Origin of the sequence: Myxococcus sp. AB036A (assembly GCF_006547355.1) — a bacterium.
Taxonomy (GTDB): domain Bacteria; phylum Myxococcota; class Myxococcia; order Myxococcales; family Myxococcaceae; genus Myxococcus; species Myxococcus virescens.
The window spans coordinates 1-49,275 of sequence record NZ_VHLC01000067.1; the positions used below are offsets into that span (position 1 = coordinate 1).

The 49,275-nt window shown below is 67.9% G+C and carries 44 protein-coding genes, 1 tRNA gene and 1 pseudogene; 24 read left to right on the forward strand and 22 right to left on the reverse strand.

Annotated elements, in window-relative coordinates; all coding sequences use genetic code 11:
- Window positions 1-515: pseudogene (locus tag FL344_RS24760) on the reverse strand (hypothetical protein); the annotation flags it as partial.
- A 170-nt stretch (window positions 516-685) separates the two neighbouring features.
- On the opposite strand from FL344_RS24760, the gene FL344_RS24765 reads away from it, so the two are divergent.
- Window positions 686-1,669 carry an aldo/keto reductase gene (locus FL344_RS24765; protein ID WP_141620248.1) on the forward strand — a complete coding sequence of 328 codons (984 nt, stop codon included), beginning with the start codon at window positions 686-688 and terminating at the stop codon, window positions 1,667-1,669.
- A gap of 7 nt (window positions 1,670-1,676) precedes the next feature.
- Here the strand turns inward: FL344_RS24765 and FL344_RS24770 are convergent, their stop codons facing one another.
- Window positions 1,677-2,171: a hypothetical protein gene (locus FL344_RS24770; RefSeq protein WP_090486584.1), complete on the reverse strand. Its 495-nt coding sequence runs from the start codon at window positions 2,169-2,171 to the stop codon at window positions 1,677-1,679.
- Window positions 2,172-2,295: 124 nt separating this feature from the next.
- On the opposite strand from FL344_RS24770, the gene FL344_RS24775 reads away from it, so the two are divergent.
- The 6 genes from FL344_RS24775 to FL344_RS24800 all read left to right on the forward strand — a co-directional run bounded on the left by FL344_RS24775 (window position 2,296) and on the right by FL344_RS24800 (window position 8,269).
- Entirely contained in the window at window positions 2,296-2,823 is a 528-nt protein-coding gene (locus FL344_RS24775) for a pyridoxamine 5'-phosphate oxidase family protein (RefSeq protein WP_141592988.1), read from the forward strand.
- A gap of 398 nt (window positions 2,824-3,221) precedes the next feature.
- The gene (locus FL344_RS24780; RefSeq protein ID WP_141620249.1) at window positions 3,222-4,556 is read left to right on the forward strand and encodes an inositol-3-phosphate synthase; all 1,335 of its coding nucleotides are present in this window, start codon (window positions 3,222-3,224) and stop codon (window positions 4,554-4,556) included.
- Window positions 4,534-5,460, forward strand: a complete 927-nt coding sequence (locus FL344_RS24785) for a phosphatase PAP2 family protein (RefSeq protein ID WP_141592990.1) — start codon at window positions 4,534-4,536, stop codon at window positions 5,458-5,460. Before FL344_RS24780 ends, FL344_RS24785 begins: the two co-directional genes overlap by 23 nt.
- Window positions 5,453-6,703 (forward strand): GtrA family protein, encoded by a 1,251-nt coding sequence (locus tag FL344_RS24790; RefSeq protein ID WP_090486596.1) that lies wholly within the window; start codon window positions 5,453-5,455, stop codon window positions 6,701-6,703. The genes FL344_RS24785 and FL344_RS24790 overlap by 8 nt, the downstream gene beginning before the upstream one ends.
- A complete protein-coding gene (locus FL344_RS24795) occupies window positions 6,693-7,691 on the forward strand; it encodes a hypothetical protein (RefSeq protein WP_141592992.1) in 999 nt (332 codons plus the stop codon). Before FL344_RS24790 ends, FL344_RS24795 begins: the two co-directional genes overlap by 11 nt.
- Window positions 7,688-8,269 (forward strand): dual specificity protein phosphatase, encoded by a 582-nt coding sequence (locus FL344_RS24800; protein WP_141620250.1) that lies wholly within the window; start codon window positions 7,688-7,690, stop codon window positions 8,267-8,269. Before FL344_RS24795 ends, FL344_RS24800 begins: the two co-directional genes overlap by 4 nt.
- A gap of 12 nt (window positions 8,270-8,281) precedes the next feature.
- Here the strand turns inward: FL344_RS24800 and FL344_RS24805 are convergent, their stop codons facing one another.
- The 5 genes from FL344_RS24805 to FL344_RS24825 all read right to left on the reverse strand — a co-directional run bounded on the left by FL344_RS24805 (window position 8,282) and on the right by FL344_RS24825 (window position 12,865).
- The gene (locus tag FL344_RS24805; protein WP_141620251.1) at window positions 8,282-8,686 is read right to left on the reverse strand and encodes a hypothetical protein; all 405 of its coding nucleotides are present in this window, start codon (window positions 8,684-8,686) and stop codon (window positions 8,282-8,284) included.
- Window positions 8,687-8,735: 49 nt separating this feature from the next.
- Entirely contained in the window at window positions 8,736-9,320 is a 585-nt protein-coding gene (locus tag FL344_RS24810; RefSeq protein ID WP_141620252.1) for a hypothetical protein, read from the reverse strand.
- 100 nt (window positions 9,321-9,420) lie between these two features.
- Entirely contained in the window at window positions 9,421-10,818 is a 1,398-nt protein-coding gene (locus tag FL344_RS24815; RefSeq protein WP_141620253.1) for a DUF4340 domain-containing protein, read from the reverse strand.
- A 90-nt stretch (window positions 10,819-10,908) separates the two neighbouring features.
- Entirely contained in the window at window positions 10,909-11,835 is a 927-nt protein-coding gene (locus FL344_RS24820) for an AraC family transcriptional regulator (RefSeq protein ID WP_141620254.1), read from the reverse strand.
- Entirely contained in the window at window positions 11,816-12,865 is a 1,050-nt protein-coding gene (locus FL344_RS24825) for an NAD(P)/FAD-dependent oxidoreductase (protein ID WP_141620255.1), read from the reverse strand. The genes FL344_RS24820 and FL344_RS24825 overlap by 20 nt, the downstream gene beginning before the upstream one ends.
- A gap of 202 nt (window positions 12,866-13,067) precedes the next feature.
- On the opposite strand from FL344_RS24825, the gene FL344_RS24830 reads away from it, so the two are divergent.
- Window positions 13,068-13,940 (forward strand): hypothetical protein, encoded by an 873-nt coding sequence (locus FL344_RS24830; protein ID WP_141620256.1) that lies wholly within the window; start codon window positions 13,068-13,070, stop codon window positions 13,938-13,940.
- Window positions 13,941-13,952: 12 nt separating this feature from the next.
- Here FL344_RS24830 and FL344_RS24835 read toward each other — a convergent pair whose 3' ends face one another.
- Both FL344_RS24835 and FL344_RS24840 read right to left on the reverse strand, forming a co-directional pair.
- Window positions 13,953-14,252, reverse strand: coding sequence for a hypothetical protein (locus tag FL344_RS24835; RefSeq protein ID WP_141592999.1), 300 nt, complete (start codon window positions 14,250-14,252; stop codon window positions 13,953-13,955).
- A gap of 31 nt (window positions 14,253-14,283) precedes the next feature.
- Complete coding sequence (locus FL344_RS24840) at window positions 14,284-16,764, reverse strand: RND family transporter (RefSeq protein ID WP_141620257.1); 2,481 nt, start codon at window positions 16,762-16,764, stop codon at window positions 14,284-14,286.
- A 399-nt stretch (window positions 16,765-17,163) separates the two neighbouring features.
- Between FL344_RS24840 and FL344_RS24845 the strand changes: the two genes are divergently transcribed.
- From FL344_RS24845 to FL344_RS24860, 4 genes are all read left to right on the forward strand, one after another.
- A complete protein-coding gene (locus FL344_RS24845) occupies window positions 17,164-19,695 on the forward strand; it encodes an RND family transporter (RefSeq protein WP_228565348.1) in 2,532 nt (843 codons plus the stop codon).
- A gap of 30 nt (window positions 19,696-19,725) precedes the next feature.
- Entirely contained in the window at window positions 19,726-20,247 is a 522-nt protein-coding gene (locus FL344_RS24850; RefSeq protein WP_141620258.1) for an Erp protein, read from the forward strand.
- 115 nt (window positions 20,248-20,362) lie between these two features.
- On the forward strand, window positions 20,363-21,076 hold the full coding sequence (locus FL344_RS24855) for an MOSC domain-containing protein (protein WP_141620259.1): 714 nt from the start codon (window positions 20,363-20,365) through the stop codon (window positions 21,074-21,076).
- 155 nt (window positions 21,077-21,231) lie between these two features.
- Window positions 21,232-21,750: a hypothetical protein gene (locus tag FL344_RS24860; protein WP_194863238.1), complete on the forward strand. Its 519-nt coding sequence runs from the start codon at window positions 21,232-21,234 to the stop codon at window positions 21,748-21,750.
- A 152-nt stretch (window positions 21,751-21,902) separates the two neighbouring features.
- Here the strand turns inward: FL344_RS24860 and FL344_RS24865 are convergent, their stop codons facing one another.
- Window positions 21,903-22,121, reverse strand: a complete 219-nt coding sequence (locus tag FL344_RS24865) for a hypothetical protein (protein WP_228558360.1) — start codon at window positions 22,119-22,121, stop codon at window positions 21,903-21,905.
- 258 nt (window positions 22,122-22,379) lie between these two features.
- Between FL344_RS24865 and FL344_RS24870 the strand changes: the two genes are divergently transcribed.
- Together FL344_RS24870 and glgX are read left to right on the forward strand one after the other, a co-directional pair.
- Window positions 22,380-23,651: a hypothetical protein gene (locus FL344_RS24870; RefSeq protein WP_141620261.1), complete on the forward strand. Its 1,272-nt coding sequence runs from the start codon at window positions 22,380-22,382 to the stop codon at window positions 23,649-23,651.
- A 66-nt stretch (window positions 23,652-23,717) separates the two neighbouring features.
- On the forward strand, window positions 23,718-25,844 hold the full coding sequence (glgX, locus tag FL344_RS24875; protein WP_141620262.1) for a glycogen debranching protein GlgX: 2,127 nt from the start codon (window positions 23,718-23,720) through the stop codon (window positions 25,842-25,844).
- A gap of 197 nt (window positions 25,845-26,041) precedes the next feature.
- Here glgX and FL344_RS24880 read toward each other — a convergent pair whose 3' ends face one another.
- Entirely contained in the window at window positions 26,042-26,434 is a 393-nt protein-coding gene (locus FL344_RS24880; RefSeq protein ID WP_194863239.1) for a hypothetical protein, read from the reverse strand.
- A gap of 208 nt (window positions 26,435-26,642) precedes the next feature.
- Window positions 26,643-28,364, reverse strand: coding sequence for an anti-phage dCTP deaminase (locus FL344_RS24885; protein WP_228565343.1), 1,722 nt, complete (start codon window positions 28,362-28,364; stop codon window positions 26,643-26,645).
- Between the two features lie 290 nt (window positions 28,365-28,654).
- Between FL344_RS24885 and FL344_RS24890 the strand changes: the two genes are divergently transcribed.
- From FL344_RS24890 to FL344_RS24905, 4 genes are all read left to right on the forward strand, one after another.
- On the forward strand, window positions 28,655-29,302 hold the full coding sequence (locus FL344_RS24890; protein WP_141620264.1) for a class I SAM-dependent methyltransferase: 648 nt from the start codon (window positions 28,655-28,657) through the stop codon (window positions 29,300-29,302).
- 309 nt (window positions 29,303-29,611) lie between these two features.
- Window positions 29,612-29,941 carry a hypothetical protein gene (locus tag FL344_RS39305; protein ID WP_228565344.1) on the forward strand — a complete coding sequence of 110 codons (330 nt, stop codon included), beginning with the start codon at window positions 29,612-29,614 and terminating at the stop codon, window positions 29,939-29,941.
- A 106-nt stretch (window positions 29,942-30,047) separates the two neighbouring features.
- Window positions 30,048-30,833 carry a subclass B1 metallo-beta-lactamase gene (gene bla / locus FL344_RS24900; RefSeq protein WP_141620266.1) on the forward strand — a complete coding sequence of 262 codons (786 nt, stop codon included), beginning with the start codon at window positions 30,048-30,050 and terminating at the stop codon, window positions 30,831-30,833.
- Between the two features lie 240 nt (window positions 30,834-31,073).
- Window positions 31,074-32,042, forward strand: a complete 969-nt coding sequence (locus tag FL344_RS24905) for a hypothetical protein (RefSeq protein WP_228565345.1) — start codon at window positions 31,074-31,076, stop codon at window positions 32,040-32,042.
- 31 nt (window positions 32,043-32,073) lie between these two features.
- Here the strand turns inward: FL344_RS24905 and FL344_RS24910 are convergent, their stop codons facing one another.
- Both FL344_RS24910 and FL344_RS24915 read right to left on the reverse strand, forming a co-directional pair.
- On the reverse strand, window positions 32,074-32,916 hold the full coding sequence (locus FL344_RS24910) for a hypothetical protein (protein ID WP_141620267.1): 843 nt from the start codon (window positions 32,914-32,916) through the stop codon (window positions 32,074-32,076).
- Window positions 32,917-32,918: 2 nt separating this feature from the next.
- The gene (locus tag FL344_RS24915; protein WP_141620268.1) at window positions 32,919-33,254 is read right to left on the reverse strand and encodes a hypothetical protein; all 336 of its coding nucleotides are present in this window, start codon (window positions 33,252-33,254) and stop codon (window positions 32,919-32,921) included.
- Window positions 33,255-33,887: 633 nt separating this feature from the next.
- On the opposite strand from FL344_RS24915, the gene FL344_RS24920 reads away from it, so the two are divergent.
- The 3 genes from FL344_RS24920 to FL344_RS24930 all read left to right on the forward strand — a co-directional run bounded on the left by FL344_RS24920 (window position 33,888) and on the right by FL344_RS24930 (window position 37,259).
- A tRNA-OTHER gene (locus FL344_RS24920) sits at window positions 33,888-33,952 on the forward strand.
- A 312-nt stretch (window positions 33,953-34,264) separates the two neighbouring features.
- On the forward strand, window positions 34,265-35,389 hold the full coding sequence (locus FL344_RS24925) for a slipin family protein (RefSeq protein ID WP_141593010.1): 1,125 nt from the start codon (window positions 34,265-34,267) through the stop codon (window positions 35,387-35,389).
- A 55-nt stretch (window positions 35,390-35,444) separates the two neighbouring features.
- Window positions 35,445-37,259 carry an acyl-CoA dehydrogenase gene (locus tag FL344_RS24930; protein ID WP_090486671.1) on the forward strand — a complete coding sequence of 605 codons (1,815 nt, stop codon included), beginning with the start codon at window positions 35,445-35,447 and terminating at the stop codon, window positions 37,257-37,259.
- 66 nt (window positions 37,260-37,325) lie between these two features.
- On the opposite strand, the gene FL344_RS24935 is transcribed toward FL344_RS24930, so the two are convergent.
- Both FL344_RS24935 and FL344_RS24945 read right to left on the reverse strand, forming a co-directional pair.
- A complete protein-coding gene (locus FL344_RS24935) occupies window positions 37,326-38,441 on the reverse strand; it encodes a hypothetical protein (protein WP_141593012.1) in 1,116 nt (371 codons plus the stop codon).
- 316 nt (window positions 38,442-38,757) lie between these two features.
- Window positions 38,758-39,402: a dual specificity protein phosphatase gene (locus FL344_RS24945; protein ID WP_141620269.1), complete on the reverse strand. Its 645-nt coding sequence runs from the start codon at window positions 39,400-39,402 to the stop codon at window positions 38,758-38,760.
- A 150-nt stretch (window positions 39,403-39,552) separates the two neighbouring features.
- Between FL344_RS24945 and FL344_RS24950 the strand changes: the two genes are divergently transcribed.
- Window positions 39,553-40,263 (forward strand): LysM peptidoglycan-binding domain-containing protein, encoded by a 711-nt coding sequence (locus FL344_RS24950; protein ID WP_228565347.1) that lies wholly within the window; start codon window positions 39,553-39,555, stop codon window positions 40,261-40,263.
- A gap of 195 nt (window positions 40,264-40,458) precedes the next feature.
- Here FL344_RS24950 and FL344_RS24955 read toward each other — a convergent pair whose 3' ends face one another.
- The 5 genes from FL344_RS24955 to FL344_RS24975 all read right to left on the reverse strand — a co-directional run bounded on the left by FL344_RS24955 (window position 40,459) and on the right by FL344_RS24975 (window position 46,074).
- A complete protein-coding gene (locus FL344_RS24955; protein ID WP_141620270.1) occupies window positions 40,459-41,232 on the reverse strand; it encodes a DUF4157 domain-containing protein in 774 nt (257 codons plus the stop codon).
- Between the two features lie 10 nt (window positions 41,233-41,242).
- The gene (locus FL344_RS24960) at window positions 41,243-41,776 is read right to left on the reverse strand and encodes a hypothetical protein (RefSeq protein WP_228558366.1); all 534 of its coding nucleotides are present in this window, start codon (window positions 41,774-41,776) and stop codon (window positions 41,243-41,245) included.
- Window positions 41,777-41,935: 159 nt separating this feature from the next.
- Entirely contained in the window at window positions 41,936-43,558 is a 1,623-nt protein-coding gene (locus tag FL344_RS24965) for a DUF4419 domain-containing protein (protein ID WP_141620271.1), read from the reverse strand.
- A gap of 152 nt (window positions 43,559-43,710) precedes the next feature.
- A complete protein-coding gene (locus tag FL344_RS24970; RefSeq protein WP_141593016.1) occupies window positions 43,711-44,805 on the reverse strand; it encodes a type IV pilus twitching motility protein PilT in 1,095 nt (364 codons plus the stop codon).
- Between the two features lie 51 nt (window positions 44,806-44,856).
- Window positions 44,857-46,074, reverse strand: coding sequence for a metallophosphoesterase (locus FL344_RS24975; protein WP_141620272.1), 1,218 nt, complete (start codon window positions 46,072-46,074; stop codon window positions 44,857-44,859).
- Window positions 46,075-46,253: 179 nt separating this feature from the next.
- On the opposite strand from FL344_RS24975, the gene FL344_RS24980 reads away from it, so the two are divergent.
- Both FL344_RS24980 and FL344_RS24985 read left to right on the forward strand, forming a co-directional pair.
- Window positions 46,254-46,778 carry a hypothetical protein gene (locus FL344_RS24980; RefSeq protein WP_141620273.1) on the forward strand — a complete coding sequence of 175 codons (525 nt, stop codon included), beginning with the start codon at window positions 46,254-46,256 and terminating at the stop codon, window positions 46,776-46,778.
- Between the two features lie 55 nt (window positions 46,779-46,833).
- Entirely contained in the window at window positions 46,834-47,631 is a 798-nt protein-coding gene (locus tag FL344_RS24985) for a TIGR00266 family protein (protein WP_140860201.1), read from the forward strand.
- A 31-nt stretch (window positions 47,632-47,662) separates the two neighbouring features.
- On the opposite strand, the gene FL344_RS24990 is transcribed toward FL344_RS24985, so the two are convergent.
- On the reverse strand, window positions 47,663-49,275 hold a 1,613-nt coding region (locus tag FL344_RS24990; protein ID WP_141620274.1), incomplete at its 5' end, for an MYXO-CTERM sorting domain-containing protein.

The following is a 49,275-nucleotide window of genomic DNA, read 5'->3' on the forward strand; positions in this document are numbered from 1 at the left end:
CCCTCCCCCACCCAGTTGCCTGCCAGCGACATCGCCAGGCCATCCACCCGCTTCGCATGCGTCGCCACCAGGCCGATGGACACGTTGTTGACCACGTTGCCGGTGTGGAAACCCGACGTGCTCAGCCCCGGCACCAGGGTGAGGCTGAACGGAATGTGCACTTCGTTCGCGTCGGCCTCCGCCTTCGCCTCGGGCGCGCCTGCCGAAGGCGCATTGGCCCCCTCAGGCACGACGGGCATGGAGGACGCATCATTCGACGGTGCCACAGGGCTCACAGCGCCGGACGCTGACGCGCTCCCCTCGGGCGCCCCGGCGGCCAAGGTGTGGCTCACCGGTTGCTCCGCCGCGGCCACCAGCGGCGGGGCGGACAGCTCGCGCGCCACGCCCGGCCAATCGACAGACGCCGCTCCGCTCGCGGCGCTCGAGGACGGCCCGCCCGCCGTCTCCTCTGCGGAGGCCGAGAACGCCACCATCGCCGCCATCATCCCCGCGCACACCGAGACCTTGCGATTCATCGCCTGGACCTTCCTGGACTGTTTTGAATGCGGCCCGGCCCGCATCGCGCGGGCACCCGGGCCAGGAAAAATCATCGGGAGGCTTCGCCGCCCCGCTCGTGCAAGAGAACACCGGCACCGCGCGGAACTGTCACCTGTCCACTTCAGCGCAGCCGCTAACATGGGCCGCCATGTCCTCCCGTGCCCCGTCCCGCCGCGACGTGCTCACCGCGACCCTGGGTGGCCTGCTCCTGCCCGGCGTCACCGCCTCACAGCCCGCGAAGAAGGCCGCACCGGGCCCGTCCACCGTGAAGCCCCCGGAGAAAACCGCCGCGCCCTCGCGCGGCCGAGGAGCCGCCATGCTCACACGCCCCATTCCCAGCACGGGCGAAGCGCTGCCCGTCATCGGCCTCGGCACCTGGCAGACGTTCGACGCCGCACCGGGCGAGCGAGCGCCCCTGGCCGAAGTGCTCCGCACCTTCCTCGACTCGGGCGCGCGCCTCATCGACTCCTCGCCCATGTACGGCCGCGCGGAATCCGTGGTGGGCGAGCTGCTGCGGAAGCTCGACGCGGCGAAGACGCCCTTCCTCGCCACCAAGGTGTGGACCACCGGCAAGAACGAAGGAATCGCGCAGATGCAGGAGTCCATCCGGCGCATGGGCCAGGGCCGCATGGACCTGATGCAGATTCACAACCTCGTGGACTGGCGCACGCACCTGCCCGTCCTGCGTGAATGGAAGGCCCAGGGCGGCATCCGCTACCTCGGCATCACGCACTACGCCCACAGCGCCTTCGCGGACCTGGAGCGCATCATCCGCGAGGAGACGCCGGACTTCGTCCAGTTGCCCTACTCGGTGCTGGAGCGCGACGCGGAGAAGCGCCTGCTGCCCGCCGCCGCCGAGCACGGCGTGGCGGTGCTCGTCATGCAGCCCTTCTCCAGCGGCACCCTCTTCGAGCGCGTGCGCGGCCGTCCCCTGCCCGGCTGGGCCGCGGACATCGACTGCACCAGCTGGGCCCAGGTGTTCCTCAAGTTCATCCTGGGGCACCCAGCGGTGCACTGCCCCCGGCCGGCCACCCGCAAACCCTCGCACGCCGCCGACAACGTGCGCGCGGGCTTCGGTCGGATGCCCGACGAGAAGCTCCGCGCCCGCATCGTGAAGGAGCTGGAGGGCTGAGCGGCGGCTACAGCTCCGGGTCCGGCGTGTACTGGAGCTCGCCCGTGGGCTCCAACACCAGGCCCGTGCCGGGCTCGTCCGCTTCGTCGTCGCGGCCCACCTCCAGCACGGACTCCTTCGCGTCCCACTGGCCCAGGTAGTACTCGCCGCCCGCGGCCATGCAGGCGCGGCCTTCCGACACCACCGTCTCCACCACTTCCTTGAGGTCGCTGGTGGCGCGAAGCAGCGTCCACGACTTGCCGTCCTCCTTGAAGCCCTCCACCAGGTCCTTGAGCTCGGCGTCGCGAGGCATGCCGTCGGGCAGCGTCTGGCGCTCCCACGTGCGCGGCTCGCGCTGCGGCTGACGGGCCTTCCACGCGCGCGCCAGCGCCAGCAGCTTCTCCTCCGCCGCCTCTTGGAGCGCGTGCATCTCCTCGGGCAGGTCAATCTCCTCCAGCGCCAGCACCGCCGTCTCCAACTGCAGCGCCTTGAGGCTCCACTCGTTCCACGCCGTCTTCAGCATCCGAACCCTCGCTTTCCTGCCCGGCCACCTACCACAGGCCCGCCTGCCCTGGCGGCGGCCAACCCACCGCCATGTGCCCGCCGACCTCCACGCTGCCTACCTTGTGCTCCCAAGGGAGGCAGCGATGGCCAGGAAGAAAAAGGACACCCAAGATGTCACCGAGCACTTCGATGACCTCATCAAGGACATCAAGGTCGCGATGATGACCACCGTGGAAGCGGATGGCAGCCTGCGCAGCCGCCCCATGTGGACGCACGCACGAGACTTCGACGGAGAGCTCTGGTTCTTCACCCGCGAGCATTCCCCCAAGGTCGACGAGGTGACGCACGACCACCACGTCAACCTCGCGTACTCGGACCCGAGCCGGGACCGCTACGTCTCCGTGAGCGGCCGTTGCCGGCTGGTGCTCGACAAGGAGAAGGCCCGCGCGCTGTGGAACCCCACCCTCAAGGCCTGGTTCCCCGACGGCCTGGACGACCCCGAGCTCGCCCTGCTCTGCGTCCGCGTGGAGAAGGCCGAGTATTGGGACACGCCCAGCAGCCGCATGGTCCAGCTCACCGGCATGGTGAAGGCCGCCTTCACCGGACAGCCCTACGCACCGGGCGACCACCAGAAGCTCGACCTGGACGACAACGCCCCGCTGCCCCACTGAGCCGGACGGGCCCACCGGAATGGGCCCGTCATCAAGGTAGGACGGCGCCTCGCGACGGCTCCGTCTCCCCTGTCCCACTGACACCTTCTTCATCCTTCAAGCAGGATGGGTCACCATCAACCCATGGCGAACCTGTCCGAGGAGTGTGCCGTGGATGTCGTCCTTCTGACGACCTGGTGTTTCTCTGACAGCGTCGATCGCCTCGCCTTGTACCTCGGGCTGGCCTGATCCATGAGTGCGGCGCCCTCGGGTGGTAAGAGCCGCCACGCTCATGACGTTGAAGTGCCGAACGCTTTAGAGTATCAACCATCCGCTTTCGAGATTTTCCGCATGCACGACCGGTATCGTACCGACCCGCATACGGCCGACTCGAATACGTCTAACGAAGGAACATCACGATGGAAAACAAGAGGTCGGTCGCGAAGCCGGACGGCAAGCTCGCGGTCCTGATTCCGGGTCTGGGCGCTGTGTCCACCACGCTGATGGCGGGTGTCGAGCTGGCGCGCAAGGGCAAGGGTCACCCCATTGGCTCGCTCACGCAGATGGGCACCGCCCGCCTGGGGAAGCGGACCGACGGGCGCACCGTGAAGCTCAACGAGCTGGTTCCTCTGGCGGAGCTGAAGGACGTGGCCTTCGGCGCCTGGGACATCATCCGTGAGGACGCGTACGAAGTGGCCGTGCGCTCGGGCGTGCTCAGCGACAAGCACCTGGAGGAGGTGAAGCCGTTCCTCCAGAGCATCAAGCCGAAGCAGGGCGTGCACGACCCTGAGTTCGTGCGCCGCATCGAGGCCAACCACATCAAGGCCACCAAGACGCACCGCGAGAGCATCGAAGCGCTGCGCCAGGACATCCGCGACTTCAAGAAGGAGCTCAACGCGACGCGCGCCGTGATGGTGGTGTGCAGCAGCGTGGAGACCTTCCGTCCGCTGCCCGAGTCCTTCAAGACGCTGGCCGCCTTCGAGAAGGCGCTGGACGAGAACAGCCCGGACATCAACCCCACCGCGCTGTACACCTACGCGGCCATCAAGGAGGGCGTGCCCTTCGCGAACGCGACGCCCAACGCCAGCGTGGACACGCCGGCGCTCCAGGAGCTGGCCAAGCAGGAGTCGGTGGCCGTCGCCGGCCGCGACCTCAAGAGCGGCCAGACGATGATGAAGACGGTCATCGCGCCCGCGCTCAAGGCCCGCATGCTGGGTCTGGATGGCTGGTTCTCCACCAACATCCTGGGCAACCGCGACGGCGAGGTGCTGGACGACCCCGCGGCCTTCAAGGCCAAGGAAGTCACCAAGTCGAGCGTGCTGGACACCATCCTGCAGCCCGACCTGTACCCGGAGCTGTACAAGAAGTACGCGCACAAGGTGGCCATCCACTACTACCCGCCCCGCGGCGACGCGAAGGAGGGTTGGGACAACATCGACATCACCGGATGGCTCGGCTATCCGATGCAGATCAAGGTCAACTTCCTCTGCCGCGACTCCATCCTGGCCGCCCCGCTGGTGCTGGACATCGCGCTGTTCCTGGACCTGGCCAAGCGGCTGGAGTGGCGCGGCATCCAGGAGTGGATGTCCTTCTACTTCAAGACCCCCATGGCGCAGCCGGGTCTGCCGGTGGAGCACGACCTCTTCATCCAGCTCACCAAGCTGAAGAACACGCTGCGCGTCGTCGCGGGCGAGGACCCCATCACCCACCTCGGGCTCGACTATTACGGAGATGACCTCCCGCTCTCCAAATAAGGTCACCGCGCTCACGTGGCTCTCCACCGTCCTGGGGTTGAGCCACTTGACGCTGGTGTACGCCACCGGCCGGCTGCGGTGGGACCACGTCGCGGCGGACGCGCTGATTCTGGGGGTGGCCTGGTCGGGCCCCCGCCTTCAGCGCTTCCTCCGCGGTGGGCTCGCGCTTTGGCTGACCGGGATGCTGCTGGACAGCCAGGGGCTCTGGCTGTTCCTGCGGGGCCCCATCCACACGGGCGACCTGTGGGAGCTGGAGCGCCAGTGGTTCCCGGCGCCCGGCGGCACCCACTGGCCCGAATGGTGGGCCACGCGCTTCACCCCGGCCTTGGACCTGCTGTGCGGCTTCGCCTACGCGGCGTACCTGTACGAGGTCTTCATCCTGGCCATCTTCTTCTTCGTGAAGAAGGACTCGCTCTTCGAAAGGCTGTGCTGGGGCTTCCTGGCGGCGAACGCCATTGGCGTCGTCATCTACGTGCTCTACCCCGCCGCGCCGCCCTGGTACGTGCTCCAGTACGGCCCGGGACCGGCCGACCTGGCCGCGCCCCCCAACCCCGCGGGGACCGCCCGTTTCGACGAGCTGCTGGGCATCAGTTATTTCGCGAGCTTCTACTCGCGCAGCACCAACGTGTTCGGGGCCATGCCCTCACTGCACGCGGCGTACCCCTTCCTGGTGATGCTGTTCGTGTGGTCGCGCGGCTGGGCGTGGCGCATCTCCACCGGGCTGTTCGCGTTGCTCGTCGCCTTCTCCGCCGTATACCTGACGCACCACTACATCCTGGACGTACTCGCGGGCCTGGGCGTGGCGGCGGTTGCATTCCTGGTGGTCGAAAGCGTCTACGCCCGTTGGACGGCCACCGCCCCGTGGGCCGTGTCGTTGACTACAAGAGGAGACACCCGTGCTTGAGAACCTGATGGCGTGGTTGACCGGAAACCTGTCTCCGTCCGCCCGCATCTGGACGGCGCTGGCACCGGCCATCGTCGCCTGCACGTACTTCATCGGCGGCTTGCTCCTCTTCTGTATCCGCTGCGCCTTCAAGGGCATTCCCCGCGACGAGGAGACGCTCAAGCGCGGCAGCAACGGGCTGGTGGGCTTCTTCCTGCGGCACTACTTCTTCTGGGTCATCCAGCCGTTGTGGGCGGTGATTCTGCGTTCCGGCCTGCCGGCCAACGCGCTGTCCATGCTGTCGGGCCTGCTGGGCATCTCTTCCGGCGTGGCGGTGGCGGCGGGCCGCTTCGCGCTGGGCGGGTGGCTCTTCCTGTTCGCGGGCATCCTGGACGTGATGGACGGGCGCATCGCCCGCACGCGCAAGGAGGCCAACCCCGCGGGCGCGGCGCTGGACTCGGTGCTGGACCGGTACGTGGACTCGGCGATGCTCATGGGTCTGGCCTGGTACTACCGGGACACCTGGGTGCTGCTGCCCGCGCTGATGGCGCTGCTCGGCTCCTCGCTGGTGCCCTACGTGCGCGCCAAGGGCGAAGGCCTGGGCGTCAACGTGCGCGACGGCGCCATGCAGCGGCTGGAGCGGGTGCTCTTCATGGGCGCGGGCACGGCGCTGTCGCCCATCCTGGAGGCCGTCTTCTGGCCCGAGGAGAAGCACCCCATGCACTGGCTCGCGGTGGTGGGGCTCGTCTTCGTGGCCGTCATGAGCAACGTCACGGCGCTCTCCCGCTTCCGCAACCTGGTGAAGGCGCTGGCGCCCAAGCGTCAGGAGGCGCGCTCCGGCAAGGCCATCATCGGGCTCAACGCCCTGGCGGGCGCGGTGGCCACGGCGGTGGACTTCGCGCTGGTGCTGGCGCTGGTGGAGTGGGCGGGCATGCTGCCTGCCTGGGCCACGGTGCTGGGCTGCGGCCTGGGCGCGGTGGTGAACTACTCCATCAACCGGGTGCTCACCTTCAAGAGCAACGGCCCGGTGGCGCGGCAGCTGGCGCGCTACTCGGTGGTGAGTGGAACCAGCGCGCTGCTCAACGCGGGCGGCGTGGCGCTGCTGACGCTGCACCCGCAGCTGGCCTATGCGCTGGGGTGGTGGCTGGTGCGCGGCGTGGTGTACTTCGCGTGGAACCTGCCGCTGCAGCGGGACTACGTCTTCAACAACGACGCGGCGGCTTCCGAGGACGCGCTCATGGAGCAGCGCCCCCATGCGGCCTGAAGGGCGCCTCCAGGCGCTGAAGGGCCTGGCTGTGGTCACCGCGCTCGTGCTGCCCTCGGTGGCGGCGGCGGGCGCGGTGCTGGAGCCGAAGCTGTCCCCCAGTGACAACTACGGGGAGAACTTCACCTTCATCGGCGACCTGGACGGCGGCACCTTCATCTTCGTGCAGCTGACGGTGACGAACATCGGTCCCGGCTCGCGCACCGGACTGTGCCGGACCACGGTGCTGACGCCGGGGCAGAAGGCCTGGTCCGCGCAGACGAAGGTCAAGGCACGCGACTGGCGCTATGACAAGGAGAGCTCCACGCTGAAGATGGGGCCGTGCTCGGCCCGCTCCGCGGATGGGGCCACTCGCGTGGAAGTCCCGCTGGATGGCGGGCGGGTGCTGCTGGAGTACGCCGCGCCCATGACGCCCCAGGGCCAGGAAGGCACCGAGGTGGAGGTGGGCAAGGACCGCTACCACCACGAGGTGACGCTGGCCTTCAGCGCGTTGAAGGCGACGGTGAAGCGGCCCAAGGGCGAGGACGTCGTCTACACGGGTGGCGGGTACGCGGACCACACGCGCTCCACCATTGCTCCAGCGAAGCTTGCGAAGCGGTGGGTGCGCTTCCGGGCGCTGCTCGGCGGCGAGAAGCTGGTGCTGCTGGCGCGTGAGGGGCAGGACGGTGAATACGGCCCCGTGTACGCGTGGGAGGAAGGCGCCAAGGCCCGCTTGCTGGAGCACTTCACGCTCGCGCGGGAAGGCGTGAAGGAGCGGAGCTCTTGGACGGTGGAGCTGTTCGCGGATGGCTCCTCTGCCATGGTGCTGCGCTCCACCTCGCTGATGCAGCGCAGCGCGCCAGTGGAGGATTTGGGCGCGGTGCTGGGCGGGCTGGTGCGCTCGGTGGTGGGCTCGCCGGTGACGTACCTGCACCGGGCGGTGCTGGAGCGTGAGGGCAAGGCACCGGTGACGGGGCTGATGGAAGTGACGCTCGAGGGCGACCTGTGAGTTTTGCGTTGCTGAGGGAAGTGCACCACGTGCCGGGTGTGCGCGGCTGGGTGCGCAAGCAGGTGCTGCGTTCAGTGGCGCGCTGCGTGGAGTGGACCACGAAGCTGCCGGGGCGCGGGCTGAACGTGTCTCAGGTGAATGACTGGCTGTACGTGGGTGGCGCGGTGCCTCGCTCGCGGTACGCGGAGCTGAAGGCGCGCGGCATCACCGCGGTGATTGACGTGCGGGGTGAGCGCTGTGACGACGCGGAGGCGTTGAAGGCGCTGGGCATCGAACTGCTGAACCTGCCCGTGACGGACCGCTATCCGCCGTCGGTGGAGCAGCTGATGCGGGGCGTGGAATGGGCCCTGCCCCGGCTGAAGCAGGGCGGCACGCTGTATACGCACTGCGAGCACGGCGTGGGCCGGGGCCCGCTGGTGGGGTTGGCGGTGATGGTGGCGCGCGGCTGGGAGGCACCGACCGCGTACCGGGAGCTGCGGCAGGCGCGGTGGCAGTCCACGCTGAATGACCGGCAACTGAACGGGCTCGCGGACTTCGTCGCCGCGTGGCAGGCACGGACGTCCGAGCGGGCGGCGTAGGCCGCGCCCAGCTCAGTCTCGCTTCAAGATGACGCCGTCATCGCTGATGGCATAGCTCGCGCCAGGGTCCATGACTTCCGGCCGCAGGCCACAGCGCTCCTGCTCCCTGGGCGTGAAGTGAACGAAGGTCATCTTCTCGCCCCGCTGGAGCCAGGCGTCATACGTCTCGATGCGATAGAGACACTGCGTCATGGCATCCGCGTTCTTGGGGGGCTTCGTTCCGGGAGGCAGGAAGTCCTCCATCGCGAGTTGGAGCGCCTTCAACTGAGTGCCATCCACGGTGGTCGAGGCTTCCTTTGTCCACTCCGGGAACTGGATACCGGCGGAGACCTCGGGCGGCGCAACTGGCGTCTTGGACCGCAGGTACATGCATCCACTCATGAGGCTCATGAGGATGATGAAGCCGACTGGTTTCATCTACGTAGCCTCCAGTTCGACTGCTGTCGATGCCAGCTTGCGTTTCGGCCTACTCGCCACGGATATCATCCGTGACTCGCTTCGTCGGATGAAACTCACCATCCATCAGCCGGTACACAGTCCGCTCCTGAAAATCGTAAAGGTAGACCTCACAGAGCGGATTGAACATGACGCGAAAGTAGTACCGCTGTCGCTGCGCTTGCAGGTCTTCGTTGGAGAACGTCGTCACCGATGGGTGACTGTGAAAATCGGCGTAGATGCTGATGTTGTAAGCGTCGGGGTCGCTCACCGCGCTCGGGACGGAACAGGACTTTCTTCCTCCCGGGAGCTGCACGGGGGAACTGATCGAGGACGGGTAACTGGCGAAGAAAGCCGCTTCGAAATTCCGCTGATAGACGAGGCCGCAGTACTCCTGTCCTTCTCGTCTGTTGCCAACCGTTGCCCCTGGCATCACCCGAATCGCTTCACACAGCCTGGGAGCCAACGCCGGCAAGTTGTCGAAGGGGCCCAGCATGGGGCCCGCGACGACGATGTGCCCGCCGGCGTCCCGCCAATACTTCTGCGCCACGGTTCCAACACAACCGCTTTGAAGAAACGCCACCAGCAACGCACAACGTAGCTTCAACGAAGCCATGGCTGTTCCTCCCCAGAGAAGGCTCTTCTCAGAGCCTCCATCAAAAGGGAGCTTGCCACACACGCACGCTGAGCGCCTCGAAGGCAGCCCGCGGTGGAACCTACGGCCCGCTGAAGAGCGCGAGGCCACGTGACAACCAGGCGCGAGCCCTGTCCTCCACGGCATACGTGAAGCCGTCGCGCGAGCCTCGGGCGTAGACCTCCTGGTAGCCCGCCGGTGCGTCCGGCACTGCATTCCCGAGCCACAACGTCTGCACCGCGCCGCCCTCCTCACTCACCTCCACGGAGGCCACGGGCGGAGACAGGCCCGCCTGCGCGTCCTGCACCGCCGCGTCGAGGAGCCGCGAGGCCTCGAGCCGCTGAAGCCAGAGGAGATGCGCCTCCACCTGTGACGCGTCGAACCGGAAGGACTCCGGCGGCGACTGCGGCTCACGCAGCACCCAGCCCTGCGCTTCCTTCGCCACCACCACCGTCGTGTCACCGGCCTGGACGCGCACCTGGCTCACCTTCTCCAACGCGAACCGCAGCAGGAGCAGGTCGCGGAAGTCCACCAGCCGCTTGCGCACCTGCGATGCCGCCACCGCGGACACCTCGTACACCCGCGCATCTCCCTCCAACTGGACGAAGACGGTGTCCTTGGACTCCGACGCACGGCTCAGCCGCAACACCACCGTCTTCCCATTCTTGAGGCGCGCCTCCACCGTGTCATGCGCCTGGGTGAGCGCGGCCTTCGCCTCCGTGGCGGCCTCCCCCGCGAGCACGTCCTGCGCCTCGACCTCCAACAAGTCCCGCACGACCTGTTCGACCACGTGCGAGCTGAACCGGAAGCCCTCCGGCACCTGCGTCCCCTCCGCGAGCCGCCAGCCGCCGGGCGCGCCATTCGACGTCACCGTCACCGGCGCTTCGTCCCCGACTCGAAACACCAACTGCGTGATGTCCCCGGGCGCCCCCCGCACCAGCCGCGCGTCACGCCAGTCCATGACGCGCCGACGCCACAACCAGCCCAACAATGAGGGGTGCTCGAAGACGTCCGCGTTGGCCGCCTTGCGCACGTAGGTTCCACCATTCGGCGCCCCATCCTTCCCGAGCACCAGCTCCAGCGGAGGGCGGCCCTCCTGGAGAATGCGGACCTTCAGCCCGCGCGCATCATCCAGCCAGAACTCGTTCAGCCGGTCGGCCTCGCCGGTGACGAACTTCGCCCCGGCCACCCGGGCCAGGGACTCCAGCGCGCCCTTCACCATCGCATCGTCCGCCAGGAAGTGGCTCTCCGGCGAGCCCGGTTCCGCGACCGTCCACCCACTGCCGTCCCGTTGCAGCGTGGCGCGGCGGACGCCCGAGAGCTCCAGCCCGGAGACGCGGGCCGGGTCGAAGCCCGACAGGTCCAACTGGCGTCCACCACCGCTGGCTTCCGGCTGCCCCGGCGGCTGCTCACCGGCGACGAACATGAACACGAGCAGCAGCACGGCTGCGCCAACGACGATGACCAGCGCCTTCTTCATGGCTCTCCCTCGGCTCCGGGCCCAGAGCGAACCCTTACTTCACCCCCACACGTCTCGGCATCCCCCTCCGTGACTTTCGGAGGGGACGGCTCATGGAGCCCCGGCCGTCGCCTTGCGCCGCCACGCGGCCGGAGTCACTCCGTGGACGCGGCGGAACTGGCGGATGAAGTGCGTCACGTCCGCGTAGCCCACGCGCTCCGCGATGATGTCCACGCGCTCGTCCGTGCCACGCAGCCGGCGGCGTGCCTCCGCCATCCGGCACTCCAGAATCCACTCGCCCACCGTGCGGCCCGTCTCCTGCCGCACCACGCCCGCGACGTGCGCGGAGGAGCGCCCCAGCGCCTTCGCCACCTGCGCGAGCGACAGCGGCTCCAGACAGTGCGTCTCGATGTACGTGAGCGCCTTGCGACTCAAGCCCAGGGAGGGCGGCTCGCTCGCGCCCGTCTGGACCGTCATGCGCTCCAGTTCGATGAGGACCAGCCGCAGCAGCGAGCGCGCGGCTTCCTCGCCCCCCGGCTCGTTCCGGGCCACCTCCTCCGACAGCAGGCGCATCCACCGCGCCAGCCTCCGGCGCTGCGGCAGCGTGGGCCGCAGCACGGGGTGACAGCCCTTGCGCACCCGCAGCAACGGTCCCAGGCGGTTCGCGGCCCCACCGTCCTCGCCCAAGGCATCCGGATGGAAGGCGACGCCCCACCCTTCCGCGTTCGAAGCGCCGGCCCCGTGCGCATCTCCGGGCGGAATCAGGTGGACGTCTCCCGCCCGGACCACCAGGTCCCCCGCGTGCCGCATCTTCGACTCGCCTCGCGTCACCAGCATCACCACGGCGTAGGCGTGCACGGCGGTGGCGCGCCCACCCCGAGGGTGGACCTGAAGGCGCCCCGCCCATATCGGCAGCCGCCCTTTTTCGAAGTCCAGGCGCGACGACGAATCGGGCCCCCAGGGCGGCGGTCGTGTCTCGGGCGGCATCACCCCTTCGTAGCGAGCGAAGCCGCCGGGCTCAACCCTGAGCAGGTCCATGCGCGGCGCCCGCCCGTTCCAGGTTCAGGTCATAGTTCAACATGCCCGCCGCCATCATCCCCGCGGACGCGGCCACGATGGCCGCCTGCGCCCGGGTGCCGAGGTCCCCCGCCGCGTAGATGCCCGGCACCGACGTCTCGCCCGGGCCCTTCAGCTTCACGAAGCCCTCCTCGTTCAGCTCGAGCCCCAGCCGCTGCACGAGCGACGACTGCCGCTGGGGTGGACGGTCGAAGAGAATCTCCCGGGGCACCCGGGTACCGTCCTCCAGCTCCACCGCGTCCAACTTCTCCCCGGCCGCGATGAAGCCGCGAATACGCCGCGTCTCGAGCCGAACCCCCGCCTTCTCCAGCAGCGCACGCTTGTCGGCGGGCACCTCGAAACCATCCATGGCGAACACCACCAGGTCGCGGGTCCACCCCGTCAACATCACGGCGAAGTCGAGCGACACCTCGTTCGTGGCCAGCACGCCCCAGGCACGGTCCTGGATTTCCCAACCATGGCAGTACGGGCACTGGAAGATGGCCTTGCCCCACAAGTCGCTGTAACCGGGCAGCTCGCGCATCACGTCCACCATCCCCGTGGCCAGCAGCACCCGGCGGGCCTCCACCACGCCGCCCCCTTCGAGCGCCACGCGGAACACCGTCCCCGCGCGCTCGACGTCCAGCACCCGCGCCTCGCGCAGCTCCACGTCATAGGGGCGCATCTGCTCCCAGGCGACACGCCGGAACTCCCGGGGCGGGATGCCATCCCGCGTGAGGTAGGTGTGCACCTCCTCTGCTGCCGCGTTCCGAGGCGTCCCTGCGTCGCACACCAGGACCTTCTTGCGGCCACGCCCCAGCGCCAGCGCCGCACTCAAACCCCCGGGGCCACCACCCACCACCACCACGTCCTTCACGTCCTTGCGCTCCATGTCGTCCGTCCTCTTCGCATCCATTGCGTGTCTGCAGCCCAGGGGCAGCGCGGCACCGGCCAGTCCCCGCCCGGCGAGGGCCAGGGCCTCACGGCGCGTCCACGCCGCCCGATTCGCGATGGAGAAGTGCTAACCGGCGGCCCCCCGGCCCCGGGAGGGCGCGGCTTCACGCCGAATCGGCGGATTCGCGCGTTCGTTGCGGCCCCCCTTGAGCGGCGCCACGGCGGGCGGCCTGACACCAGGGTGTGGCTGGCGGGCCGCAGTCCGAGCCTCCAGGCCCTGGTACGCGCGTTGCTATCCCAGCCCTCATCAGGAGGACGTCATGCGCTACGCCATGGTGCTGGGAGTCACGCTGGCCTCGTTCGGGGCCGCCGCCGAGGAGCGGTGGACCGCGCCGTACCAAATTGAAGCGTTCTCCGGCCGCACCGCCCGCGTCGTCCTGGGCGAGCATGCGCCGGAGGACGTGGCCTCACGGCTCCAGGTCATGACGCTCGTCGGCACGCAGGGCATGGCGGTGGCACGCTTCCAGCGGACGGAGGCCGTGTGCACGGGCGAAGAGGACGTGGACCTGCCGCCCGTCTGCCACACCGTGGGCGTCTACACACAGGCGAAGGGGACGCCGGACATCGGTGAGCACATCGTGGCCCTGGCGGGCACCGTCACCGGCACGGTGAGCATGCCCGCGCCCAAGACGGCGCGGGAGCGTCCTGTCCCGGGGCAGTGGACCTCGGACGCGTTCGAGCATCCCGTGGACGAAGGCTCCGAACCCTTCACGCCCGCGGGCTTCCCCGCCCCTGGCTACCGGTGGAAGACCTCACCCGAAGGGCATGTGACGCTGGAGTCCAGCCGCGATGGCCAGAGCGACGACACACGCGTCCCGCTGGACTCGTGCATTCAGGAACGACAGGGCCCCTTCACCCGGCTGGAGTGCTTCCCGGGCGCGCCGCACATCGCACCGGGCGACTCCCCTGGCGCATCCCTGCTCTACGTCGACCGGCGGCCACTCGTCGTCAGCTTCGCGGACTACGGCGAGGCCAGCACAGAGCTCGTCGCCTCGCTGCGCGTCGGCGGCGACACGCAGTACCTGGTCCACGTGGGGCTCAAGGGGCAGGCCGTCACCGGGCTGCTCTTCCGCGAGGGGAACGCGTGGCGCCTCCTCCTGCGCCCCGCGGACTATCCCGTCATCGGGTGTTGAAGCACGCGGCGACTACCAGCGCCGCTCCGGCTCCATGGCCGCGGGCCTGCGATTATCGGTGGGCTCCAGCCCGCTCGCCGTGGAGCACCGGCACACCTCACAGCCGCGCTCGCGGTCCATGGTGCAATTCACGCCGGTGACACAGGTGAGGTTCCGAGACTCGGCACAGCGCGTCTCGCCCCTCTTCTCCTCGCGCTCCGAACCGTGACGGCAGCCGGCCAGGGCCGCCGCTCCGACGGTCGCCAGCATCAGCCACCGCTGCCCACTGCTCCGCATCCACATCCGCGTCATCGCCCACCTCACGGCACTCATATCGAGCGAAGCAGCCAGCGGCCAGCGACCCTCACGCCTCCGGCGCGGGCTGCTCCGTCTGCTCTTCCGAGGACGTGCTGTGCTTGCGGCGCCAGCGCTCCACCATCAGCAGCAGCGACGGGAAGCCCAGCAACACGATGATGAGGTTGATGCCGAAGCCCAGGTTGGCCAGGTCACCAATGGAGTTGAGGCCCGGATGCTTCGCCAGGATGAGCGCGACGAAGCCGATGGCGCTCGTCAGCAGGCCGCCCATGATGGCCCGGCCTGTCTCCGCGTACACGGAGACGAAGTCCGCGCCGCGCTCGCCCAGCCGCTGCACCAGGTGCACCCCCGCGTCCACCGTGGTGCCCACCAGCACTGGCAGCACCATGATGTTGAGGTAGTTGAACTGCAGTCCCAGCAGCGACATCAGCCCCACCAGGCCGACGACGGACAGCAGCGTGGGCAACATGCAGATGAGCGCGGTGCGCAGCTTGCCCAGCGTCAGCCACATGGCCACCAGCACGCTCAGCACCGCCGCCGCGAGGATGCGCGGCCCTTCGCGCGACACCATGTCCAGGATGTCCGCCAGGATGAGCGCCTCACCCGCCGCCGACACCTGACTGCCGTCCGGCATCTGCAGACCACGCACTTCCTTGGCGAACTTCCGCGTGCCCTCGCCGTCCGACAGACTGACGCCACCGGCGTACACCAGCACCACGCCGCCCGTGCTGCCATCCAGGCTCTCGAACTGGTGCCGCACGCTGGTAGGCAGGGCCTCCTGGGTGAAGGGCTTCGCCTTCGCCATGTTCAGCGCGCGCACCAGCGTGTTGCGCGTGTCCTCGGGCAGCCGCTCCGGGTCCAGCTTCTCCAACTTCGCGGAGATGGCCTGGAGGATGGCCTGCTTCTCGTCCTGCCGCTTGGGGACCAGGTCATCCAGCGCGCCCACGAAGTCGATGGTGGACTCCTTCCCCCGCGCCGCCTTGCGCGCCTCCAACTGGCGCACCACCTCGCGCTCCATCTCCTGCGAATCGGTGAGCACCACCACCGGCGTCTGCGAGTAGCCCAGGATGTCGTTCACCTTCTGGTCCAGCACCGCTGACGCCTGCTTGTAGTCCTCCAGCGTGCGCGAGTCGTAGTTGAACGAGATGCGATACGCCTGTGACACCAGCGCCAGCACGCCCACGCCCACCACGATGCCCACGCCCCGGTAGGAGCGCGGCAGCCAGCGAGCCAGCAGGCTCAGCGGCCCGGCCGCCCCCTCTTGCTGCACCCGCGGCGACCAGCCGAAGCGCGTGGCCAGCCCCAGCAGCGCGGGCAGCAGCAGCACGTAGGAGAAGATGCTCACCAGCATGCCCACCGCGGCGATGATGCCGAACTCGCGGAACGCCCTGAACTCCGACATGGCCAGGCTGAGGAAGGTGAGCGCCGCCACCAGCGCCGCGATGAGCGCGGAGAAGCCGGTGTGCCGGAAGGACTCATCCACCGCTTCCTCGGAATTCATCCCCTCCGAGCGCAGCGTCGTGTAGCGCCCCAACAGGTGGATGCCGTGCTCCACGCCCAGACCGCCCAGCACCGCCGCGAGGAAGCCCGTCAGGAGGTTCACCTGCCCGTAGGCCAGCCCCACGAAGCCGTACGTCCAGCCCAGGCCCGCCATCACCGGCGCCATGGTGAGGCCCACCGACAACGCGCTGCGGAAGTGGAAGGCCAGGTACGCCAGCAGCAACACCATGGCCAGCGTGGACGCGCTCGCCAGGTCGCCAACGATGACGCGCTGCTGATCAATCTTCTTCTTGAAGGTACCGGTGACGGCCGTCTTGAAGCCGGGCCCGTACTTCGACAGGTCCTGCTGCGCCAGGAAGTCCTCCACCTGGCCCACGACCTTCTTCGAGTAGTTCAGGTCCGCGGCGCTGCCCCGGGGCTTCGCCATCAGCACCACCATGCGATCGGTGGGGTTGATGTAATAGAGGTCGCCCTGCCCGGAGAGGCGCTGGTTGGCGCGCCCGGTGTACTTCTGCTCGATGTCAGCGAAGTCCACGGACGGAGGGTCCTCCTCCACCAGCGAGACGAAGAGCGGATTGGCCTGCTGCTTCTCCCAGAGGATGCGCGCGTCGATGCGCTCCTGGATGGTCTCCAGGTCCTCGACGTCCACGTAGTAGAGCGAATGCTCGTCGAAGAAGGACCGGGGCCGCTGGTGGGAGACGTAGCGAATCTCCGACAGCGCCCCGAGCTTCGGCGCCATGTCGTCCGCGAAGCGCTTGAGCACCTCCGGATCCGCGCCCATCCCCACCACCACCACGTTGCCCTGACCGCCGAAGCGCTTGCGCAGCTTCTCGATGTCCTGAACGCTGGGGAAGTTCTTCGGCAGCAGGCCCACGAAGTCCGCGTTGAGCGTCAGCGTCCTGGCGAAGTACGCGCCGAGCACGGTGAGCACCAGAGCCAGGAGCAGCGCCTGGAAGGGCTTCCGGTGGTTCCGCACCGCCAGGCGGCCCATGGCGCCTTCGAACCGCTCCGACCAACGCTTCTCACTCATGCTTGCGACACCTGCATCTGTTGACTGGCCGAATCGCCGGACACCTTGGGCACGCGCTAACGGGAGAGTCAACGCGTTTATGCCGTGAGGCGGAAAGTAAGGCTGCGAATCACCTGCCTCATGTAATGCACTCCTTGAGCGAATGCTCGCCTGCTTGTGACACCCGACACGCCGCCGCCCTGGAGGATGTGACGGGTTGGATGGCCCCCATCCGCGCTGTTGGCTGTCCCTACCCGGTGGGCAGACAAGCGGACGTGGACGCCTGCATCGCACCCCCACCGTGGTCACGTTCCCCGGCGACACGGGCTCGCGCATGCGAGCACACGAGGGAGGGGAAGCCGCTCCGCCCTCCGCGCGACCGGGAGGTCCGGGGCCGCGGGTGGTGGCCGCGAGCCGATGATGGGACCGCATCCGAACGACACGACACCTCCGGGCGAGCCGCGTTGGATGGGGCGCGTGGAGCGCGCACTGGGCGCGATGGCCGCGCACAACCACCGGCGTCCGGTGTTGGCGTTGCTGCTGGCGCTGGTGCTGGCCGCCCTGGGTGGCTTCCTTGCGCGAGGACTGCACCTCAACGCCAACCTCGTGGACCTGCTCCCGTCCTCCTTCGAGAGCGTGCAGGACCTGCGGGAGCTGGAGCGCCGCTTCGGCGCGCTCGGCTGGGTGGCGGTGGTGGGGGAAGGCGCGGACCCCGAGTCCCTGAAGCGCTTCGCGGATGACCTGGCGCCCAAGCTGGAGGCCCTGCCCGGCATCCGCTTCGTCGAGGCGCAGCGCCCCGGCGCCTTCTTCCGCGACCGGGCCCTGTACTTCCTGTCGGAAGAGGACCTGCGGGAGGTGCACCGCCGCTTGGAGGCGCGGCTCCAGTGGGAACAGCAACAGGCCAACCCGCTCTACGTGCCGCTGGTGGAGGAGGAGCCGCCGTCCCTGGACTTCTCCGACCTGGAGGCGAAGTACGCGGGCGGGGCCGGACAGCGGCTGTCCACCAGCCAGGGTGACTACTACCTGGATGAGGGCCAGCGCCGCATCGTGCTCCTGGCCAAGCCGGACACCACGTCAGCGGACCTGGGCTTCTCGCGCAAGGTCACCGATGAGGTGCGCGGGCTGCTCGCCGCGCAGGACCTGTCGAAGTACGGGCCCGGCTTCAAGGTAGACATCACCGGCACCTTCCAGAAGAAGCTGGACCAGCAGAAGCAGATTGCGCGCGACATCGGCGTGGCCTCGGCGGTGGCCACCGCGCTGATGCTGCTCTACCTCCTCTTCCACTTCCGCAGCGCGCTGGCGGTGGGGCTGGTGCTGACACCCGTGGGCGCGGGCCTGGCGTGGACGTACGGCCTGGTGGCGCTCGTGTTTGGCGAGGTCAATCTCCTGACGGGCTTCCTGGGCGCCATCCTCGGAGGACTGGGCCTGGAGCACGGCATCCACCTGCTGGGGCGCTACCTGCACCTGCGCGGCGAAGGCCACACGTCCGAGGACTCCACGCGCGCGTCCTTCACACACACTGGCGGCGCGGCGCTCGTCTCCGCGCTGGTGGCGGCCGTCACGTTCTTTGTCCTGGGCACCTCGCGCTTCCGCGCGTTCCGTGAGTTCGGCGTCATCGCGGGCGTGGGCATGGTGGTGCTCATCGTCGCCTACGTGCTGGTGCTGCCCGCGCTGCTGGGCCTGGCCTCGCGCTGGGGGTGGACACCCCGGCGCTCCTCCGTCACCACCGCGCGCTCCCCCACGGGCCAACTGCTGTTGCGCCGCCGGCACGTCATCACCGCCGTGTCCGCCGTGCTGCTGCTAGGGCTGCTGAGCCAGACGGGGCGCGTGCGCTTCGACTTCGACTTCGGCTCGCTGGAGGACCAGGACCTGCCGTCCTTCACGCTGGACCGCGAGGTCAACCGGCTCATCGGCTATTCGCAAACACCGGTGGTGGTGCTCACCCAATCGCCCGAGGAGGAGCAGGCGATGGTGGAGCGGCTCCACGCGCGACAACGCGAGCGAGGCAAGGACTCCACCATCGACTTCGTGGCCTCGCTGTCCTCGCTGGTGCCCAAGGACCAGCCGCGCAAGCAGCGCGTCCTCCAGGACATCTCGCGGCTGCTGGAGCGCGTCCCGGAGGACCGGCTGGATGCACGGCAACGGGAGCAGGTGGCGTCGCTGCGCAGGCAGGCGGCCTCACCGCCCTTCACCCGTGACGACCTGCCGCCGAGCGTCCAGCAACAGTTCCTGGGCCGGCAGGGCACGTCGGGGGGCTTCGTCATGGTCTACCCGTCCGTGAACCAGTCGGACGGGAGGGCGGTCCGCACGCTGGCACGGGAGGTTCGCGGCGTGGGGACACCGGAAGGCACGCGCGTCTCCGCGGCCGGCGAATCCATGGTGATGGCGGACATCCTCGACATGGTGACGCACGAGGCACCACGCATCCTCGGCGGCACCACGCTGGCGGTATTGCTGGCCATGTGGCTGACGCTGGGCGGCCTGCGCATCGCCCTGCTGTGCATGGCGCCCACCGTGGTGTCACTGGTGGCGCTGCTGGGGCTGATGCCGCTGCTGGGACTGGAGTTCAACTACCTCAACATCCTCGTCATCCCGATTCTCATCGGAACGACGGTGGACGCGGGGGTGCACCTGCTGACGCGCTTGTCGTCACCGGGCCATGACTTCGTGTCGGTGTATTCGGAGACGGGGAAGGCCATCTGCGGCGGCTTGCTGACCAGCGCGATGGGCTTCGGTGCGCTCTTCCTCGCTGACCACCCGGGCCTCAACTCCATTGGCGCACTTGCCAATCTGGGCTTCGCCACCAACCTCCTCATCATGCTGGTGGCCTTCCCGGCCCTGCTGCTGGTGCTGTCGGAGCGCAGGCTGAAGCGCCATTCCGCCCGAAAGGAATCGCAGAAACGGGAGCCGCCGCGCCATTCGGGGCGCGGCGAGCCCACGCACGCAAGCTGAAACACACACACCCACGACGGAGGGAGCAGCATGGCGAAGCAGATGAAGCGGGGTTGGATGTGGGCCGGAGCACTGGCGGGTACCCTGGCGTTGGGAACCGCGTGTAGCGCGACGGAGGCTCCGGTGCAGGTGGCGCAGGTGGACCCGTCCACCGGACAGACGGTGACGCCGGGCACCGCGCCGGGCAACACCACGCCGGGCACGGGCCCCGGCACGACGCCGCAGACGGGCTCGACGAACACGAACCCCAACACCCTGCCCCCGGCGACGAACCCCAACACCCTGCCCCCGGGAACGTCCACGACGACGCCGGGCACGGGCGGCTCCGGCGCTACGGGCACCACGCCCTACAACACGGGCGCGGAGGGCGCCACGTCCACCGTTCCGGGCACCACGCCCTACAACACGGACGCGGGCACGGGCGGCTCCGGGGTGCTGCCCACGCCAGGCGTCGGCACCACGCCCGAATTCGGCGCCCCGACGGGCACCGGGACGTCCAACACCGTCCCCGCGCCTTCCGGCGTCGTGAACGACGGCGGCACCGGCTTCTAGCCCTCGCGGCGTCACCCTGAAGCAGCGCCCCATCCGGCACCGCGGGACTCGCGGCGCCGCGGATGGGGCGTTGCCATGCTGGACAGGCGCGTCCGCGCCTGCTTTGTCCGCGGGCATGGAGACCCTCGTGACGCGCGTGTTGTCGCTGCGCGTGGGCATGCCCCGGGAGCTGGGCGTGGCCGGCGCCGCCTCGCCGCTGGAGCGGCCCTGGACCAGCGCCATCTTCAAGGAGCCGGTGACGGGCCCGGTGTGGCTGTCACGCACGGGGCTCGCCGGAGATGGGCAGGCGGACCGCAAGGTTCACGGCGGCCCGGAGAAGGCGGTCTTCGCCTATCCCGTCACACACTACGACTTCTGGCGCGAACGCCTGGCGCGCGCCGACGTGGGCCCCGGCGCCTTCGGTGAGAACTGGGTGCTCTCCCAGGTCACGGAAGCGGACGTCTGCATCGGAGACGTGCTGCGCGTGGGCGGCGCACGCGTGCAGGTATCCCAACCTCGCCAGCCCTGTTGGAAGCCCGCGCGCCGCTGGGGACAGCGCGACCTGTCGCTGCTGCTCCAGCAGACCGGCCGCACCGGCTGGTACTACCGCGTGCTGGAGGAAGGGCCCGTCCAGGAAGGCGACGCGGTGGCGTTGCTCGAGCGGCCCTTTCCCACCTTCACCGTCGCCTTCGCCAATCACGCCATGCACGGCCACGCGCCGGAGGACGCCGCGCTGCTGGCGGAGTGTCCCTTGCTGACGCCGAACTGGCGTGACTCGCTCCGCAGACGCGCGCAGGGCAACCGCGGAGACGACCGCCCGCGGCTGGTGGGCCCCAACAGCGCCGACTGAAAGACATTGCCCGCACCGCAAGCCGTCCCCGCGTCCCATTTCCGCCGCCGCCTGAAGGGCAGGCGGCCATGGGAGGGGCCTCTAGCAGACCGCCCGTCGGCTGCTCACGTTCCCGGCCAGCAGCAGTCAGACACAAACCGACCGGAGAACGAACCATGACGAAGTTCCTCAAGACGAAGGCCGTCCTTGCCTCTCTCGCCGCCGGTGCGCTCGCGTTTGCCACCGCCTGTAAGTCCGACTCGGGCGCGACCCGAGAAACGACAGACACCACTGACACCAGCGGCATGGGCACGATGAGTGACCCGAACACCGGCACGAGTACAGACACCAGCACGGACACCACGACACCACCTGGCACGGGCGGCACGGGCATGGATGACCCGGCCCTGTCGCCCGATTCGGAGACCGTGGACCCCAACGCGGACCCGACGCTGAACCCAGGCACCGGCGGCACCGGCACGGAGGTGGACCCGAACCTCGACCCGGACATGAGCAGCGAGCCGGGCACGGGCGGCGCGGGTGACGTGGAGCCGCTCGACAACACGGGCACCGATGAGCTGGATGCCGATGACGACTCCAGGCTGGATCCGGGTACCGGCGGCAGCGGCATGACGGACCCGGACACCCGGATGACGCCGCCCACGCCGCTCCCGGAGACGGGCTCGACGCGCTAGGCCGGCCCTCACTTCACCGCAACAAGAGGATGCCCGCGGAGACCGTGCCGCGGGCATTGCCCTTTGTGGCGCAAGACACGACGGCGAAAGAAGAGATGATGCCCGCGGCGCCTGTGCCGCGGGCATCGCCCCGTGTGTCATCAGCGTGGGACTCAGCTCACGCTGAAGCCCGGATACGGCTGCGGTGACTTCACCGGCTCGATGATGCGTTGGCTGCCACCCGTTCCCGGCGTGCCGGCGGGACCACCCTCCGGCTGCAGCGCGGGCGGACTGCCGCGCGGCGAGCGCTGCTCGTCCTCGGTGTCTGCATTCCGGTCAGGCGCGGTGGGGACGGCTTCAGGTGGAATGTGCAACACGTCCTTCTTGCTCATGGCGGCCTCCTTTCCTCCAACCTGGGGCCCCCCTCCGAAATGGGCACCTGGCATCTGGCCGCCTGCCCGAACGGATGCTTATGACTTTCTCTTGGAGACCCGCACACGGCCCGCCGTATGGATGAACCCACGCCTGCCGTGCGTGACCACGTTGAGGACGAGCGGGCAGCCACTGCCCGTCAGTGGCACCTTCAAGGAGAGCCACGCTGAAATAGTCAAACGAACCTGAACCTCGGTTCAAAAGCTGGGTGGGATGCGATGAGCGTGAAGTTGGCATTGGCCGGCAGGCGACGGAGAAGCGAACACCTGTTCTCTCCTCCTGAGGGCCCCATCCCCTGGCTCCAGCGGATGTCGTCGTGGTTCCACGAGCACCATGGCGAGCTGCTCGAAAGCGTCGTACTGGGCACCAGCCCCCTGGGTGCCCCCACGCTCCGGCTGCGGCTGCATCCGGCAGCGGGCGAGGTCGTGTTGGCGGCCACCTCGGGCGCCCACGTCTCCGTGTCCGCGGAGACGTCCGCCGTGGGCCCCGGCTACCACCGCTTCCTCTGCGACACGCTGAGAGCCATGGGTGACGCGCTCGGCATCCTCTGGGCGGAGGGTCGCGCGTCCTCGAAGGGGGGTGACCCCACCGGCTACTTCCACACGGGAGACGCCGGGCCCGTGGATGTGCACATGCTGGCGTCGCTCCAGGAAGCCGTGGGGTGGGTGCTGCGCATGCGCCGTCAGGGCGAGTCCGGCTTCGCACTGTCCATGCGCTTCGGCCACACCTTCGAATATCCCGGTGCGCTGCTGACGCCGCTGGGGCCTCGCGACGCGCGCTGGCTGGTGGACGTGTACGAGGACCCGCGCAGGGGCATCGACGTGTTCCCCTGGTGGACGCCGGGCATCGACGCGCGCATGCGGCTCAATCGCGCGCGGTGCCGCCTGTGGACGGACGTGGTCTGGCGCCCACCGCTGCTGGACGACGAGCGCCACCTGATGCGCGATGTGGCCCGCCTGCTGGAGCAGGCCTGGCGCGAGGACCCGTCCCTGCCCTATCCGTGGCGGGAGTGGCAGGAGGTGCTCGGCTTCCTGGGCGTGGGAGGCACCCTGGCCGAGGAAGTCCACCAGCGCGCCTCGCAGGCATCTGGCGGCCCGCCCATGGGCTACCGGCGCGGCGAGGTCCAGGTGGCGCTGCCAGCGGGCTGGGAGATTCGCATCCCAGGGTCGCTCGCGGAGGCGTACCTCCAGGATGGAACATGGGTGGCCCGGGACCATCGGCGCAGCGTGCGCTTCGTCCCCTTGGAGGACGGTGGCGCCGACAGCCTCATGCCCTCCTTCATGGAGCGCCGCGCGATGGACCTGGAGCACCACGGCAAGCGGGTCAGCGGACGGGCCTCACTCCGCATGGAGCCGGGCGAGTGCCGGCTGACCGCCCTGTGTACCTCGGGCAAGCGCCGCGCCCTGTGTGTGGTGAGCTTCGACGACCCGGACGAGCAGGACTGGGCGCTGGGGACCTGGCGCTCACTGGACCACGCTGTCGCCGCGTGACGCTTGCCAGCCCAGAGGTGCCATCCCACATTGGGCAGGCCTTTCCATCAGAATCGAGAGCCTGCAATGAGTAGGGAAGTCTGGCCGGGCAAGCCCTGGCCTCGTGGCGCCACCTTCGATGGTTCAGGGGTCAACTTCGCCATCTACTCCCAGGTCGCGACGCGCGTGGAGGTCTGCCTGTTCGACCCCGCGGCCCCGGCGCGCGAAATCGAACGGTTCGGCCTGCCGGAGTCCACGGACTTCGTGCACCACGGCTACGTGCCGGGCCTGGAGCCAGGCACGCTCTACGGTCTGCGCGTTCATGGCCCGTACGAGCCCGCCAAGGGCCACCGCTGCAATCCGCACAAGCTGCTGGTGGACCCCTACGCCAAGGCGCTCTACGGCGACGTGGACTGGCGCCAGCCGGTGTTCGGCTATCCACTGGGGCACGAGCAGCAGGACCTGGCGCGAGACGAACGCGACAGCGCGGCGGGCGTGCCCAAGTCCGTGGTGGTGAGCGACTACTTCGACTGGGGCAATGACCGGCGCCCGGACATCAGCTGGCGCAAGACAGTGCTGTACGAGGCTCACGTGCGCGGCCTCACCATGCGCCACCCCGGCGTGCCCGAACACCTGCGTGGCACCTACGCGGGCTTGGCCTGCCCGCCCGTCATCGAGCATCTGCTGAAGCTGGGCGTGACGTCGGTGGAACTGCTGCCCGTGCATGCCTTCGCGGACGACTCGTTCCTCGACGACAAGAAGCTGTCCAACTTCTGGGGCTACAACACGCTGGGCTACTTCGCGCCGGAGCAGTACTACGCCAGCCGCAAGACGCCCGGCGCCGCCGTCGCCGAGTTCAAAGCGATGGTGAGGGACCTGCACGCCGCGGGCATCGAGGTCATCCTCGACGTCGTCTACAACCACACCTGCGAGGGCAACCACCTGGGGCCCACGCTGTCGCTCAAGGGCATCGACAACGCGAGCTACTACTGGCTGATGCCGGACGGGCGGCACTACCTGGACTTCACCGGGTGCGGCAACAGCATCAACGCGTCCAACCCGCAGGCGGCGCGGCTCATCATCGACAGCCTCCGCTACTGGGTGACGGAGATGCACGTGGACGGGTTCCGCTTCGACCTCGCCACGGTGCTGGGCCGCACGGGCGAGGGGGCGTTCGACCGCAACGCGGCGCTGTTCCAAATCATCCACCAGGACCCGGTGCTCGGCCGCGTGAAGCTCATCGCCGAGCCCTGGGACGTGGGCCTCGGCGGCTACCAGGTGGGCGGCTTCCCCCCGCCCTGGCGCGAGTGGAACGGCAAGTACCGGGACGCACTGCGCCGCTTCTGGAAGGGGGATGAGAACCTCGCCAGCGAGATGGGCTACCGGCTCACGGGCAACGCGGACCTGTACGCGGAGGCACGCCGGCGGCCCCAGGCGAGCATCAACTTCGTCACCGCGCATGACGGCTTCACGCTGCACGACCTGGTGACGTACAGCCACAAGCACAACGAGGCCAACGGCGAGCACAACCGTGACGGCGCGGACGACAACCAGTCGTGGAACTGCGGCGTGGAGGGTGAGACGGACCAAGCGGACGTCATCGCCCTGCGCGAGCGGCAGAAGCGCAACCTGCTGGCCTCCCTCTTCCTGTCCACCGGCATCCCGATGATTGTCGCGGGTGACGAGATGGGCCGCACGCAAGGTGGCAACAACAACGCGTACTGCCAGGACAACGAGCTGTCGTGGGTGGATTGGAACCTGGATGAGCGGCGGCGGAAGCTGCTGGAGTTCACGCGTAAGCTCATCCACTTCCGCCACCGCCAGCCGGTGCTCCAGCGCCGCCGCTTCTTCAAGGGCCAGCACCTGTGGGACTCCGAGCACAAGGACCTGACGTGGTTCCGGCCGGATGGCTCGGAGATGAAGGCGGAGGACTGGGAGAAGCCCTTCGTGCGCTCGCTGGCGTTCCTCCTGGGCGGCGACGCCATCCCCACGCCGGACGAGCGCGGGCAGCGCATCATCGGCGACGCGCTGCTGATACTGCTCAACTCACACCATGAGCCGGTGACGTACAAGCTGCCCCCCACCGCGCAGGGCCAACGCTGGGAACTGGAACTCTGCACCACCGACGACAACCGGGGACCGGAGCCGGTGAAAGGTGAGACGTTCGAGCTCATCGGCCGCTCGCTCGCGGTGTTCCGGCAGGTCGAGGACTGATTTCACGATGGCCCCTCCCAACACAGGAGGGCCATTTATCTGTTCAAAGCAGCTCACTCACGAACCAAACAACCAGAAGCGAGCCCTGAACACACTCAAACTCCCACACAATCAAAACCAAAAAGAGCCAAGCGCCACTCAACACCCAACAAAAACACTACCACCACAATCAAAACCCAAGCCAATCGAGCCAAAAACTACCGCACCCCAAAACTACAAACAACCCATCCGTCATCAGGCTGTGGCCGAACCAACAATGGAAGAACTTGCTCAGCCACCACCGCACGCTCGGGGGTCTCCAACAAGAACAAAATAGGCCCCTGAGCACCCGGCACCAGATGCTCAGCAATCAACTCATTAACGAACGAAACAAGAGCACCTGAACTAAGACCGGCATCTTCTCGACTATACACCTCAGCCAAACCTAAAACATCTCGATAAATCACCCCCAACTGTCCAAACATCGAAAAAATACGCCTGCGCGTAGTTGTTCCATACTCAAAATTCGGCACTGCCCTCAGGTCCATAACCCATCGCGGCCGGACCGTACGCAACAATGATTCAACAGCCCCGGCGCGAGCTGAAGACATATCCACAACACCTAACAGAGCAGGGTCGGGAAACAACCACCCCTGAGCCGAATGCACCACACGCTTAACTACCTGCGCACTCCGCTGTCCTACATTCTCGACAACGGGGCGCACATACACAGGCACCTTCCTGCCATCTCCCATATTCGCAGGGGTGTCTACCGTTCGCTCTCCGGCAATAAGCTTTAGGTACGAGCTTGCCCCACCGCTACCCATGGGCGTCCTCCCCCCCTCCGATTAGAGCCGCTTCCAGTTCAGCATAACTCCCTTTCTGAATATCCCAAGCAGACTCCCAATCCGGCTCACCAAACTGAAGTTCTCCAGTCAGTTCGCTCTTGAGTTCTCGGTCTTTCAAAAAGGCTCTCGCATACATACGGGGAGCCACTCCAGTAAATGGCCGAAAGAGAACCTTTCGTTCTATCGGCTCACTATTTGCGCTTTTCTGATTTTGCTCCAACTCCAGAACAGAGCTTGGCGACACCCAGCCTTCAGACCTCATCGTAATAGAGTCATCATGAAGCGCAAGCGCACGACTTTTCGGATATGGCTCAATATACTGAACCTCATCAATACCTGCCGCAACAATATGACGCGCACAGTAGTGGCAAGGAAATGTAGTAACATAAAGACGCCCCCCCACCGGGGACACGCCTTGACGAGCGGCACCAAGCAGAGCATCCATTTCGGCATGAACCGCACGACTAAACTCAATCAAGCCGCCTATTCGAGACTTACGAAGAATCCCCTTAAGACTCTCGCGTGACTCACCTACGAGCTCCCTAAACTGAGGAACATCTCTAAGTAATTCATCAATTATCTCATTCTGCTCTCTGGTGTTGCTGCAATAAGGAACTTGCTCTCCTAGCTTTCTGTATGCACACCGATGGTCCTGCTCTCGCGCCCCCGGAGTAGCCATCTCCTGGCCATAAACCCCTCCCCCTCCTCGTGGCACCTCATTCGCTCCGGTTGAGACAACGCTCCCCTTCTTATCAACAAGAGCAGCCCCTACCTGTCGCGACAAACATGCGCTACGCATCTGAGCGCCATATGCCACATTCATGGCCATCTCATGAACCTCTGGCCGAACCACTTCTGCATGCGTAACAATCTCAACCAACCTCATCAACTGACGAGGAATATCCCAATCCTCGTTTGAGTTTCGACCATCCTTCTGTATGCGACTCTCGCTATTGTCGAGAAAGTAGTCGGCCAAATGAAAGGCATCCGATACGCGCTGACCATATTTCTCTTTGGCCTTTGCATCCCTCTCCATAAACTTCTCAACGCTCGTACGTCCCGAGTCCGAATACTTATCATTCAAGAGGCGATCTTTTCGGACGTCTTCCTCACAAACAACCCCAATGAGAGCAAATGCGTTCCGATATACACTTCGCAAAAGATGCGCCTCAGCGGGGTGACGAATTGCATCCAGAATATAGGCTCGGCGCTTACCATCTGGCTTAACAGGCCCATCATCAACAGCGGCGTTCTGCTTACCTGCGCGAGCTTTTCGAATACTAAGAATTAACCTTCTTGCGACTTCAGCTAGATCTTGCTTCCGCATTGCATCGCCTAGATCTTGAAGTCGCTCAGAAAAAATCAACTCGGCCGTCGTCGGCTCATTAATCTCATGACCGTTTGAGAGAGCCCACTCGACGATTTCGCGGCGCGCCTTTAGGAGCGTCACATCGTAAGGACCACCAGGCAACGAAGAGGCCGACAAAACTTCCTTCAGCTTCTTAGCGACCGTTGTCGTACCCGATCCGACATGGCCGACCACGGCGAAGACCAGTTCATTGGCCACCTGCTCCTTGATTTTCTTCTGTGCACCAGGAGTGGAGGACCCTCTCGGCTTCGTCAAAGCGATGGCAGGCTCGTTCACCATGATATCGACACGGTAAGCCACTTCCCCAGAGGAGAGGAAGGCCAAGAAGTAAAGTTGCCCACACGGTATTGACAAGCCCCTGGGGACTCGTGCCGACACTAGGGGCAATGGTGCGAGTTCCGGACAGCAACAAGCCTGTAAGAAACAGGAAGGCATGTTGCTCGGCACGGTCGCCACGCAGATCAGCACTCGCTCATCACACTAGCGACCGCTGGCGAACAACATGTGGGACACTACGAAATAGTAGAATCGCTCCGTCAGTTCGGGAACACGGAGCAACCGTGCTCTATGGTAATCCACCTGGAGTCTAGCAGGCGAAGTGTCGGTAAGCAGTCATGTCCCTTTCCCACGAGCAGGCTGTCAAGCAGGTATACGAGGAGATTGCCTCGGCCTACGAGGCGCTCTTCCCCGTCCTGCACCGGTATGAGGAACGGGTGGAGCGGTTCCTCGCGGCGGTGGTGGCGCCCGGCGCCCGCGTGCTCGACGTGGGGTGCGGGCCGGGGCTTCACACCCGGGGACTGGACGCCTCCATCGCCGTGGTTGGCACCGACCTCTCCGAGGACATGCTCGCGCTGGCTCGGACAGCACGGCCGGGTGGCGCGTGGCATGTACACAGCTACCACCAGCCGATTCCTCCTGACTGGGGCCGATTCACCGTCGCGCTCGCCATTGGCTGCCTGGACTTCTGCGACGACCTGCCGCGCGTGCTGAAACACCTCGCGGAGGCGCTGGAGCCGGGCGGCAAGCTGCTCTTCACCGTGCTGGAGCGGCGGCCGGGGTTGGACGGGCACGAGGCGCCCGTGCAGCCGATTCAAACGGCGGGGCCGGCGGTGACGCTGCACCTGTACTCCTTCGAGGAGACCGCCCGGGCCGTCACGGAAGCAGGGCTACTCCCACGCACGTACGTGCATGCGCCCGGCTGGGTGCAGCTCACGGAACAGCGGACCATGTGGTTCGGGTGGTGGGAGGTGGAGCGGCGCTGAGCGCGTGGCTCCAGGACCGCACTTCCGGTGCCAGAGGGCCACAGCCCGGCCACTCCAAGGTGTGCACGAGGCTTGCACTGGACTCCTCCCAGGAGGCATCGACACGTGATTCGGCTGCGTTGGACCTGCATCGGGGCGTCTCTGCTGGCAATGGCCGTAGGCTGTGCGGAGGCCCCCCTCCGCGACGACACAACGCCGCCGAGCGTTTCGATTGCGCTCGTGGAGGGCGGATGCGACCCGGAAACGAACTTCCGGTGCCTGTGCGTAGGGAACGCCGGAGACGCGGCGCCCCATCTTCAGGAGATCGGCGTGGACCTGGACGCCCTGCAAGAGAACGGTTGGCCGTGCGTACCGGGTGACTTCGACCAGGACGGAGAGCAGGACTATGCCTTTCCGGGCGAGGGCTACTCGTGCAACGGGCCCGTCCCGGTGCGGGTGCTCTTCACGCGAGGCGGGCACCTGCGGGAAGTCCAGACGCTGCCGCGCAAGTTGAGCTGCCTTCAGCGCTACGTCTCCAGTGACGCGTCCCTGCCCCCGGGACAAGGACTGGTCGACTGGGGTGAAGGGAATGCCACCTGGCTCTACCGGTTCGACGGTAAGGGTTGGCTCGCCACCTCCCATCTCTCCGAGGCGCACTGATTCGGTACAACCGGAGCACACCGCGCCAGGTCCCAGGCCCGCCTCGGCGTGCTGCTCGAACCCCTTCACTCCGACGCGGCATCGCCGCTGCTGAGGCATTTTGACGATGACGCTTCTTTCCCCTCGTTGGCTTTGCGCCGGTGCTCTTCTCATCACCCTGAGCACCGCCTGCACCCGAACCACGCCGGCCGCGGCGGTGGAGCGGAACATCCCCGTGGAGGCGCAGTCCCAGGGTCCGGACGAGTACGTGCTGGCGGATGACGTGAGCGTGCGGAAGCTGGCGCCTGGCGTGTGGTTGCACGTCACAGTGGTGACGCTGAAGCCATTCGGCCGCGTCTCCACCAACGGGCTCATCATCGAGGACGGTGAAACGTCCTTGCTGGTCGACACGGGCTGGGATGCACGGCAGGGCGCGCTGCTGCTCGACTGGGCCCGGGACACGCTTCGGCGTCCGGTCCGCACGGCGGTGGTGACGCACTTCCATAAGGATCGCCTCGGCGGTGTTCCGGCGCTCGTCCCGCATGGCATCCCCGTCCATGGCTTGGAGGAGACGGCACGGATTGCCACGTCCCTGGGCCTGCCAGGCCCCACGGAGACCTTCGCCGAGACGAGCACGGTGGGCTCTCTGGAACTCTTCTTCCCGGGGGCGGGCCACGCGAAGGACAACATCGTCGTGTGGCACCGGGACAGCGGCGTGCTGTTCGGCGGCTGCTTCGTGAAGGACGGCGCCTCGACGAACCTGGGCAACGTGGCGGACGCGGACGTGGCGGCCTGGCCCGCGAGCCTGTCGCGGACGCGGCAGCGGTTTCCGGAGGCGCGCGTGGTGGTCCCGGGGCACGGACTGCCCGGTGGGCCGGAGCTGCTGGGCCACACGGAAGCGCTGCTCCGCTGAGCGGCCTCGCGGAGCAACCGGGCAGGCGCGGGCGATGTGACGGTGCCTCGCCCGCACGGGCAGGAGCGTTGGCCAACACACCGTGGTGGGTCGCTCCACGCTCGCTCGCCTGCCGTTGAAGGTCTGTCCCTGGACATTCCCACACGGCTCCAGGGTTCACAGACATGGGCGCGAGTCCTTGCCGTTCCTACCGTCCCGCGGAGAAGCACGGGCCAATGGGCGTAGGGGACGGAGGGAGACATGAGGCTTGTGGCTGCGGTGTCGCTCGCGATGGTGGCGAGCGCGTGTACCTCGGTGCGGATGGAGCAGCGGGACGGTTGCTGGGTGAAGCAGACCCGGGCCTTTCCCTCCACGCTCAAGGAGGAAGTGGGGCCCTGCGCTCGGCCCGTGCCCGTGTGGTCCGAGGACCGGCTCACGCGGCTGGTGCAGGAGTGCGTGATGCACACGGACTACCGCTGGCAGAGCACGGCACTGGTGGCGTGGAACCGGAGTGAACCCCTGCCGGAGCGGGAGTCCGAGGAGAAGGTCCTCGCGGCCTGCATGGCCCGGGCGGAGACCATCCTGAACACGGAGAAGGGCGCGCTGGAGCAGCGGCTGAGCGAGGTGGCGCAGGAGCGGGACACGCTGAAGGCGAGCATCGAGAAGGAGCGCAACCAGCATCAAGCCACCCTCACGGAGCAGCTCACGCGTCACGACGCCAGCATGGAGCGGGCGCGCAACCAGATGCATGAGAGCAACAGCCTGCTCGCGGAGGCGTTGGGTGAAGCAGCGAAGAAGCCCGCGCCATCCGCGGTGGCGACGGCCACCTCCACGTCCAGCAGCGAGGGACTGGCGAACACGCAGACCGACTCCACGCAGCGCAGCGACGCGGCGCTCCGGGGTGACGTGTCGTCCTCGGCACGACGGAGCTCGTCGTCACAGGGGACACAGACCGCGCCACCGCCGAAGGTGATGAAGCCCATCATCGACACGGACACGCCGCCCATGTGCGAGCTGTCTTCGGCGACGATGGCGAAGGCGAATCAGTCGCGGTCGTCCTCGGGGAAGAAGCGGCCCGGTGCCCGGAACGCGGCCGAGTGCACGCAGATGAAGCCTGAACCATCCTTCCAGCCCGCCGAGCCGGAGGAGGCCATCCTGGCGACGCCCGCGCAGCAGACGGCGAAGGCGCCCATCCCACTGGTGCCCCAGGACGCTGACGCCGTGAAGTAACGCCGGGTCACACCACTGCGGGGCCGCCCCTTCACACGAAGTGGGCGGCCTCCAGTGCATACCCCTGCGCACGCATCGCCTGCAGTGTGTCGCGGAGACGCGGGGAGATGAGCAAGCGCGGCTCGGGCCTCAGTTCTCCACGCCGGTCACCAAACAACTTATCGGTCACCCACAGGTCAGCGCCATCGTGGCTGGCTCGGTCGACGTACAGCTCCGAAATCTGGTTGAGGCCAGCAGTGTGTCCCGAGGGGCAGCGGAATACGTTGCGCTCGTCGAGGTCGAACGGATTGTTTCCCGCCACCGTCCTCGCATTCAGCGTCAGGGGCTTCGAAGTGACGACAAGCTGGAACCAATCCGAAGGCAGGAGCTTGCCTCTCCCCTGATGAAGTACCGGCCGGAACTCCGCACCGCGAAGACCGTGCATCTGGAAGGCCGACGCGAGCCGTGATGACACCACTACCTCTCCAGCGAGGGTCTGGGCGATGTCCTTGCCCTTCGGAATGCGTCGGGTGTCGAGAATGAGGTCGGAGACTTGCCGAGCGCCTGCGCCACAGTGCCGGCAGGTGGATGACTCATCATACGCAGTACCGCACATGGCTCCTGTCGGCTCGAAGTACGAGCGAACGATGAGATTGAGCCCCTCCGCGGCTTGAAGCTCCCGTGCCGTGTAGCGCCGGTGCAGGCGCCAGGACATGAAGAACGCGCCACCCTGCTTCGCGTAAGCGTGGTTGAGCTGTGCAATCCGTGCGACGCAGGCATCGTCGACGGGCAACACCACCTTGCGGATGGAGCCACCCAATGAGACGCCGAGCCCCGGGTCAAGGTGCTCCCGAGCATCCCGCTCGGCGATTCTGAACTCGATGGTCTCTCGCATGCTCAAGGCGTGATGCCAATCAACTGGGGGATGGGATACTCGGAGTAGACCTCCAAGAGAATCTTTTGAAGCTCCTGCGGTGTGGGGCGACGCCCCTGACCATACGGCCAGGCTCGGCGGAACTGCTGCGTCACGGCTTTGTGGTACGCGGTCGGCAACCGGTACGTCTGCCCGTTATTCGCGCCGCCCAGGTACAACGGGATGAAGTGGTGGTTCTCGTACCCAATGCTGTTCGGGTAGGTCGCTTGAGCCGCCTGCAGCCGCTGCTGATAGACCTGCCGAGCCTGGACGACCACCGCATGGTCCGCGCCCCGGCGAGCAGCGACCTGGGTCTGCATAGTTGATGGCCGAGGGTTGAGCGCTGGCGGCTGGCGACTCGGGCGACCTCCTCCTCGTCTCACGGGCCGAAGCGCGAGTGGCTCTGTTCCGGAGTACCCAGCGCCTTCATCCCACTCCAGGGGAAAGAAGGCACCGAAGGACTCCCCGTGCCCTTCAGTTGGCGGCGCCACGACATAGGCAGCGCCCGTCTCCAGCGATGACGAAGCCTCCCTTCCGGCGACACAGGCCCACTGGAGCAGAAGCAGTGCGACGCCCATCGGAACAAGTCTCGACTGACGCAATGGAACCACTCCTCGCGCATGCGAATAGGAAGGCTTTGCGCCCGACTTCCGATGCCTGGGTCCCGATGCGGAGCGCGACCCGCCCATTCCAGCATGTGCAAGGGCAGCCTGGACACCGGCGCCTTTCGCCATGTCAGACTCCACGCCGCGTGCCGTCGCTCGACCTCGGCGGAATCCAGAGGCGTCACGGGGCTGTCCCCGGGCTCCCAACTCCGGGCAGGGGCGCGCTGCGTCCAGGTGCCGGCGAGGGTGTTCCCGGGTCCATCGCTCGCAGTGGTTTCCTCAATTCGGACCGCCCGGCCGGGCCCCCGTCGGGTCCAACAGGAAGCAGGCGCCAGATGCGCCTGGCTCCGAACTAGCTCACTGGTAGAGCACAGGTCCAAATCCTGCGGAGAAGGTTCGATTCCTTCGTTCAATCCAGAGGGTTCCGCCGCGAGCTGACGTGAGCGCGGGTCCACCGCCTCCCACTCCTCCCACCTCGATGCCCGGCGTTCCGCCAGGGCGACAAGGTCCCTTCCGAGCCGTCAGCGGAAGCCCCTGTCGCCGTCCGCGGAGGTGCCCGGCACGCAGGCGCGAGCAGCCAGGAAGCGGCAGGACAGGCAGTCCGCGCTCCACGTCCGTGAACGGTGGGGCCCTCACTTTTCAGCAGTACCCGGGACACGCGCGACAACGCGCACTGAAACGTCCCGGTTCTTCAAGCTCCCCCGGAGGGGGAAAGGAGGTGCGCGATGAGCATCATGCGTGTGGATATCGGGCAGAATGAGCGGGCGTTCGTGCTGGTGGACGAGAAGCCGGAGCGCTACCTCGTTCCCGGCCGGTACTGGCTGCTTCACCCCTTCCGAAAGGTGCGGCTGGTGCGCGTGAGCACCGAGCAGCCGCTCGTCCAACTCGACCCGGCGTTCCTGGCCCTCGTGCCGGAGACGGACCTGCAGGTCGTGGAGCTGAGCGCCGATGAGCGCGCCATCCTCTTCCACAAGGGCCGCCCCGTGCGGTGGCTCGGCCGGGGCCTGCACCAGGTGTGGACTGTGGAACGCCTTCCCAGCCGCCAGCTGACGCCCGGCGCGCCCACCGTGCACGTGGAGCGCGTGGACACCTCGGGTGTCACCACGGCGCCACTGCGTGACGACGTGCGTGCCCTGGTCCCCGCCAGCGACTACACAGAGGCCACCGCCACCGAGGGCTCCGTCGTGCTCCGCTACGTGGATGGCGTGCTGGACGCCGAACTTCCTCCGGGCCGCCACGCCGCGTGGACCGTCGCCCGCAAGGTGCAGCTGGCCGTCATCGACCTGCGCGAGCGCCTGCTCCACGTCACTGGCCAGGAGGTGATGACGAAGGACCGCGTCACGCTGCGCCTCAACCTGTCAGCGGCCTTCCGCGTCTCGGACGCGCGTCGGCTCGCTGTCGTGTCCCGCGCTCCGGATGACGTCCTCTACCTGGCCATGCAGCTGGCCGCGCGCGAGGCCGTGTCGGAGCGGACGCTGGATGAGCTGCTCGCCTCGCGAGAAGCCGTGGCCGAAAGCCTCTTCACCCAGGTGAAGGACCGCGCCCACACGGTGGGCCTGGACCTGCTGCGCTTCGGCATCAAGGACGTCGTCCTCCCGGGTGAGATGAAGGAGCTGCTCAACCGCGTCATCCAGGCGCAGAAGGAAGCGGAGGCCAACGTCATCCTGCGGCGTGAGGAGACGGCCGCCACCCGCTCCATGGCGCAGACAGCCAAGGTGCTGGCGGAGAACCCGCTGCTGGTGCGCCTCAAGGAACTGGAGGCCTACAAGGACCTCGCGTCCAAGGTGGGGCAGGTGCACCTCGTCCTCGGCGAGGGCGCAGTGCCCACCCTGCAGCTCAAGAGTCACTGACTCGCGAATCAATCTCGGGTTAGCCTCGCGGCCCCACACCCGCGAGGAGCCCGAGATGTCGTCTTCGAACCACTACGTCCCCAACCTGCGCGATATCGAGTTCAACCTCTTCGAGTTCCTCGATATCGGCCGAGCCTCGCTGGGCCACGCACCCTTTGGGGACCTGGACGAGACGGCCGCACGCCAGATGCTCCAGATGTTCGCCCAGCTCAGCACCAACGAGCTGGCCCAGAGCTTCGAGGAGCCGGAGCACAACCCGCCGAAGCTCGAGAATGGCGAGGTGACGCTGCCTCCCGGACTGAAGAAGGCGATGAACGCCTTCTTCGATGCGGGCATGCACCTGCTGGAGCAGCCGCCACACCTGGGCGGCCTGGGCGCGCCGCCCTCCCTGGGCTGGGCCGCGTTCGAGCTGCTGGTGGGCGCCAATGCCTCGCTGGCCTTCTACACACTGGGCAACCTGCTGGCGCGCATCATCGACCGGCTGGGCACGGACGCGCAGAAGCAGCGCTTCCTGCCGCACATGCTGGACCGTCGCTGGGGTGGCTCCATGGTGCTCACCGAGCCCGACGCCGGCAGTGACGTGGGCGCCGCCCGCACCAAGGCCCGCCGCGTCTCTGACGACGTCTGGGAAATCGAAGGGGTGAAGCGCTTCATCACCAACGGTGACTCGGACATGTCCGAGAACATCATCCACATGGTGCTCGCGCGCCCGGAGGGCGCGGCGCCTGGCACCAAGGGCCTGTCGCTGTTCGTCGTGCCCAAGTACTGGGTGAACGAGGACGGCAGCCTGGGTGAAGCCAACGGCGTGGTGTGCACCAAGCTGGAGAAGAAGATGGGGCTGAAGGGCTCCGTCACCTGTGAGCTGACCTTCGGCGACGGGAAGCCCTGTCGCGGCCTGCTGCTGGGCGAGGTCCACGACGGCATCCGGCAGATGTTCTACATCATCGAGCAGGCCCGCATGGCGGTGGGCGTGAAGTCCATGGCCACGCTGTCCGCCGGCTACGGCCGCGCGCTGGCCTTCTCCAAGGACCGACTCCAGGGCGCGGACCTGATGCAGGCCCGGGACAAGACGGCCCCCCGCGTGCCCATCTTCCGTCACCCCGACGTGCGCCGCATGCTGATGGCGCAGAAGGCCCACGCGGAGGGCATGCGCGCGCTGTGCCTCTACACCGCGTTCATCCAGGACGGCGTGGAGCGCAAGGGTGGCCACCGCGCCACCGAGGCGGGTGAGCTGGACACGCTCAACGACATGCTGCTGCCGCTGGTGAAGGGCTACTGCTCGGAGAAGGCCTACGAGTTGCTGGCGCTGTCGCTCCAGGTCCACGGCGGCTCCGGCTACCTGCAGGACTACCCGGTGGAGCAGTACATCCGGGACCAGAAAATCGACACGCTCTACGAGGGCACCACGCACATCCAGGCGCTCGACCTGCTCATGCGCAAGGTGGCGCGTGACGGCGGCGCGACGCTCCAGGGCCTGCTGTCCCAGATTCGCGAGACGGCCGAGCGCACCGGAGAGGGCAAGGAACTGGAGGCCGAGCGCGCCGCGCTGGGCCGCGCGCTGGGCGACCTGGAGACGATGCTCGGCACGCTGATGGGCAAGCTGGGCGAGTCCGTCTATCACGTGGGCCTGCAGGGCAACCGCGTGCTGGCCGCCGTCGCGGAGGTCGTCATCGGCTGGCTGCTGGTGCGCCACGCGGAGGTCGCGCTGGAGCGCATGAAGAGCAACCCCGGGGACCGCGCCTTCTACGTGGGCAAGCTCGCCAGCGCCCGCTGGTTCTGCCACGAGGTGCTGCCCGGCGTCGCCCACGCCGCCCGCATGGTGGAGCACGGCAACCTGGACCTGATGGAGGTGCCGGAAGAGTCGTTCTGACGCGGAGACACTCAGGCGAGCCTGGCCACGGGTGCCAGGCCCGCCGTCGCGGCCGGGAGGCGCTCGCTACTTCCTCAGCGCGTCCCCCGGCACCGGCAGCCCGCGCGCCGCCAGGTCACGCTCCACGTACAGCCGCAGGACATGCATGAAGTCCTGCGCGTTCGTCACCACGCCAAAAGCCTGGTGCGTGCCGCGGTCCTTCAGCTTGCTCACCACGAACTCGGACGAGTCCACGCAGATGGTGGGCAGCTCCCGAAGCGAGCCGTCCTTCTCCGTGACGAACGCCGGCAGCATGTTTCCGGTGGCGATGGCATGCAGCGCCGTGGCGATCATCACCGCCATGGTGGACTTCACCGCGTGCTCGCGCATGGCCACCTGCGCCTCCAGGTTGTCCGTCACCACGTCCGGCAGCGGCCCGTCGTCACGGATGGAGCCCGTCAGCACGAAGGGCACCTTGTGCACCACGCACGCGTGCATGATGCCGTTGGTAATCACCCCGGCCTCCACCGCCTTCGCGATGGAGCCCGCCGCCCGCACCTTGTTGATGGCGCGCATGTGCAAGCCGTGGCCGCCCGAGGTGGCCTCGCCCGAGCCGCTCATCCCCAGCGTGGTGCCGAAGATGGAGGCTTCGATGTCATGCACCGCCACCGCGTTGCCCGCCAGCAGCGCGCCCACAAAGCCATTGGCGACGAACCACGTCATGTCCGCGCGCGCCCGCGAATGCACCAGCGCCGGCCCCGTCACCCAGATGGGGTAGCCCCCGCGCTCGCGCTCGTCCACCAGCACCCGGGCCATGTGCGCGTAGTCGATGGGCTTCTCGCGGGACACCGCGCTCGTCATGAACTTGAACTCCCCCTCGCCCTCATCCGCGAGGTAGGCGGAGTTCACGAACACGCCTTCGCTGCCGTCCTCCGCGAGGCCCACCACCACGCGCTCGCCCGCACGCACGCGACGGCCTTCGCGAATCCACAGCTCGCCTTGAGCATCCAGCACCAGCGCCCCGTCCATGCGCGGCTCGCGCGGCATGCGCCACGCGCCGCCCACGCGCACGTAGGTGGGTAGATTCGTCGTGGTAAAGAAGCCCTCCGGCAACACGCCGTCCGCGGGCGCAGGCTGGAAGCGCGCGTCCGGACAGGAGGAGAAACGCGCGGCCGTGAAGTCAGGATGAGGAATGGAGCTCACACCAGCACCATGCGCGGAGCCCTCGCCCGCTTCAAGCGCCTCGGCATCCGCAGGCCACCAGATGTCAGGGGACGACAGTAAAGCCGGGATTGCGCGTCATTACATCCGCGCGTCCACACCCACTCCGCCCAGCGGTGGTCGGCTGCTGGCCGGGGCCAGCTCACGAGCAGCAACTCCGCGTCGCGAGCCGCGGCATGTCGCAACCCGGCCGCCTCGTGTGGAGCGTGGGCGTCGTAGGACGCAGCGGCCAGCGCATGGTCCCCAGTTGGAAAGTCAGGCAGGCCTGCCGGTGGAAGCCGGCCCTTGTGGCGCTCCCTCAGTCCTCATTCCCGCTGGAAGCGGGTGGCGGCTGGGTCAGGTGGCTGTGCGCAATCGCGGCCAGCTCCTCCAACCTGGGCACACGCCACGTCGCCGCGTTTCGCTGACGCCAGGCATCCGCCCACGCCATGAAGGTGCGCAGTTGCTCCGTGCTGGGTGACACCTGCCAGCGCCGCCGCTTCGCCAGGGACAGTGCCTCCAACGGTGGATGTCCCAGCGCCACCAGGACGCACAAGGCGAGCAGCGCGCTGCGCCCCACCCCATGCTCACAGTGGATGTAGACCTTGTGGCCCTGGGCCAGCTGGTCCGTCACCCACGCGACGCCGTCATCCAGCCGGTCGCCACGGATGGCCCGGAGGTCCTCGGTGGGCAGGTGCAACAAGGTGATGCCGTGCTCGCGCAGGACGTGCTCGTCGTCACAGGCCTCCACCCGCACGTCCACCACACAGCGGATGCCAAGCGCCCCCGCGAGGTGCTCCGCCGTATCGATGGGGAAGCGGCCCCCCACCGCCAGCGAGGGCAGCACCCAGTCCAGGTTCAATCTCCGGGACAGCGCGCTCATGCCGTCCAAGGTAGGGCAGCTCGCTGGCGCTGGCAGCCTCCGCGGACGCCAGGACGCTTTTCGAAGTGTTTTTCGACCCACCTTCTGGAGAATTCGCTGGAATCACGGGGGGTTCCGGGGCGCTGGCCTTGAAAATCAAGAGGCACGCAACTCCAGGTCTCAGGCTCCGAGAATAGGTACAAGACGTACATGCGGCGCCCTCGCGCCGCTCCAGACCCTACGGAGCCCCCCGTGAGCAACATCCACCGCATCAAGTCGGGCGACACCCTCTCCCACCTGGCGCAGCGCTACAACACCAGCGTCAGCGCGCTGATGAAGGCGAATCCGCAGATCAAGAACGCGGACCTCATCTACGCCGGCAAGTCGCTGAACATCCCCGGTTCGAAGGACACCTTCGAGAGCGGCTCCGCGGGCCGCGCGGGTGGCGCCACGGGCGGCGGCGGAACCAGCGGCGGTGCGCAGGACGTGCAGGGCCCCAGCAGCTCCGGCCCCGGCGTCCGCGGCCCCAAGGGCAGCCCCTTCGAAATCGCGTCGCAGCACCTGGGCAAGAACGCGGGCTCGCTGAAGCTGGAGAAGAACGGCGTGGGCGCGGACATGGAGGACTGGGTCCCCAACAACGTCAACTGCGCCAACTTCGTGTCCGCCGTGCTGGAGCAGTCCGGCCAGATTTCCGACTCGCAGCACGACAACAGCGTGATGGGCCTGATGGCCAAGCTGGACAGGGACCCCAAGTTCAAGCGCATCGACCTGAAGGACGCGAAGCCGGGTGACGTGGTCTCCATGAAGACCAACGGCGGCCAGCACGTGGTGATGTTCGCGGGCTGGAAGGACGGCAAGCCGACGTTCATCGGCTCCAACAACGTCAACTCGGATGGCTCGCAGCGCGTCACCATCTCCAGCATGAACTACCCCATCATGGCGGTGCACCAGTACCGGGGCTGAGCGCCCGCACAGCCATGAGCGAGCACCCACGGGGCTCCGCGTCCGACCTTCCAGGCGGGCACGGGGCCCCGCTGGCGTTCAGGCACCCGCAACGGCTCAAAGGCGGGGCGCCAGCGACAGCGCGGCTGGATGAGGCGCGCGCGTCCCGGCTCCTCTCCGAGCACGACCCGCTCGCCCCGCCCAAGCTGTGAGCGCTCAGGGCGCGCCGCGGCCCGAGTGCAGGCAGACCACGGCCTCATCCAGCAGGTCGAGCGCCGCGTCTGACCAGCCCCGCAGCTTCATGCGCGGGGACACAGACGTGGTGAAGGGGATGAGGCCGGCGACGGCGGCGTCCTCGATGAGCTGGGCCTGTTGCTCGGGGTTGAGCTGGGCCCAACGCTTTTCGCGGCTCACGCCCTTGCGCCAGTCGTATCCATCGCCGGACCACTGCGCGGCCAGCGCGGCGCTCAGGTAGGCCGTGCCGCCGTGCTGGTGCTGCCACACGTGCGTCAGCTCATGAACGAGCAGGCCAAAGTCCACGCCTCCGCTCCGAGGCGGGACGAAGACGGTGTTGCCGTGCGCGAAGGCCCGCCCGGGAAGGCCCAGCAGGCCCAGCCGGCCGACCTTCACCCGCACCGCCGCGTAGTTCAGGCTGTCTCCGAAGATGGGCCGCAGGCGGACGATTTCCTCCGCCGAGAGGCGGCGGCCCGGCGGCTCCAGACCGACCAGCACCTGCACCGAGCTGAGCACGCGCCCGCCCACCATCAACACGGCGTCCGCGGGGAGCTGCGCCACGCGCGTCAGGCCCTGGCCCAGTTGGGGCAGGCCCTCGCGAGGCCGGCCGCGCGCGCACTGCGCCACGCCTCCGCCCATCGCCCTCAACACCACGCCCACGCTGCGCGCCACGCCCACCGACGCGCTCGAGACACCGGTGAGCAGACCCCGGCCCGCATCCACCAGCCGCTCGGAGAAGGTGGCCGCGTGGCTCATTCCATGTTCCTCAGCGCCCCGCCGTCATGGCGCGCAGCCCGGAGAGCCCCATGACGGACTCCACCAGCGTGCGCAGCGCACCCGGGCGCCACGGGCGGGACAGCGCGAAGTGCGTGAGGCTGGAGGCGCTGTAGGCCGCCGCCACCTCGGGACGGAAGTAGGACGACACGAGGATGCGTGGCCCCGCCAGGTCGCGCTCCACCAGCCGCGCCAGGAAGGTCGGCACGGCCGCTCGCTCCACGGAGTCCAGGTCCACGATCACCGCCTCGGGCACCACGCCCAGGTCCATCCGACGATCCGCCGACGCGATGCCCAACGTGGGGACCAGCTCGAAGTCTGACGCCAGCTCGCGGCCCATCGCCAGCCGGAAGAGCGGCTCCTCCGAGACGAGCATCACCCGAGGCCCCTTGGGCACGCTCCGGTGACGCCGTGCGGGCGCGGGAGTGGGCTCGATGGGAAGACGCAGTGCGCCAGCCTCCACCAGATGGCGGGCATCGAGGAGGGACTGCGCACGGCGAATCAGGGGGGAGGGGGCGCTGGACACAACGCGACAATAACCAGCAATAGCGGAAATATCAATCTTTGCTTCAATTGCTGGACACAATTCCTGTTTTCCAGACCTCCAAACCCGTGGAGTTGGGCACCTTGACACGCCCGTTCAGTGAGTCAGGAGTAACACCTATCCAGGTGTATCGGGTCTGGATTAACCCACTCTATTCCGCTGCCTTCGGCGGATCTCCCAGGGCAACAGCCGCTCGCCGAGCATCCCCGGCGTGGGGAGGTCCGTGGAGCCGCCGCGCTCGAGCGCCTGGGTGAGCACCGCCACGAGAGACGTACCGACGACGGGGACGTCCGCGGCCCGCTGCTGCGCGCGCAGGATGGGGATTCCTGGCCGCCCACCGGCCACGGTCCAACCATGGATTTCATTCGGCTTGGGCTTCGGCAAAGGCACCAGCTCGCTCGCCTTCAACCGGACGACGCATTGGAGCCCACTTCCGTGCCCATCCCGCCACGCGAGCACGGTGCCATCGGGGAGGTCGACGAGCGCCAGGACCGCCGTCATGTCGCTCCCATCCGAGTCGAGGGGAATGTGGACCTCCGCATGCTCCGAACAGGGGCGGATGCGCCACGCGCGCTCGCCGGGGAACAGCGTGGCCTCCTGAAGGTGGTCATAGAGGGCGTTGAGCTCGGCCCCGCCGCGGAAGGTGCCCACGCTGGTGGCGCGCGTCCCCGCATGCTCCGCGAGGATTCGCTCGACGAACTCCAGGAGCGAGGCCCCCTCTCCCCGTCGTACGACAACCCCTGCCCTGGGCAGGAGCGCGCCCGCGCCATCCACCTCCACCGTCAGGACGCCCGCCTCCAGGCTCCACGTCTCACGCATGCCGCCGGGCGATCCGTTCACATGAAGAGCCACGCTCGAGAGGCGTGCCGGAACCTCCTTCAACGACACCCCCGGCCCCCCAGGGCCCAGGGCCTTCTTCTTCGCCTTGCGCGAAGCCATCAGCTCGGCATGAGAGCGCTCCAGCAGGGGGTTCCGTCGCGAGTAGCCCCCGGCGGACGCGACGTAGGGGAACAACCGCGCCATCCAGCCCGTGGCGAGTTCCCCGCCATAGGCCTCCCGGGGCTTGTAGAGCTGCTGCCAGAACGGCCGGTGGGGATTTCCCTCGGCTGCGCTCACGAAGGCGTCCGCGATGGGCACCAGCGAAGACGTCCACCACCCCAGGTCCAGTTCATGGATGACGTCGATGCGGCGGCGGATGGAGCGCCAGTCCTCGGGCGTTCCCAACAGGGTGATGCGGGGGATGCCGCAGACCGTCGTGAACGCATAATCGAAATACGGCGACATGGCGTCCATCAGCACCACATCTCCCGCCATGCGCTCGACGTCGGTGCTGGTGGAGAAGTCACACGACAGCAACCGGGGCAAGCCCGGGCCCAAGGCCTCGCGGAGCTGCTGACGAAACGCGGAGAGCAGCAGCAAGAAGTCCGGCGCCTCCGTCGGCGGCGAGATGACCTCGACGTTCAGCGTCTTCCGGCCCGCGTGCCGGACGAGGCGGCTTCGGAGGGACTCCGCGTTCAACCGGATGTGCTGCGCCACGCCCTCCGCGAGGGTGAGCCAGATGGCGTCCGGCGAGAGCACCAGCGGCCGATGCTCCGCGAAGGCCGTGTGGACGGCGGCCAGCAACGGATGAACACCCCGGGTCTCCAGCACCCGCGTGCCCGGCCCAGGCGCCATCCAGAGCGCGTCCTTCACGAACGTCTCCAACGGCGCGGTGACGGGAGGCGCCGAGGCCTCCTCGACGGAATCCACCTCGAACGTCAGCATTGGCTGCCCCTCCCGGTGACCTGGATTGTACAGGGCACACGGCGCCCTGTGCGCCGGCCGATGCCTCGGCGGCGCTGTCCTGACCGGGGGCGTGTGACAGTCCCTCCAGCCCGGGCGAGGCGGTTGCCCGCCCCGTCATCCGCGCCCCGCGCTCACTCGAACTCGAGCGCGCGCTGGAAGTCGGCCGGGTTGGAGGCCGCGCTCTGCGCCGTCTCCAGGGTGATGAGCCCCTCCCGATAGAGCTGCGTCAGGTGCTGGTCGAAGGACTGCATGCCGAACATGTCTCGGCCCTTCTCGATGACGTCCTTCAGCTCGTTGGCGCGGTCGTCGCGGATGTACTGCTCCACCGTCTTCGTCTGCACCATGATTTCCAACGCCACGGTGCGGCCCTTGCCGCTGGCCCGGGGCAGCAGGCGCTGCGACACCGTGGCCTTGAGGCAGTCCGCCAGGCGCATGCGCACCATCGTCTGCTCTTCGGCGGGGAACACCGACACCAGGCGGTTGATGGTGCGTGACGCATCCGTCGTGTGCACCGTGGAGAGCACCAGGTGGCCCGTCTCCGACGCCTTGAGCGCGATGTCGATGGTCTCCGTGTCGCGCATCTCGCCCACCAGGATGACGTCCGGGTCCTGGCGCAGCGCCGCGCGCAGCGCAATCGCGAAGCTCTGCGTGTCCGGACCAATCTCCCGCTGGGAGATGGAGGACTTGATGTTCTTGTAGATGAACTCGATGGGGTCCTCGATGGTGAGGACGTGCAGGTTCTCCGTGCGATTGATGTGGTCAATCATCGCCGCCAGCGTGGAGCTCTTCCCCGAGCCCGTCGCGCCCGTCACCAGCACCAGTCCGCGCTCGTTGCCGGCAATCTTCTTCAACACCTGCGGCAATCCCAGTCCGTCAATGGTTGGGATTTCATCCGGGATGATGCGCAGGATGCACGCCAGCGAGCCCCGCTGCCGGTAGATATTCACCCGGAAGCGCGCCACGCCTGGGAGGCTGTAGGACGCGTCGCACTCCTGAAGCGTGTCAATCTGCTTCTTCACCTCGGGGTCCGACACGACATGGACTGCCACCTGTCGCGTGTGGTCCGCGTGAAGCTTCTCCATCTTCAAGGGCCGGAGCGCACCATTGACCCGGTAGATGGGCGGATCCCCCGGCCGGAAGTGGATGTCCGATGCACCGTTCTGCACACCGACCGCGAGCAGCTTGTTGAGCGTTGCCAGATCCAGGGGAGTGACCCTCGTCAGCAAGGAAGGCCCCGGACTCTAGGCGGATACTCAACAGTTGCACATGGTTCGCAATCACCCCGGGGCAGACACCAAAGTCAGTTCCGCAATCTCAGGAGAGGGCCCCAACCGCAGCGGCGGCCCCCAATAGCCTGTCCCTCTGTGGGTATAGACTCGCACCCCGGCAATGGTTGCCAGACCGCGCACCACCGGCTGCTGCAACTTGACGAGGAACATGAAGGGAAACACCTGTCCGCCGTGCGTGTGCCCGGAAAGCTGCAGGTCCACCATCACGCCAGCCTCCGCCACGCGCAGGGCGGACCGGGGCTGGTGGGCCAACAACAGACGCGGCACGCCCAGCGGCGCCCCGCGCAGTGCCAGCTCCGGTCGGCTGGCATGCGAGGGAATGATGTGGCCCGCGTCATGGTCCGTCACCCCCGCGATGGTGAGCCGCGCTCCGTCGCGCTCCACCACCCGGTGCTCGTTCTGAAGGACGGTGAGCCCCAGGCGCGCCACCTCCGCCGCCCAGGCCGGTCCCCCGTGGTAGTACTCGTGATTGCCGGTGACGTAGAAGACGCCCAGTGACGCGCGCAGCTCCGACAGGGGCTTCACCTCGTCCCGTAGCGCGTCCACGGTGCCGTCCACCAGGTCGCCCGTCACCGCCACCACGTCCGGCTGGAGCGCGTTCACCTGCTCCACCACGCGCCGAAGCCAGCGGCCGTCCAACGTGGGCCCCACGTGGATGTCCGAAATCTGCACCACCTTCAGGCCGCTGAGCCCGGGTGCCAGGCCCACCACCGGCACCGTCACCCGCTCCACCGTCGCCCGGCCACGCGCCGTGATGAAGGCATACACCACCGCTGGCACCGTCACCCCCACCGCCACCAGGGCCTTGCCCCGGGCCAGGGCCAACGCGTCCGTCACCACGCCCGACCACGACAGGCCCAGCCCCACCAGGTCCGCGACCACCGCCGCGCTCAGCAGGATGCCGAAGGCGCCCAGCCACACGTAGGACGTCCACTGGAGCACCTGCGCCCAGAGCGTCGGCTCGCGGCGCGACGCCACCATTCCCACGGGCAGCGACAGGAAGAGCAGCGCCACCAGCACGGGCCCCAGCCATGCCCACGGCAGGGGCAGTTGCGGGCTCACGAACAGGCGCACCGCGATGTACGCGTGCAGCCCGCCCATCAACGTGAGGATGCCACCCAGCGACATCAACCACCGCAATGCCAGCGACAGGGACACTCTGGGCCGCCGGGCCTCCTGCTCCACACCTGGGGTCAGCTCCGCCACGAACGACGTCCTCCTTCTCACCGGTGCCAGCCATGACCGCGTCGGGAACGCGGGGACATAACGACTACAGACTGCCGATGCCCGGCAACCCGCCCGTACGCCAGGCGGGGCAACGCCTCATCTCGTGCACCACACGTAAGGCACGGGCGGCGGCTTGGCGAGCCAGCTACGTTCAAAGCATGAAAACTTCACGTATCTTCACAGCCGCACTGCTTGCAGCGGCTGGCTCGGCCTGGGCCCAGCCCGTCCAGTACCTGGACCTGCGAACGCCTCGGGTCGCGCTCAACGCGCGTGTCACCGACCGCGACCTCACCAGCCCTGACCTGCAGGTCGGCTTCAGCGACGGCTCCCTTCGAGGCCGTGCCTTCGGCAGGCCCCTCAACCTCACGCTGGACGCCGCGCGGATCCGCGGCATCTATGGAAGCGGTCCCGTGGACCTGCGGATGACGCAGGAAGAAGGAGCCCTGCGCGCCAAGGGCACGTTCGGTGGGCAGCTCACCGATTTCCAGGTGACGCCGCAGACGTTCAAGGGCGACGTGGGCCGGTGCAGCTACCAGCTCAAGGCCTCCGAGGAAGGCCGCTATCAAGGCTGGCGTTCGTGTCTCGCCGGATTGGAGAACCCGGTATCGCTGTCGATTCCGCCAGCCATTGGCGGCGACGACGCCCGGCTCGTGGCCACCCTGGCTTTGATTCTGTCGCGGTAGCCCCACCACGGGGCGGCTATGGTGCGCGCCGTTTCCCTCACGACGGAGCGCATCCATGGCACGCATGCACGAAGTGGACTTCCACATCTACGGCGAGGACCTGCAGTTCGTCGAAGTGGAGTTGGACCCAGGAGAAGCCGCGGTCGCCGAAGCCGGAACCCTCATGTACATGGAGGACGGCATCGAGATGGAGACCATCTTCGGTGACGGCTCGGAGAAGACGAGCGGCTTCTTCGGCTCGCTGCTCGGCGCGGGCAAGCGCCTGCTGACGGGTGAGTCTCTCTTCACCACTGTCTTCCTCAACAAGAGCGGTAGCGGCAAGCGCAAGGTGTCCTTCGCCGCGCCCTACCCGGGAAAAATCATCCCGGTGAACCTGAGTGAGCTCGGCGGCGAGCTCATCGCGCAGAAGGACAGCTTCCTCGCCGCGGCCAAGGGCGTGTCGCTGGGCATCGCCTTCCAGAAGAAGCTGGGCACCGGCCTGTTCGGCGGCGAGGGCTTCATCATGCAGCGGCTCCAGGGTGACGGGCTCGCCTTCATCCACGCCGGCGGCACGCTGCACGAGCGCACGCTGGGCCCGGGTGAACTGCTCCGCGTGGACACCGGCTGCATCGTCGCGTTCCAGCCCACCGTGGACTACGACATCCAGATGGTGAGCGGCATCAAGACGGCCTTCTTCGGCGGCGAGGGCCTCTTCTTCGCCACGCTGCGCGGCCCCGGCAAGGTGTGGCTCCAGTCGCTCCCGTTCAGCCGGCTCGCGGGCCGCATCCTCTCCGCCTCGCGCCCGGGTGGCGCTCGCGACGAGGGCAGCGTGCTGGGGGGGGTCGGCCTGGGCAGCCTGCTCGGCGACGACTAGCGCACCGGGCAGGCCGGCCGTTCGCGGACCGCTATCCGCGCCGCCGCCGCGACAGGCCGGCCAGTCCCGCCAGCAGCACCCAGGAGCCCACCACGCCCACGGGCGATGCGCCGCAGCCACACCCCACGTCGAGCGCCGCGGGCCCCCGCACCTCGAAGCCCGTCGTCCGCGAGCGCGCCGGCACGCGGCTGGAGGTGACGAGGTGCTCCTGCGCCGCGACATCGTGCGAGCCCACGGACAGCGCGCTCTCGCGGGGCACCTGGTAACGGAAGGCCCCGGTGTCATCGGCCGTCACCGTGGCGACTTCAATGCCGTCCACCTCAATGACCACCGTGGCGCCAGCCGTCGCCGCGCCCGCGAAGAGCGGCGTGGAGTCCACCACCTCGCCATCAGCGGGAACCACCAGCACCGGCCAACCGTCCTCCGGGACCTGGGTGCCGCCATCTCCCTGGGACGTGCCCGCATCCTGCCCGGACGTCCCTCCGTCACCCTCACCGCTCACCGCCTGGGACTCGAAGCGGATGGGCTGCGAGTAGGGCCCGCTGACTCCCGCCTCGTTGTGCGAATGAACGGTGACGAAATGAGGGCCCGGCGCCAGCGGTGATTCAGCAGGCCACTGGTAGCGGAAGCGGCCCGCCCCATCCACGGGGATGATGACCTCCGCGCCATTGTCCACCTCGATGCCCACCGTCGGCCCGTTGGGCGCGACGCCCGCGAACAGCGGCGTGGTTCCCACCGTCTCCCCGTCCTGCGGAATCACCAGGATGGGCTCCACCACCACGCCACCATCCTCCAGGGTGGCCGCGACAGAGAACGACACAGGCGCGGAGGGCGCGCTGTACGCCCCCATCGCCTCCGCCACCACGTGGACCGTGCGCGTGCCGACATCGAGCGGCGCCTGCTGCGGAGGGATGCCAGCGGTGAACACACCATCCGCGCCAGAGCTCACCTGAAGCCGCTCCACGCCATCGACGAACACGAGGACTCGAACGCCCGGGTCCGCCCGGCCTTCGAAGCGAGGACGGTGAGGAACGCCCACCGCTCCGGTCACGGGAGCGCTGACAGACGGCGTCCCGGGCGTGCGGTAGGCCACGTGGTATTCCTCGGCGAAGCCTTCGCTCCCCGTACCCGCGCCATTCGTTCCGCCATCCGACGGGGTGAGGGTCCCGGCAGCGCCGCCCGACACGCTCCTGGGACACGACGCCGTCGCCCCTTGCAGCAGCACGCCGCCGCCGCCACCACCACCGCCCGGGCCGAGCACCCAGCCCGGATAGCTGACGTTGCCGCCGTTGCCGCCCGCGGCTCGGGCGCTCCCGCAGGACAGTGAGTCCTGCGCGCGAAGGATGAGGACACCACCCGCGCCACCACCGCCCGCGCCATCGTCTCCCGGCGTGTGGCTGGCGGCGAGCCCATCCGCGGAGAAGCGCCCGGCACCCGAGAACGCCCTGGCCCGGATGAACACAGCTCCGCCGCCCGCGCCGCCACTCGAGCCCAGGTCATCGTTGCCTTCCCCCGCGCCACCGCCACTCCCGAAGACAAACGTATCGATGAGCGAGTACTTCGTGGGCCCGCCACCGAAACCGCCCACGTCCCGCATCATGTCCGCCTCCGACGTGCGGCCCCCGACACCGCCCCGGCCCCCAT

What these genes read in the sequence shown, in the direction of transcription:
- FL344_RS24765 (WP_141620248.1), top strand. Translation starts at nt 686, where the DNA reads ATGTCCTCCCGTGCCCCGTCCCGCCGCGACGTGCTCACCGCGACCCTG.
- FL344_RS24770 (WP_090486584.1), bottom strand. Translation starts at nt 2,171, where the DNA reads ATGCTGAAGACGGCGTGGAACGAGTGGAGCCTCAAGGCGCTGCAGTTG.
- FL344_RS24775 (WP_141592988.1), top strand. Translation starts at nt 2,296, where the DNA reads ATGGCCAGGAAGAAAAAGGACACCCAAGATGTCACCGAGCACTTCGAT.
- FL344_RS24780 (WP_141620249.1), top strand. Translation starts at nt 3,222, where the DNA reads ATGGAAAACAAGAGGTCGGTCGCGAAGCCGGACGGCAAGCTCGCGGTC.
- FL344_RS24785 (WP_141592990.1), top strand. Translation starts at nt 4,534, where the DNA reads ATGACCTCCCGCTCTCCAAATAAGGTCACCGCGCTCACGTGGCTCTCC.
- FL344_RS24795 (WP_141592992.1), top strand. Translation starts at nt 6,693, where the DNA reads ATGCGGCCTGAAGGGCGCCTCCAGGCGCTGAAGGGCCTGGCTGTGGTC.
- FL344_RS24805 (WP_141620251.1), bottom strand. Translation starts at nt 8,686, where the DNA reads ATGAAACCAGTCGGCTTCATCATCCTCATGAGCCTCATGAGTGGATGC.
- FL344_RS24810 (WP_141620252.1), bottom strand. Translation starts at nt 9,320, where the DNA reads ATGGCTTCGTTGAAGCTACGTTGTGCGTTGCTGGTGGCGTTTCTTCAA.
- FL344_RS24815 (WP_141620253.1), bottom strand. Translation starts at nt 10,818, where the DNA reads ATGAAGAAGGCGCTGGTCATCGTCGTTGGCGCAGCCGTGCTGCTGCTC.
- FL344_RS24820 (WP_141620254.1), bottom strand. Translation starts at nt 11,835, where the DNA reads ATGGACCTGCTCAGGGTTGAGCCCGGCGGCTTCGCTCGCTACGAAGGG.
- FL344_RS24830 (WP_141620256.1), top strand. Translation starts at nt 13,068, where the DNA reads ATGCGCTACGCCATGGTGCTGGGAGTCACGCTGGCCTCGTTCGGGGCC.
- FL344_RS24835 (WP_141592999.1), bottom strand. Translation starts at nt 14,252, where the DNA reads ATGAGTGCCGTGAGGTGGGCGATGACGCGGATGTGGATGCGGAGCAGT.
- FL344_RS24840 (WP_141620257.1), bottom strand. Translation starts at nt 16,764, where the DNA reads ATGAGTGAGAAGCGTTGGTCGGAGCGGTTCGAAGGCGCCATGGGCCGC.
- FL344_RS24845 (WP_228565348.1), top strand. Translation starts at nt 17,164, where the DNA reads ATGGGACCGCATCCGAACGACACGACACCTCCGGGCGAGCCGCGTTGG.
- FL344_RS24850 (WP_141620258.1), top strand. Translation starts at nt 19,726, where the DNA reads ATGGCGAAGCAGATGAAGCGGGGTTGGATGTGGGCCGGAGCACTGGCG.
- FL344_RS24855 (WP_141620259.1), top strand. Translation starts at nt 20,363, where the DNA reads ATGGAGACCCTCGTGACGCGCGTGTTGTCGCTGCGCGTGGGCATGCCC.
- FL344_RS24860 (WP_194863238.1), top strand. Translation starts at nt 21,232, where the DNA reads ATGACGAAGTTCCTCAAGACGAAGGCCGTCCTTGCCTCTCTCGCCGCC.
- FL344_RS24865 (WP_228558360.1), bottom strand. Translation starts at nt 22,121, where the DNA reads ATGAGCAAGAAGGACGTGTTGCACATTCCACCTGAAGCCGTCCCCACC.
- FL344_RS24870 (WP_141620261.1), top strand. Translation starts at nt 22,380, where the DNA reads ATGAGCGTGAAGTTGGCATTGGCCGGCAGGCGACGGAGAAGCGAACAC.
- glgX (WP_141620262.1), top strand. Translation starts at nt 23,718, where the DNA reads ATGAGTAGGGAAGTCTGGCCGGGCAAGCCCTGGCCTCGTGGCGCCACC.
- FL344_RS24880 (WP_194863239.1), bottom strand. Translation starts at nt 26,434, where the DNA reads ATGTCTTCAGCTCGCGCCGGGGCTGTTGAATCATTGTTGCGTACGGTC.
- FL344_RS24890 (WP_141620264.1), top strand. Translation starts at nt 28,655, where the DNA reads ATGTCCCTTTCCCACGAGCAGGCTGTCAAGCAGGTATACGAGGAGATT.
- bla (WP_141620266.1), top strand. Translation starts at nt 30,048, where the DNA reads ATGACGCTTCTTTCCCCTCGTTGGCTTTGCGCCGGTGCTCTTCTCATC.
- FL344_RS24905 (WP_228565345.1), top strand. Translation starts at nt 31,074, where the DNA reads ATGAGGCTTGTGGCTGCGGTGTCGCTCGCGATGGTGGCGAGCGCGTGT.
- FL344_RS24910 (WP_141620267.1), bottom strand. Translation starts at nt 32,916, where the DNA reads ATGCGAGAGACCATCGAGTTCAGAATCGCCGAGCGGGATGCTCGGGAG.
- FL344_RS24915 (WP_141620268.1), bottom strand. Translation starts at nt 33,254, where the DNA reads ATGCAGACCCAGGTCGCTGCTCGCCGGGGCGCGGACCATGCGGTGGTC.
- FL344_RS24925 (WP_141593010.1), top strand. Translation starts at nt 34,265, where the DNA reads ATGAGCATCATGCGTGTGGATATCGGGCAGAATGAGCGGGCGTTCGTG.
- FL344_RS24930 (WP_090486671.1), top strand. Translation starts at nt 35,445, where the DNA reads ATGTCGTCTTCGAACCACTACGTCCCCAACCTGCGCGATATCGAGTTC.
- FL344_RS24955 (WP_141620270.1), bottom strand. Translation starts at nt 41,232, where the DNA reads ATGAGCCACGCGGCCACCTTCTCCGAGCGGCTGGTGGATGCGGGCCGG.
- FL344_RS24965 (WP_141620271.1), bottom strand. Translation starts at nt 43,558, where the DNA reads ATGCTGACGTTCGAGGTGGATTCCGTCGAGGAGGCCTCGGCGCCTCCC.
- FL344_RS24980 (WP_141620273.1), top strand. Translation starts at nt 46,254, where the DNA reads ATGAAAACTTCACGTATCTTCACAGCCGCACTGCTTGCAGCGGCTGGC.
- FL344_RS24985 (WP_140860201.1), top strand. Translation starts at nt 46,834, where the DNA reads ATGGCACGCATGCACGAAGTGGACTTCCACATCTACGGCGAGGACCTG.